Genomic DNA, 56,708 nt, shown 5'->3' with positions numbered 1-56,708 from the left:
CGCCGCCCCTGCGAAGACTGCCGCGCGCGGCCGCGAAGACAAAGATCAGCCCCTGTTTCAGGACATCCGCTACCTCGGGCGCCTGCTCGGCGACGTCGTGCGCGAACAGGAAGGCGATGCCGTGTTCCACGTCGTCGAAACGATTCGCCAAAACGCCGTGAAATTCCGGCGCGAGGACGACACGAGCGCCGCGCAATCGCTCGAAAAGCAGTTGCGTGCGCTGACGCCCGAACAAACGGTGAGCGTCGTGCGCGCATTCAGCTTCTTCTCGCACCTCGCCAACATCGCCGAGGACCGCCATCACAACCGGCGCCGCCGCATCCATGCGCTCGCGGGCTCGGCGCCGCAAGCCGGCACGATCGCCTATGCGCTCGGCCGCCTCGCGCTCGGCGGCAATCTCGACGCAGGCACGCTCAAACGCTTCTTCGACGATGCACTGATCGTGCCCGTGTTGACGGCCCATCCCACCGAAGTGCAGCGCAAGAGCATTCTCGACGCGCAGCACGACATCGCGCACCTCTTGGCCGAGCGCGATCAGCCGCTCACGGAGCGCGAGCGCGCGCACAACGAGGCGATGCTGCGCGCACGCGTGACGACGCTATGGCAAACCCGGATGCTGCGCGATTCGCGCCTGACCGTCGCCGACGAAATCGAAAACGCGCTGTCGTACTACCGCGCGACGTTCCTGAAGGAAATTCCGGGGCTTTACGACGACGTCGAAACGGCGCTGGCCGAGCAGACCGGCGAGGCCATGCACCTGCCGCCGTTCTTTCAGATGGGCAGTTGGATCGGCGGCGACCGTGACGGCAATCCGAACGTCACGGCGGCCACGCTGGAGCATGCGATCACGCGCCAAGCCACCGTCATCTTCGAACACTATCTCGAAGAAGTGCATGCGCTCGGGGCCGAGCTATCGGTTTCCAACCTGCTGGCCGGCACGAGCGAGGCGCTGCAGGTGCTCGCGCAAGCCTCGCCCGATCAATCGCCGCATCGCGTCGGCGAGCCGTATCGACGTGCGCTGATCGGCGTCTACGCGCGTCTTGCCGCCACCGCGCGCACGCTGCTCGGAGAAGGCACTGCGCACACGCGCAGCGGCGTGTACCGCGATGCCGCGCCCTATGCCGACGCGCAGGCGTTCGCCAACGATCTGAACGTGCTCGTCGATTCGCTGGCGGCCCATCACGGCGCCTCGCTCGCCACGCCGCGCCTCGCGCCGCTCGCCCGCGCCGCGCAAGTCTTCGGCTTTCACCTTGCATCGATCGATCTGCGCCAGAGTTCGGACATCCATGAAGCCGTCATCGCCGAGCTCTTCGCGCGCGCCGGGGTCGAGCGCGATTACGCGGCGCTTGCGGAAGAAGACAAGCTGCGCGTGCTGCTCGCCGAACTCGCCCAGCCCCGGCTCCTGCGCTCGCCGTACATCGAATACTCGCCGCTCGTGCAAAGCGAGCTCGCCGTGCTCGAAACGGCCCGCGTCACGCGCGAACGCTTCGGCGCGCGCGCGGTGCGCAACTACATCATTTCGCATACGGAGACGGTCAGCGACCTCGTCGAAGTGCTGCTGCTGCAAAAGGAAACCGGCCTGCTCGAAGGCACGCTCGGCAGCGCCCGCGGCGCGCGCCCCAAGAACGCGCTGATGGTGATTCCGCTGTTCGAAACGATCGCCGACTTGCGCAATGCGCCGATCATCATGCGCGAATACTTCGCGCTGCCGGGCGTCGATGCCCTGCTCGCCCATCAAGGCGGCGAGCAAGAAGTCATGCTCGGCTACTCCGACAGCAACAAGGACGGCGGCTTCCTCACGTCGAACTGGGAGCTGTATCGCGCCGAACTCGCGCTCGTATCGCTGTTCCGCGAGCGCGACATCACGCTGCGCCTATTCCACGGCCGTGGCGGTACGGTCGGCCGCGGCGGTGGCCCGACCTATCAGGCGATCTTGTCGCAGCCGCCCGGCACGGTGAACGGCCAGATTCGCTTGACGGAGCAAGGGGAAGTCATCGCGAGCAAGTTCAGCAACGCCGAGATCGGCCGGCGCAACCTCGAGACGGTCGTCGCGGCCACGCTCGAAGCCTCGCTCGTGCCGCACGGCAATACGCCCGCCCATCTCGCCGCTTTCGAAGAGACGATGGGCTCGCTCTCGAACGCCGCAATGGCGGCCTATCGCGCGCTCGTCTACGAAACGCCTGGCTTCACCGATTACTTCTTCTCGTCCACGCCCATTTCGGAGATCGCCGAGCTCAACATCGGCAGCCGGCCGGCCTCGCGCAAGCTGCAAGATCCGAAGAACCGCCGCATCGAAGATCTGCGCGCGATTCCCTGGGGTTTCTCGTGGGGCCAATGCCGTCTGCTGCTGACGGGCTGGTACGGCTTCGGCAGCGCCGTCGCCGCGCATTTGGAAGGCGCGGCCAGCGATGCCGAGCGCGCGCGCCGCCTTGCAACGCTGCGCAAGATGTACAAGACTTGGCCGTTCTTCTCGACGCTGCTCTCGAACATGGACATGGTGCTGTCGAAGACGGACCTTGCCGTCGCGTCTCGCTACGCCCAGCTCGTCGAAGACAAGAAACTGCGCAAAAAAGTGTTCGAGCGCATCGTCGCCGAATGGGAGCGCACGTCGCACGCGCTGTCGGAGATCACGGGCAAGGCGGAACGCCTGGCCGACAACCCCCTGCTCGCCCGCTCGATCAAGAACCGCTTCCCCTATCTCGATCCGCTCAATCACTTGCAGGTCGAGTTGCTCAAGCGTCACCGGGCAGGCGATTCCAACACGCGCGTGCGGCGCGGCATCCACTTGACGATCAACGGCATCGCCGCCGGCTTGCGCAATACGGGCTGAACCGGGCACGCGGCACGGATTCGCCCCATTGCGCCGCGCACGCGGCGCTGCAACATCGAGAAGGCTGTTCGCGCAGGCGGCAGCCTTCTTCTTTTTGGCGCGCTGCAGCAGCGACGCCCCTCCTCGCGCAGCCCCATCGCACCATCCGTCCGCTCAAGTTTTCCCGTATTTCAGTCGTTAAAAAGCTCGGAACGGCAGAATGCGCGTTCGTGATTTGTCCCCCATCTCGCTGATGCCCGGCTCGGCCGCATCGCGGCACTGGGCGAACGCCAGTGGCCTCATTTCGCGCCGCCTACCGACGATGGCTGCCGGGACCGTTAAAGATACTCGTTGCAACATGGCTTACGTTTCGCGTCTCCTACGATCGCTCGCTAGAATCCCGCTGACGTTGCGCGTCAACCACGCGACGGCGCTCGGCTTGATTCTGGCCCTTTGGGTCGCGCTCGGCGCGTTCTCGACGTGGGACCTCAACACCGAATTGCGCGACGAGCGCATGCAGGCCGATACGCTTGCGGACGCGCTCGCGGCGCATACGTCGCGCGTCTTGCGCGAAGCGGATCAGGTGGCATCGGTCGTCGCCTGGCTCGTGCACCGGGACGGCGTCGACCTGCCGCTTCAGGACTACGTCCATTCGGGCGTACTCGATCTCGACGTATTCGTTCAGGTGGCCGTGATCGACAAGCACGGGATCTTGCGCGCGTCGACCCTCGAGCGGTTCCAGCCCATCGATCTTTCCGACCGCGAGCACTTCCGCGTGCACATCGACGATCCAAGCACGCAACTGTTCGTGGGTACCCCCGTGATCGGGCGCGCGAGCGGCCTCGCATCGATCCAGCTGTCGCGCCGGCTCAACGATTCCCAAGGGCGCTTTCTCGGCGTCATCGTCGTCTCCATGCCGCCGGCCTATCTAACGGAGCTTTACGATGCGCTGCGCATCGGCCGCAACGGCGTCGTCGCCGTCGTCGGCACGAAGGATTTCACGATCCGCGCGCGTCGCAGTGGCCCTCGGGAAAATCTCGACTGGCACCGGCTCGCACCGAGCTCGCCGCTGCGCGTGGCGCTCGGCAACGCGCAGCGCGGCCACTACGTCGCAACGAGCACCATCGACGACATCCGGCGCACCGTCAGCTATAAAACGCTGCCCGACTACCCGCTCGCGGTGTCGGTGGGGTTTTCCAACGCAGACTTCCTTGCGGCGTTCCGCCTGCGCACGCTCGCGCTGCTGATCGCGGGCGTCATCCTCACGGCATTGATTCTCGCCGCCGAGACGAATCAATGGCGCTTGTTCCGCCGCCTGCGCGCCGCATCCGAACGCGAGCGCGAAGCCCACACGCGCACCCTGCTCGAAGCGACGCGCGCGGACGCCCTGTTCAAGGCGATTCCGGACGCGGCGCTCGGCTTTTCCGATGACGGCCGGATCGACGGCTACAACCCGCGGCTGCTCGAACTGCTCGGCTGGCGCGGCGACGAGGTGGCCACCGCCACGCGCCAGCATGTCGCCCACGCTTTGTTTCGCAACGACGTCAGCGCCGATCGCGACGAAAAATGCACGCGCTTCGTGACGATGCTGTGCGGCACGGCCGACGCGCATTCGACGAGCGACGTCTTCCGGCTCGAAACACCGTTCGAGTGCGTCTACGAGATGCGCGTGGAGCGGCGCGCCGCGGATGCGAGCGGCGTCATCGCGTTGATTCGCGACGTGAGCCGCGAGCACGCGAACGAGCAGGCTCTGATGCAAAGCGAATCGCGCTATCGGCAGTTGATCGAATTGTCGCCGTATGCGGTGTTCCTGATTCAGGAATTCAAGATCGCGTTCGCCAATCCGAAGGCGCTCGAAATGCTCGGCGCCTATTCGGCCGCGCAGATCCGCGGGCTCTCGATCGCCGAATTCGTGCAGGCCGAGCATCGCGACGTGATCGAGGAGCGCATCGGCCGCTTGCTGCGCCGCTACACGGCGACACCGGCGCGCGAAGCGAAGTGGCTGCGGCTCGACGGCACCGCCTTCCTCGGCGAAATGACGGCCGTGCCCTACGAGCTCGACGGCGTGCACGGCGCGCTCGTGATGCTGCAGGACGTCACGGGCCGCAAGGAAGCGGAGACGCAGCGCGACCGGCTCTTCGATCTCTCGCTCGACTTGACTTGCCTGGCCGATCCGGCCGGCCGCTTCAAGCGCGTGAATCCGGCTTTCACGAAGGTGCTCGGCTGGTCTGCCGACGAGCTACTCTCGCGTCCGTTCATCGAATTCGTCCATCCCGAGGACCGGGCGCGCACGATCCATGAAATCGAGAGCCGCCCCCCCGGCGCTCCGATCGAGCAGTTCGAGAATCGCTACGTCTGCAAGGACGGCAGCACGCGCTGGCTCTCCTGGAAGGCCATCCAACTCGAGGGGCTCATCTATGCGACCGCGCGCGACGTCACGGAAAGCCGTCGCGCCACGCAGCAACTCGAGCAAGCGCGCGCCGATGCCGAAGCGGCCTCGCGCGCGAAGAGCGCGTTCCTCGCGACGATGAGCCACGAGATCCGCACGCCGATGAACGGCGTCATCGGCATGATCGAGGTGCTCTCGCAAACTCCGTTGTCGTCCGACCAAGGGGACATGGTCACGACGGTCCGCGAATCGGCGAACGCCTTGCTGACGCTGATCGACGACATCCTCGATTTCTCGAAGATCGAGGCGGGCCGGCTCCATATCGAACGCATTCCGCTGTCGATCTCGCATCTCGTCGATGGGCTCTGCCAATCGCTGACGCACGTGGCCGAGCGCGCCGGCGTGAAGCTCGCGAAGTCGGTTTCGCCCGATCTGCCGAAGGTCGTGCTGTCCGACGACACGCGGCTGCGGCAAGTGCTCTACAACCTCGTCGGCAATGCGATCAAATTCTCTGGCGGACGTGCCGAGAAGCCCGGCGCAGTCTGTGTGGCGGTCGAAGCTCAGCCGCATCCGTCGGGACCCGGCTGGGTGCAGATCCGCTTCAACGTCAGCGACAACGGCATCGGCATGTCGGCCGACACGTTGCCGAAGCTGTTCAAGCCGTTTACGCAAGCCGAGGCTTCGACGACGCGGCGCTTCGGCGGCACGGGCCTGGGCCTCGCCATCTGCCGGCGCCTATGCGAACTGATGGGCGGGGACGTTTCGGCGCAAAGCGAGCAGGGCGTGGGCTCGACGTTCACCGTGAGCCTACCGTTCGAGATCGGACAGCCGGCCGAAGACGTTCATCGGGCCCTGTCGCACGCCAACGCCGGCGGACGCGGCATCGCACGCATCGCGCAGGCGGGCGCCGCACCGTCGATCGCGCAGGCACGCGAGCTCGGACGCCTGATTCTCGTCGCCGAAGACGATGCGATCAATCAGAAGGTGATCCTGCGTCAACTCGGGCTGCTCGGCCACGCCGCCGAGATCGCCGGCGACGGGCGCGAGGCGCTCGCGCTCTGGCGAGCCAATCGCTACGCACTGCTGCTGACCGACCTGCACATGCCCGAGATGGACGGCTACGAGCTCGTCGAAACGATTCGCCGCGAGGAAGGCACAAGCACGCGCCTGCCGATCATCGCATTGACGGCAAACGCGGTGCAAGGCGAGGCGGCCCGGGCCAAGGCGGTCGGCATGGACGGATATCTGACCAAACCGCTGCAGCTCGCCCGCCTTCAAGCGGTGCTCGATTCGCACTTCCCCGCGGATGCGGCCCCGGCCGCGGCAGTGCCCGTCGCCGCGCCCGAGCCTGCGCCCACGCAGGAGCAAGCCGTCGACATCGACGTGCTCAAAGGCATCGTCGGCGACGATCCCGAAACCGTGCGCGAGCTGCTCTCCGACTATCAGCAGTCGGTCGGCCGCCTCGCGGCGGAGCTGCGCGCGCATTGCGATGCGGGCCGCGGCCGCGAAGCCGGCGCGATCGCGCACAAGCTCAAATCTTCGTCGCGCTCGGTCGGCGCGCTCACGCTCGGCGATCTGTGCGCCGAGCTCGAGAATGCCGGCAAGGCGGGCGATCTCGCGTTGTTGGCCAATTGGGCCAAGCAGTTCGACGCGGCACTGGCCGCCGTCGAGCAGTCTCTCGATCAACTGCTCGCAGTCGAATCACGATAATTAGGACACCGGATCAATCATGACAGAACTCAACGATCTGACTCCCAAGCGCGCGGCGATCCTCGTCGCCAGCCAATCGGTGGCCGATGCGGAACTCGTCGGCAAATTACTGCAAGACGAGTTCCACAACGTGCGGCTTTCGACGAAACCGGAGTTCGCCGTCGAGGATTTCGAGCAGCACCGGCCGTCGGTGCTCGTCCTCGCCTTCGATACGCTCGAGGCGGCCCAGCGCTACTACATCGGGCTCTATCGGCTCAGCACCGTCGTGCACGAGACGCGCCACCGCGTCGTCGTCTTGTGCAACAAGCATGACGTCTGGACCGTCTACGACCTGTGCAGCCTGGGGCACTTCGACGATTACGTGCTGTTTTGGCCCGCGACCAACGACGCGCCGCGCATCCGCATGTCCGTGCATCAAGCGCTGCGCATCATGACGGCCAAGGAGCAAGCGGGCGATTTCACCCCGCGCGCGGCGCCTGCGGGCGTGAGCGCGCCGAAGCCGCCACGCGCGGCAGCGCCCGCCGAAGCCGAAACGGATACGGTACGGCTTGGCCGCCAAGCAAGCGGGGAGCAGGCCGAAGTCCATGCATCGCCGGCTCGACAGCCGGCCGCGAAAGCGCCGAGCGCCGCACCGCAGCGCCTGGCCGTGCTCGTCGTCGAAGACGACGACTTCCAGCAGAAGCTGATCGGCCGCCTGATGAACGGGCTCGAGATCGACGTCCTGTTCGCGGGCACCGGCGCACAAGCGCTCGAGCAGATGTGGGAGCACAAGCCCGATCTCGTTTTGATGGACGTCGGGTTACCCGATACCAGCGGTGTCGAAGCCACGCGCAAGATCAAGTCGATCGGGCAGTTCGGGCACGTGCCGATCCTCATGGTGACGGGCCACAGCGAGCGCAACATCGTCGTCGACAGCCTGAAAGCCGGCGCCGCCGATTTTCTCGTCAAGCCGTTCGACAAGAACACGCTGCACGAGAAGCTGCGTCAATTCCTGCCCGCCTTGGCGCTGTCGTGAGCGCTTGGCCCAGCCGAGCAATGCAATGCAAACCCAGGCCGAACAAGGCCAAACAAGGCGACGCATCAATCGCAATACCTACGGTGTAGTCCATGGAGCAAAGCACACGCCCCCCCAAGATCCTCGTCGTAGACGACGAGCCGTTCGTGCTCAAGGTGCTCGTGCGGCAGCTGACTCAGCTCGGCTACGAGGACATCCTCTCGTACGAGCACGCCCAAGAAGCGCTCGCCGCATTGGAGTGCGGCGACCATCATGTCGACGTCGTCTTCACCGATCTGCAGATGCCGGGCATGGACGGCGTCGAGTTCTTGCGCCAACTGGTGCAGCGCGGCTACGACGGGCAGGTCGTGCTCATCAGCGGCGAGGACGCACGCATCCTCAAGAGCGCCGAGAAGCTTGCCTATTCGCGCGGCCTGCGCGTGCTCGGATCGCTCGCGAAACCGGCCACGCGCGAGCAGTTGCAGCAGCGCCTGCACGGTGAGGCGACACCGGAGTGCGATGGCGAGGGAGAGCCCAAGCCCGCTTATCCGCCCGAGGAGCTGCGCAATGCGATCGCGGCGGGGCAAATCGTGACTTGCTATCAGCCGCAAGTCGCGTTCGCCACGGGAGAAGTCGTCGGCGTCGAAGCGATGCTCGGCTGGCGGCACCCGCGCGACGGGCTCGTGCCGGCCGATCGGCTGCTGGCCAGCGAGCAATATTACGGCGTGCTCAACGATCTGACGCGCACGATGCTGCCGGCCACGCTCGAGCAAGCGTCGCAATGGCAAAACTTGGGCGATGATTTTCGCGTCGGCATCAACTTGTCGATGGACGATCTGGCCGCGCTCGATTTCCCCGACTTCATCGTCGACGCCGCCGCGCGTGCGCGTTTTCCGCTATCGCGGCTCGTGCTCGAAATCAACGTGGCGCGGATGACGCGCGATCGTCTCCTTTCGCTCGACGTGCTTACGCGGTTGCGGTTGAAGCGCATCAGCCTGCTCATCGACGATTTCGGCGCGGGGCAATCGTCGCTGGCCAATCTGCGCGACGTGCCGTTCGACGAGTTGAAGCTCGACGGCGGCTTCGTGCACGGCGCGAGCCGCGACGCATCGCGCGACGCCATCGTGAAAGCGAGCCTGCTGCTCGCTCGCCAATTGAACATGCGCACGGTCGCGCAAGGCATCGACGATCTCGAAGACTGGAACGTGCTGCGCGCGTTGTCGTGCGATGTCGCGCAAGGCGGCTTCGTGGGTGCCCCCATGGCCGGCGAGGCGCTGCCGGCATGGGCTCGCGCGTGGGCCGCGCGTTACGCGGCGCTCGCCGGTTGACGCTTGCCCAGGGCGGTTCGTGTGGATCTCGGCCCTGGGCGCCCGCGCCTCAATGCGCGTCGATCATCAGCGAATCGAGCATGAACGAGCCGTCGGACTGCACGCCGAAGTACTCGCGCACTTCATCCGGCGCACCTTCCCACAGTGAACGAATGGCCCGTGCGCGCTCGTCGGGGGTGCGCATGCGAGCGATCCACGACGTGTACTCGATCGGCAAGCGCCAACGCTCTCGCACGCTCGCCGTGAACCCCGCCGCGGCGAACATGGCCAACCATTCATCGGCGCGGTAGTTGCGCACGTGCGAGCCGTCGCGCAGCAACTCCACGGCGTGCAAATGCGTGTCGAGCAACGGATGATCGGCGCCGGCCACGTCGATGAACAGCACGCGGCCGGCCGGCTTCAACACGCGGCGCACTTCGGCGAGCGCGTGCGGCACGTCGTGCCAATGGTGCGCACTGAAGCGGCTCACGACCCAGTCGAAAGCGCCATCGGCAAACGGCAGGCGCTCGGCCGGCCCCTGCTTCGTGCGGACATTGGCCAGGCCTCGTTCGCGGGCGGCCGACTCCACGACCGCGAGCATCGGCTCGGCGATATCGTACGCGACGACCGAACGCGCATGCGGCGCACACGCGAAGCTCGCATGGCCGCCACCGCATCCGAGATCGAGCACGTCGGCGTCGGGCGTCGTGCCGATCGCGGCGGCCAGCGCCTCCAGATCGGCGCCGCTCGCGTGGGTTGGACTCGTCAAATAAGCGGCGGCGGTCGAGCCGAATGCGTCCGCGACCTGATCGTGATGTTTCATCGGTGCGCTCCTTGGGCGGCGAATGAAAGAAAAGCGAAGCCGGCAAGCCGGCGCGGCACGTCGACGTTTCGTCGGCCAATCAGCCGTCCGGCGACGCGTACCGCTACAATATGACCTGCGCGGTACCGGTACAAGGCAAGCAAATATCCTGGTATCCGGTCTACCCGGTTTCGAGTGCATCGCGCGGCTCGCCGGCCCTGCATTCATTCGATCGTTCCGTTCACCTGATTCCGTCGCTGCTCCGGATTCATTCGATTCCTCCGATTTATTCGATTCTTTGGTCTCTTCGATCGACCTCATGAGCACCGCCCCGCCGTCCCGTTCTCGCGCGAGCGCGCCCCACTCCGATTCCGCACTGCCCGCGACTGCCACGCGTGCCACGAGTGCCGCGGTCCCGCTGGACGCCACGCCCGCGCGGGCGCTGGGCGAATTCATTCGCGCTCATCGCGAGCGGCTCACGCCACAGGCCGTCGGCCTGCCGCCGGGCCCGAGGCGGCGCACGCCCGGGCTGCGCCGGGAAGAAGTCGCTCAGATGTGTGGCGTGAGCCCGACCTGGTACACCTGGATCGAGCAGGGGCGCCCCGTATCGGCGTCGGCCGACGCGCTCGCCCGAATCGCCGTCGCGCTGCGGCTGTCGCGCGCCGAGCGCGCTTACGTATTCGAGCTGGCCGGCGAGCGCGACCCGGCCGAACCCACGCCGGCCTCGAACGACGCGCCCGCGGCGCTGATCGCGACGGTCGGTCTCGTCGACGCGCCCGCCTATGTCCTCGATCGCCAATGGAATGCGCTGACGTGGAACGCGCAAGCGGCGGAATTGTTCGTCGGCTGGCTCGATGGGCCGCCCGATCCGGCCCGCGAGCGCAATTTGCTGCGCTTCACGTTCACCGAGGCGCAAGCACGCAAGCTCATCGTCGATTGGGAAACGCGTGCGCGCCGCCTGGTGGCCGAATTCCGCGCCGATTCGATCCGCCATCTGAACGACGGCCCCACGCGCGCCCTCATCGATGCGCTGAGCGCCGAAAGCGAGGCGTTCGTGCGGTTTTGGGCCTCGCAGGACGTCGGCGAGCGCGAGGGCGGCACACGGGCGTTCGATCATCCGCGGCACGGACGCGTCGTCTACGATCAAATCACGCTGCGGCCCGCTCATCGCGAGGATTTGCTGCTCGTCGTGCTCGTGCGGGCATGAAGAACTGCAGGCGCGGCTGCGCGCAGGCGGTAAGATAGCGCCCAACGTTCACGACGGCCACGCTGCCGCCCTATGACCCAATTGCCCAACGAACCCACGCCGCCCGTGCTTGCCGCCCTGCTCTCGCGCGTGGCCGCGCAGGACGCTAGCGCGCTGCGCACGCTGTACGAGCTCACTAGCGCGAAACTGTTTGGCGTCGCGCTTCGTATATTGGTGAGGCGGGAATGGGCGGAGGAAGCGTTGCAAGAATCGTTTGTCAATATTTGGCGCCACGCGGGCGATTACCGCGAGACGCTGGCCGCGCCGCTCACCTGGATGGCGGCGATCGTGCGCAATCGCTCGCTCGATTGCCTGCGCCGGCAAAAGGCCGTCGCCGCCGACGGCTCGGCGCTGCTCACCGAATGGAGCGACACGCTGGACGAAGTCATCGCCGGCGACGAGCGCGATCCGGCCGATTCGGCGCTATGGTCCGAACAAGCGAAGCAGCTTTCGATCTGCCTTGCGCGGTTGGATGCGAGCCAGCGGCAGGCGGTGACGCTCGCCTACCTGCGCGATCAGAGCCACAGCGAGATCGCCGAGCAATTGTCGGTGCCGCTCGGGACGGTCAAATCGTGGGTGCGACGCGGGCTCGAAAAACTGAAGATTTGCATGGGGAGCAAACGGCCATGACGACCCCCTACGCTCACTCCGTTCGCTGCCCCCCGTGGGGGCTCAGCCTCCCTTCGGGCGGCCGTGCGGGAGGCTGATATGAACTTACACCGTAATCCCGATCTGATCGATCGCCTCGCCGGCGAGTACGCGCTCGGCGTGCTGCGGGGCGGTGCGCGCAAGCGCTTCGAGGCGCTGGCGCGGCAAGATCGCCTCGTGCGCGAGGCCATCGAAAGCTGGCAGGCGCGCATTGGGGCGATGACCGAGCTCGCCGCGAGCGTCGAGCCGCCGGCAAGCGCCTGGGACGGCATCGAGCGCAGGCTCGGATTCGGCGCGGCATGGAACACCGCGCCGGCGGCTGCCGAGCCGCCCAAGCGGCCGGCCGCCGCACGCCCCGCGCTGGCTCCCGCGCGCGCGCGCTGGTTCGAGTCCCTCGCCTTCTGGCGCGGCTGGTCGATCGGCGCCACGGGCCTTGCGCTGGCGGCCGTCGTCGCCTTGGCCGTGACGTTGCGGCCGTTCGCGCCGGAAGGCTCGAGCGTCGAGCAGACCGCCCAGAATGCGCCAACGGCGCAGCCGGGCGGCGCGAAGATCGAGCGCGTGGCCTATGTAGCAGCGCTCGTGCCGCCCGATCAGCCGAAGAGCCCGACGATGGCCTTCGTGATGTGGGACGACAAGAATGCGATGGCCAGCGTGCATCGGATGACCGGCGGCGACGCCCCCCCGCCCGGCAAGAGCGAGCAGCTCTGGGGCGTCATGCGCGACGGCAAGATGGTCTCGCTCGGGATGCTGCCGGCCGGCGAGGTCGTCGCCATGAAGGTGCACGGCATGAACGCCTACGTGAAGCTCGCCGTTTCTGTCGAGCCGATGGGCGGCTCCCACCGCGCGGACGGGCCGAGCGGCCCCGTCGTATGCGAGGGATCGCTGATGGCGACGGCATAGCGCGTCGCGGCGGGCGGGGGCGTGCCCGCGCCTTCCCCGCACGGCGCGCATGGCGGCAATGGGGCGCCCGGGCGGCAGTGATAAAATCGACGGCTTCCCAGCCGCTTCGGCCCACCTTCTCACCGCCCATCATCATGACGTCTCAACTGCACAAAAAAGGCGAAGCCTGGTCGGCTCGCTTCTCCGAGCCGATGTCCGAGCTCGTCAAGCGCTATACGTCGTCGGTCTTTTTCGACAAGCGCATGGCGCTCGTCGACATCGAAGGCTCGCTCGCGCACGCGAAGATGCTGGCCGCGCAAAAGATCATCGGGGCCGACGACCTCTCGGCCATCGAGCGCGGCATGGCGCAGATCAAAGGCGAGATCGAGCGCGGCGAATTCGTCTGGCAGCTCGATCTCGAAGACGTCCACCTGAACATCGAAGCGCGCCTCACGGCGCTGATCGGCGATGCGGGCAAGCGCCTGCATACGGGCCGCTCGCGCAACGACCAAGTCGCCACCGACATCCGCCTCTGGCTGCGCGGCGAAATCGATCGAATCGGCGGTCTCATCAAGGATCTGCGCACGGCCCTGATCGATCTGGCCGAGCAGCATGCCGAAACGATCCTGCCGGGCTTCACGCACCTGCAGGTCGCGCAGCCCGTCACGTTCGGCCATCATCTGCTCGCCTACGTCGAAATGTTCGGCCGCGATGCCGAGCGCATGCGCGATTGCCGCACGCGCGTCAACCGCCTGCCGCTCGGCGCCGCGGCGCTGGCCGGCACGAGCTATCCGATCGATCGTCACGCGGTGGCGAAGACGCTCGGCTTCGACGGCATCTGCGCGAACTCGCTCGACGCCGTTTCCGATCGCGACTTCGCGATCGAATTCACGGCAGCGGCGGCGCTCGTCATGACGCACGTCTCGCGTTTCTCGGAGGAACTCGTGCTTTGGATGAGCCCGCGCGTAGGCTTCATCGATCTGGCCGATCGCTTCTGCACGGGCTCTTCGATCATGCCGCAGAAGAAGAACCCGGACGTGCCCGAGCTCGCGCGCGGCAAGACGGGGCGCGTGAACGGCCACCTGATGGCGCTGCTGACGCTGATGAAGGGCCAGCCGCTCGCCTACAACAAAGACAATCAGGAAGACAAGGAACCGCTGTTCGACACGGTCGATACCGTCGCCGATACGCTGCGCATTTTCGCCGAGATGGTGGCCGGCATCACCGTGAAGCCCGAAGCCATGCGCGCCGCGGCGCTGCAAGGATTTTCGACGGCGACGGATTTGGCCGATTACCTCGTCAAGCGCGGCCTGCCGTTCCGCGACGCGCACGAGGCCGTGGCGCATGCCGTGCGTATCTGCGTCGATCGCGGCTGCGATCTGGCCGATCTGACGCTCGACGAGATGCGCGGCGAACTGCCGAACGTCGCCCATCTGATCGGCGAGGATGTGTTCGGCTATTTGACGCTGGAAGGCTCGGTGGGTAGCCGCAACCATCCGGGCGGCACGGCACCGGCGCAAGTGCGCGCCGCTATCGAAGCGGCACGTAAGACGCTTTGAATGCCAGCGCGGCGCAGGGCTTCGCTCAGCCTCGCCGCGCCCGACAGCGAAGCGAGTAGCGAGCGACTCGCTAGCGCCCCCTCACCTCAATCGTTTCCGGCCGTCTCCGATAGCCGCTTGATCGTTGCAACGCGCTCGCCAATGAGATCGGCGCGTTCCGCTTCCGTGCCGAGCGGAGCCGTCGCGGCGAAATATGCCGACCATGCGCGCTGCGCACGAACGAGTGTGGCCCGCGCGCGGGCCGGCAGCTTCTCGCGCAGTGCGCGCTCGTAACGCCGCAAATCGAATTGCGCGTGCTCGCAAGCCGCGTCTGCATTGCACGGCCGCATCCGCTCGTCGTGCGCACGCGCGTCGTCGCTTTGCGCGCGTGGCGCGGCGGCAGCCGGACTCGATGCCGCCGGTGCGTCGGAGCCGGCACCCGCCACCACCGATGCCGAACCGGAAGCCGCGGAAGCCGCGGCAGACGCTGCCGCCGGGGCCGGCGCAGGCGGCGCAAACCGCGAGGCGGCATGCCGCACCGCGAGCGCACGATCACGCACCGATTGCAACTGCACGTTCGCCTGCGTGATCGAATAGGTGCTGCCGCGCGTCGTCTCGAAAACGGCGTGAATCAGCGCCGCCTCTTCCTTGCGCCACGCGAGCCAACGGGTCTGGCTGTCCGCCCAGCGGCGCTTGACGTCCTCGGGCGCGTTGGCGGCAATCGAGCGCATCGCGGCATCGATCGCCGCTTGCCAAGCATCGCGCGCCGCATCGATGCATTGCACCTGACCCGGCGTCGACGATCGATCCGCGCGCGCCGAGCAGGCCTGCATCGCCGTATCGATCGGGTCGGCCCGCGCCGCTTCGGCCCGCGCCGCGAGCGGCGCGGCCGACAGCGCAAGGACGAGCGCGCAGCGCATGGCCGATGACGCGAGCGCGCCGAGAAGGGGGTTCGGCGTCGACATCGTCAAGCCCGCACGCAGTCGACGAAATATTCCGTGCGCCCGCCGGCCGTTTCCGCCACAAGGCCGTGAATGTCCGTCGAGAAACCGGGAAAGCGCTCATTGAATTCGCGCGCGAACCGCAGATAGTTCACGATCGTCTTGTTGAAGCGCTCGCCCGGAATCAACAGCGGAATGCCGGGCGGATAAGGCGTCAACAGGATGCTCGTCACGCGTCCCTCGAGTTCGTCGATGGGCACCCGATCGATCTCGCGGTGCGCGAGCTTCGCGAACGCGTCGGACGGCTTCATCGCGGGCTCCATGTTCGACAGGTACATCTCCGTCGTCAGGCGCGCAATGTCGTTCGCACGGTAGACGCTGTGTATCGCCTGGCACAGATCGCGCAGCCCCATGCGCTCGTAAGCGGGGTGCTGCGCGACGAATTCCGGCAGCACGCGCCATAGCGGCTGGTTCGTGTCGTAATCGTCCTTGAACTGCTGCAACTCGGTCACCATCGAGTTCCAACGGCCCTTCGTGATGCCGATCGTGAACATGATGAAGAACGAGTAGAGGCCCGTCTTTTCGACGATGATGCCGTGCTCGGCCAGATACTTCGTCACGATCGCGGCCGGAATCCCCGTCTCGCCGAAGTCGCCGGCCATGTCGAGCCCCGGCGTCACGATCGTCGCCTTGATGGGGTCCAGCATGTTGAAGCCGTCCGCGAGCGGGCCGAAGCCGTGCCACGGATCTTCGGCGCGCAGAATCCAATCTTCGCGCGAGCCGATGCCTTCGTCGGCAAGCGCTTCGGGACCCCACACCTGGAAGAACCAGTCGTCGCCGTATTCGGCGTCGACCTTGCGCATCGCACGTCGGAAGTCGAGCGCTTCGGCGATCGACTCCTCGACGAGCGCCGTGCCGCCGGGCGGCTCCATCATCGCGGCCGCAACATCGCACGAGGCGATGATCGCGTATTGCGGGCTCGTCGAGGTATGCATCAGATAGGCTTCGTTGAAGCGGTGCCGATCGAATACGCCATGCTCGGAATCTTGCACGACGATCTGCGAGGCCTGCGAAATGCCGGCCAGCAGCTTGTGCGTCGAATGCGTCGCGAACACGAGCGCGCCCGTGCGCGGGCGCCCCGCGCCGATCGCATGCATGTCCTGATAGAACGGATGGAACTCCGCGTGGGGCAGCCACGCTTCGTCGAAGTGCAGCGTATCGAGGAAGTCGCCGAGCAGCGCCTTGATCATCTCGACGTTGTAGACGACGCCGTCGTACGTGCTCTGCGTGATCGTGAGAATGCGCGGCTTCAGGTTCGGATTCTTCTCGAGCGCCTCGCGCGCGAACGGGTTCGCCAAGATCTTCTTGCGGATGTTCTCGGGCTTGAATTCGTCGCGCGGAATCGGGCCGATGATGCCGAAATTGTTGCGCGTCGGCGTCAGGAAGACCGGGATCGCTCCGGTCATCGTGATCGCGTGCAGAATCGATTTGTGGCAATTGCGGTCGACCACGACGATGTCGCCCGGCGCGACCGTCGCGTGCCAGACGATCTTGTTCGACGTCGAGGTGCCGTTCGTCACGAAGAACAGGTGATCGGCGCTGAAGATGCGCGCGGCGTTGCGCTCGGACGCCGCCACGGGCCCAATGTGATCGAGCAGTTGGCCAAGCTCGTCCACGGCGTTGCAGACGTCCGCCCGCAGCATGTTCTCGCCGAAGAACTGATGGAACATCTGGCCGAGCGGGCTTTTCAGAAACGCGACGCCGCCCGAGTGCCCCGGGCAATGCCACGAATACGAGCCTTCGTCCGCGTACTTGACGAGTTCCTTGAAGAAAGGCGGCGAAAGCGAATCGAGATACACCTTCGCTTCGCGCACGATATGGCGCGCGACGAACTCGGGCGTGTCCTCGAACATGTGAATGAAGCCGTGCAGCTCGCGCAGGATGTCGTTCGGCAAATGGCGCGAGGTGCGCGTCTCGCCATAGAGGAAGATCGGGATGTCCGCGTTGCGCCGGCGCACTTCGGTGACGAACGCGCGCAATTCGAGAATGGCCGTGGCCAACTCGGGCAACTCCCCGTCCGGTCCCGTTTCGCCGAGCATGAGTTCGTCGTCGTCGAGCGATAGGATGAAGCACGACGCGCGGCTCGATTGCTGCGCGAACGAAGTCAGGTCGCCGTAGCTCGTCAGGCCGAGCACTTCCACGCCCTCCCCTTCGATCGCTTCCGCGAGCGCGCGGATGCCCGAGCCCGAAATGTTCTCGGAGCGAAAATCTTCGTCGATGATGACGACGGGGAAACGAAACTTCATGGACGAATCTCCAAAAACAAGTGTCCTGGGTTGAGCGTTGCCCAACTCAGGACACTGTGACCGCGGGCACGGGATCATCGCATCCCTCGTGCCCGCGGCCGCCGAAACTGCCTAGTTTCTACGCGCTGCGCGTCCGTTGTATGACGGTGAACGACGGCTGCCGCTGCGCCTACGTCTTGGGCAGCGTGACGCCGTGCTGCCCCTGGTATTTACCGCCGCGATCGGCGTACGACACTTCGCAAACCTCGTCGCTCTCGAAGAACAGCACCTGCGCGACCCCTTCGTTCGCGTAGATCTTCGCCGGCAGCGGCGTCGTGTTCGAAAACTCGAGCGTCACGTAGCCTTCCCATTCGGGCTCGAACGGCGTCACGTTGACGATGATTCCGCAGCGCGCGTAGGTGGATTTGCCGAGGCAGACCGTCAGCACGTTGCGCGGAATGCGGAAGTATTCGACGGTGCGCGCGAGCGCGAACGAATTCGGCGGAATGATGCAGACGTCGCCCTTGAAATCGACGAACGACTTTTCATCGAAGTTCTTCGGATCGACGATCGTCGAATTGATGTTCGTGAAGATCTTGAATTCGTCGGCGCAGCGGATGTCGTAGCCGTAGCTCGACGTCCCGAAGCTGACGATCTTGCGACCGTCTTCGCTCGTGCGCACCTGATCGGGCACGAACGGCTCGATCATGTTGTGCTGTTCGGCCATGCGCCGAATCCACTTGTCGGATTTGATGGTCATAAAAAGACGCTGAATAAGCGGATTTACTGGCGAATCACGCCGCACGCGATCGCGGCGCCGACGCTGTGATCGGGGAACGCGGGGTCGCTTGGGTCATGCCCGATGAGCACCGAGCGGCCGACGACGGAACGCACGCCGTCGAGCGCGACGTCCGTGGCGACGATGAAACCGGTGGCCACGCCCGTCGCGTCCGCGTGGATGTTGCCGAGATCGCCCGCGCGGCGCACGCCCGCTCGGAGCCGATCGGCCGCCGGCGCGAATACGGCGCCCGCGCTCGAGCCGTCGGCCGCATTGCAGTCGCCGCGCTCGTGCACCTGTAGCGCGTGGTCGCTGTTCGCGGGCAGCCCAATCAGGTTGTAAGTGACTTGCACGCCGTCGGCACGCTCGATGAACGTAACGGTACCGCGCACCGTATTGCCGACCGTCGGCAATACCTGGGCGTCCGCGCGTTTTTCGTGGGGGCCGAAGACGGCGGCACAGCCGCCCAGCGCCGCGCTCGCCAGCACTAGGCCTGCGATGACGATGCTCGGGCGACGCGCTCGCCGCCTGCCGGTTCTCTCTTTCATGCGATCCTCATGCCGACGCACGGCGCCCCTCGCGCCGCCGAGCCGGACTCAAGCGAAGGCGACATGATACCGCGACGCGCACCGCACAAGCACGATCGGGGCCGAGCGGGCGCAGGGCCGCGTGCCCCGGTCCGCAGCGCGCGCGGGAGATGGGGCGAACACCGGCTCACGTGTCCTGAACGACGATGGTCGGGAATTTCGCGCTCATGTCGCGGGCGCGCTCGGCGATGCGGATCGCCATGTTGCGCGCGATGGTACGGTAGCGCTCGGCGATCGGGCCTTGCGGGTCGGCCACGACGCTCGGGTGGCCGCCGTCCGCCTGCTCGCGAATGCCGATGTCGAGCGGCAAGCTGCCGAGCACCTCGACGCCGTACTCCTTCGCCATGCGCTGGCCGCCCCCCTCCCCGAAGATGTGCTCGGCGTGGCCGCAGTTCGAGCAGATGTGAATGCTCATGTTTTCGACGAGGCCGAGAATCGGCACGCCGACTTTCTCGAACATCTTGAGGCCCTTCTTCGCATCGATGAGCGCGATGTCCTGCGGCGTCGTGACGATGACGGCCCCGGTCAGGGGCACGCGTTGCGCGAGCGTGAGCTGGATGTCGCCCGTGCCGGGCGGCATGTCGACGACGAGATAGTCGAGCTCGCCCCAGTTCGTCTGGCGCAGCAGCTGCTCGAGCGCCGACGTGGCCATCGGGCCGCGCCAGACCATCGGGTTGTCTTGATCGACGAGAAAGCCGATCGAATTCGCTTCGACGCCGTGGCCTTTCATGGGGTTCATCGATTGCCCGTCGGGCGACTCGGGGCGCCCCTCGATCCCGAGCATCATCGGCAAGGACGGACCGTAGATGTCGGCATCGAGGATGCCGACGGCCGCGCCTTCGCTCGCGAGCGCGAGGGCGAGGTTCACGGCCGTCGTGCTCTTGCCGACGCCGCCCTTGCCCGACGCGACGGCCACGATGTTCTTGACCTTGGGCAGCAGTTTCACGCCCGGCTGCACGGTGTGCGCGACGATCGACTGCGACACCGACACCCGCGCGCGCTCGACGCCCGGAACCTTCGACAGCGCTTGCTCGACGAGCGTGCGCACGGCGTCGAATTGGCTCTTGGCCGGATAGCCGAGGACGATCTCGGCACTGACGGCGGCGCCGTCGACGCTGACGTTCTTGACGCCCTTGGCGGCCGCAAAGGGCTTGCCCGTGTTGGGATCGGTGACGGCCGCGAGCGCGGCGTCGACCTGGGCCCGATCAATACTCATCGATTCGACTCCGAGGGACAGCGGGCGCGGCGCCTTCCCGGGCGTCGGCGCTCGCCGCAAATGTTGCGGCAAAACAATGCGATATTGCTTGTCATTGCCAAAAGATGGGCTACCGGATGGGTTCGCGCCCGCGCTGAACGCGCAAAGGGCGGCATCCGCATCCCAAACCACTATTGTAGTGGCAAGCCAAGCGGCGCGCCGATGCACCGCCTGAGCGAAGAAAAATGCCGCGGCACGCAAAAAATTGAAAACATTTGTTGCATGCCATTGCCAAAACGTGGGATGCAGGGCAATTTCGCGCAGCGGCGGATCGAGAAAGGGCCGAAAGCGGGACGCGAGCGCATTCGCTTGCGCCCGAATCGGCCGGCTCGCGCCGCTGCGCAGGCCACGCCTTGCATCGCCCGGCACCGCTCGAGCGTTGCCGGATCGCGCGTGCCGCGCAAGCGATCGATTTTTCGAGAGAGGACACCAACATGAATGCAAAAATCGCCACCCGCCTCACCGTCTTTGCCTTGGCCGGCTCGATTCTCGCCGGCTGCGCCACGCAGCAGCAGAACAACACCGCCGCGGGCACGGGCATCGGCGCGGCAACCGGCGCCGCGCTCGGCGCGATCTTCGGCGGCGGCAAGGGCGCGGCCATCGGCGCCGGCGTCGGCGCCGCCGCGGGCGCCATCACGGGCTACAACTGGCAAAACATCCGCAACAAGCTGTCGGGCGCGTCCAAGGGCACCGGCACGCAGGTGACGGAACAGCCGGACGGCTCGCTGAAGCTGAACATTCCGAGCAACGTGACGTTCGCGACGGACAGCTATCAAATCAACCCGGCGCTTTATCCGACGCTCAACGAGCTCGCCACGCAAATGCAGCAGCACCCTGAACTCGTCGCGCGGATCAACGGCTATACGGACAGCACGGGCAGCGCCCAATACAACCAGACGCTCTCGCAGAACCGGGCGCAAAGCGTCGCGACGTACCTGAGCCAGCGCGGCATTGCCCCGCAACGACTGGCCCCGGCCGGCTACGGCCCAGGCAATCCCATTGCCGACAACAACACGCCGACCGGCCGCGCGCAGAATCGCCGCGTCGAAATCTACCTCAGCGCGATGCCGGGCAACGGCCAGGCGCAATAAGCCGCGCCGCGCGGACCGAGCCGCCGGCTCCCGAGCCGGCCCTCGAGCAAGCCGGTCTGCGCATCGCAAAAACAGCGACGGAAGGCGGCTGAAGGCACCGGTAAACGATTCGAAAAATTTTTCGAACTCGGCGGCATTTCGGCTGTCTCTATGTACGGTACGTGGCTGGCCAACGCCGCTGCGTCACCATTCTCCTCTTGTCGTTGTTGCTCCGGGGCCGAATGCCCCGGTTTTTTTTGCCGCGTTCCTAAGCGCTTCTCACGGAATCGGCTTCCTCCGCCCCGCCCCATTCCGAAGGCCGACACTTCTCCGTTTTCGCGGCGCACCGCATAAGTCCGCAAGTAAGCTGAGCGAGAGAGATCGAGCCCCCGGCGAAGCCGACATGCAAGCATCGTGGATGCGGGCTGATCGCTTGAAGTTATGACGGATATATCTTACATTTTTGGTATCCGATCGAAAAATGTAAGATATGTCATACATCGTCAAGCCAACATCGGGCAGCCTGCCGCTTCTGCTCCCCCCCGATTTCGGGGAAGCGTTCCGGCGCGAAAGGAAAGCACAAGGACGCACTCAAGCATGGGTCGCCGAGAAGGCCGGAGTCGCCCGTTTTACGATCACGCAACTGGAGTCCGGACAAAACGTCGGGCTCCATCACGTCTTGGCTGCGCTTACCGCACTCGGGAAAGGCCTCTCGATCGTCTCAGCCCGGCCCGATTACGATCAGCTCAAGGAGATATTCGGTGAGGAATAGAGTGCGCCAGTTGCACCTGCTCACGCCGCAAGGCCGAGCGGGCGCGCTGACGAAGGAGTCGCGACACGTCTTTGCCTATGAGACGCGCGAGCGTGCGCGGCAAGTCTCGCTGACCATGCCGCTGCGCGCGGAAACCTATGCCGAAACGCCGATGTTGCCAGCGTTCGCGATGAACCGGCCGGAGGGCTTTCTGCTTCAAGTACAGCAGTAGCTACGAGAAGATCGCGCTAGCGATCAGCATGAATTGCGGCGGCAACTGGGACGAAAGCCTTGCACGGTTCTTCGAGTACTTCACGCTATCGGTCATGGTGCGCAACGGCGACGCTCATCTGAAAAATTTCGGCCTGCTGTACGCTCACCCGGATGCCGACGAGCCGCCTCGGCTCTCGCCTCTCTTTGACGTAGTCACCACCTCCGTCTACCGCTACGAAAACCAGAAAACCGGTGTTGAAACGGCTGACCGAACCATGGCACTGAAGCTGAACAAAGCGGTGTCGTATCCGATGCGCGGCGAATTGCTGGCCTTCGGGCACAACGTATGTCACGTGAACGACCCGGCTGCTGCCGTCGAGCGCATTGCCGACGCGATGTCAGCGACGCTCGCGGAAGAAGGGGAACGGATGCCCAGCGAATTCCTTGCGGCCTTGCGTGCCGAATGGGATACCGGCCGATCGTCGGTCATGCCGGTGCAAGTATCGCGCACGTCCAACCGGCAAGCCACAGACCGCGCCTGCTAAAATCCTCGCTTTCCCTCAAGCAGCCCCCTTCCCTACGCTCATGACCGTATCCGCCCCTCATTTCGCCGCGCAAGCCGGCGCGGGCGCCGCCCGCCGCCGCATTCTCGCGACGTCCGCTTTGCCCTATGCGAACGGACAGATCCACCTCGGCCACATGGTCGAGTTCATTCAGACGGACGTCTGGGTGCGCGCGATGCGAATGCACGGACACGAGGTCTACTACGTGGGTGCCGACGACACGCACGGCACGCCGATCATGCTCAGCGCCGAAAAGGAAGGCATCACGCCCAGGCAGCTGATCGAGCGCGTCTGGCGCGAGCACGCGCGCGATCTGTCCAACTTCCTGATTTCGTTCGATAACTATTACTCGACCGATTCCGAGGAAAACAAGTCGCTGTGCGAAACGATTTACCGCAAGCTCGAGCAAGCGGGCCTCATCGACGCACGCGAAATCGAACAGGCGTACGACCCCGTCAAGGAGATGTTCCTGCCGGACCGCTTCATCAAAGGCGAGTGCCCCAAGTGCGGCGCGAAGGATCAATACGGCGACAGCTGCGAGGTCTGCGGCTCGACCTACCAGCCGACCGATCTCGTCAACCCGTATTCGGCCATTTCCGGCGCGACGCCCGTGCGCCGCAAATCAACGCACTACTTCTTCCGCCTATCGGATCCACGCTGCGAAAACTTCCTGCGCGAATGGGTCGGCGGCCTCGCGCAACCGGAGGCGACGAACAAGATGCGCGAGTGGCTCGGCGAGGCCGGCGACGCGAAGCTCGGCGATTGGGACATCTCGCGCGATGCGCCCTACTTCGGCTTCGAAATCCCCGATGCGCCCGGCAAGTACTTCTATGTCTGGCTCGATGCGCCGGTCGGGTACTACGCGAGCTTCAAGAATCTCGCCACCCAGCGCGGCTTCGATTTCGAAGAATGGATCAAGCCCGGCACGAGCACCGAGCAATACCATTTCATCGGCAAGGACATCCTCTACTTTCATACGCTGTTCTGGCCGGCCATGCTCGAATTCGCGGGCTATCGCACGCCGACGAACGTGTTCGCGCACGGGTTCTTGACCGTCGACGGCGCGAAGATGTCGAAATCGCGCGGCACCTTCATCACCGCGAGCAGCTATATCGAGACGGGCCTCAATCCCGAATGGCTGCGCTACTACTTCGCCGCCAAGCTCAATGCGACGATGGAAGATCTCGACCTGAACCTCGACGACTTCCAAGCACGCGTGAATAGCGACGTCGTCGGCAAGTACGTCAACATCGCGAGCCGCGCCGCGGGCTTCCTCATCAAGCGCTTCGACGCGCGCGTGCAGGACAGTGCGATGCATCATCCGCTGCTCGCGACGCTGCGTGCGGCCATCCCTCAAATCGCGGCCCACTACGAGGCGCGCGAATATGGCCGCGCCGTGCGCCAGACGATGGAGCTCGCCGATGCCGTGAACGGCTACGTCGATACGGCCAAGCCGTGGGATCAAGCGAAGGATCCAGCCAATGCCGCGCTGCTGCACGAGACGGTCAGCGTCAGCCTCGAAGCGTTCCGGCTGCTGTCGATCGCGCTCAAGCCCGTCTTGCCGGCGCTCGCCGCCAAGGTCGAGACGTTCCTCGGTGTCGCGCCGCTCGCGTGGGCCGATGCCGATACGCCGTTGTCGTCGGCCCAGCCCATCAGCGCCTATCAGCACTTGATGACGCGCATCGACCCCAAGCAGATCGAAGCGCTGATCGCGGCCAACCGCGGTTCGTTGCAGCCGATCGAAGCGGGCGCGGCACCGAAGGCCGCGGGCGAAGCGGCATCGGCGGCGGCGGCGGCGAGCAAAGCCAAGCAAAAGCCCGCCCCCGCGACCGACGCGCCAAGCGACATCATCTCGATCGACGACTTCGCCAAGATCGACCTGCGCATCGCGCTCATCGTCGACTGCAAGGCCGTCGAGGGATCGGACAAGCTGCTGCAATTGACGCTCGACGTCGGCGAGGAAAAAACGCGCAACGTGTTTTCGGGGATCAAGTCGGCCTATCGCCCCGAGGATCTGGTGGGCAAGCTGACGGTGATGGTCGTGAATCTCGCGCCGCGCAAGATGAAGTTCGGCCTATCCGAAGGGATGGTGTTGGCGGCGTCGAGCGCCGACGAGAAAGCGGAGCCGGGCCTTTATATCCTCGAGCCGCACAGCGGCGCGAAGCCCGGCATGCGCGTGCGCTGACGCACGCATTCCAGCGCACGGCAAGGCTCCGTGCGCTGGACGGCGCCGCTCACGGCTTTCGCGGCGCCAGCCCAGCACAATCGCGTCCCGCCAAGCCCCAAGGCACGCGGCCGGCGCCGCCATGCCGCGCCGGCCATCACCACCGCCACCGGTCGAAGCGCCGCGTGTAATTGACGTCGACGCCTTCGAAGGTCCCGCCATAGAGCAAGACCGACCAGAAACGCGACAGGTTCACGGTCGCCTTGAACGCATTGCTCGCCGATTGCAACCCTTGCTCATAACCGAGCACCAGGCGATCGTTGATCGCCTTCGACAACATGACGACCTGCGAATCAGTGAGCCCGACGTCGCTGCGCCCGACCGAGAACTCGTCGAGGCCGAACGTCTGCGCCACGCGCTTGCCCGTCGCACTGCCGAGCAGCGCGAGCGCCGTCGTCATCGAGCTTTGCTGACTCAGGTTGTTGCCCTGGTCGGTCCCATGACCGAACAACAGCCATGACAGCTTTTCGTTGTCGGGCACGTTGGGCTCCGACACGAGCTTGACGATCGGCGAGCGCACGGTGCCCGTCACCTGTACCCCCGCCTCGACCTCCTGATTGCGCCGCATGGCGAGAATGTTGATGCCGGGATTCGCCACGGGCCCGTTGAACGTGAAGTAGCCGTTCTCGATCGCCAGCTTGCGGCCGAACGACGTATAGGTAGACCCTTCGGTCACGCGCACGTTGCCGATCGCGCGCAGCGGCTGATTCGGCGCGGACAGCGCCGTCACCGTGCCGCGCAGGCCCAGATCGGCGCCTTGGCCGCGAAAGCGGAAGTCGTTGCCGAGGTCGATGTCGACGCTCGCACGCGGCGCGAAGCGGCCGACGGGCTTGTTGGTCGGCTCGGCCGGCGGCGGCGCGCCATGCACCAAACCGTGGTCGCTGACGATGACGACGTCGTCGGACAAACGCGGCGCGCGCTGCTCGGGCAAGTCGAACCGCGCGTGATCGACCGTGAACTTGCCGTCGATGTCGAGCCCGCCGGCCGCGCCGCCATTCGCAACGGTCGCACTGCCCGACAGCGACAGCTGCCGGTCGGGCGCCGCGAACAGCGCGAGCTTGTCCGCCACGATCCGCGCCGTCAAATCAGGCTCGGCGCGGTCGAGCCTGATTTGCCCCGTCGCCCGCACCGTGCCGTCGCCGCCATGGAACTCGACGCGCTGCAAGTCCACGAGGTTCTCCGTCAGCGCCACGCGCACGATGCCGTCCTTCAATTGAATGCCCTGGTCGACGAGCGTCGCCGATAGGCCGTCGCCGACGAGCGCGCCGGAGACCGTCGGTTTCGCGCGCGTGCCCGCAATCGCGAGATTCAATGCGGCATGCCCGTCGAGGACGTAGCTCGGACCGAACAACCCGCCCGTCGTCTTCAAGGCGGGGACGTCGAACGCGAGCTTGCCCGCGAGCGGCGCATCGGCGGCCACCCCGAGCAGCCCTTCGCGCGCGGGGTCGGGCGTGAGCCCCACGCCGAGGCTCGCGTCGAGCGTCCCCACTCGGCTTGCCGCCGCATGTGCGCTGGCGGCCATGCGCTCGCCGCTGAAGTCGACGCGCGTCGATAGCGCGGTGATGCCGAATGCCGCCGTGCCGTAGCCGGTCGACAGCGTCGCGTCGCCGCTGCGGCGTTCGATGCGCGCATAACCGCGCGCGGTGCGGCCCAGCGCGAAATCCCAATCCGCCCCGAGGATGAGGTCGCTCGAAAGCCGCGACGGCATCCCGGTCAGCGTCTGCCGGACGGCGAGGAGGCGCCCCACCGACACATTGGACGCGCTGCCCGCCGAACTGATCGCGCCATGGTCGTAGACGAACGACTTCAGATCGAGCGTCGCGCCTTCGACGACAAGCCGTGTCGGCCCCAGCGCCGCACGCTGGCCGCCGGCCGAGACGGTCACGGGCGCTTGCAGCTCGATCGCGGGCATGCCCCGGTTCGTCAAACGCGCCAGCACGCCATCCCAACGAAGGCCATCGCGCGCATCGGTCAGCGCGCCCGTTCCTGCTAGCGCCAGATCGATGGGCCGGCCGCGCACCGCGCCCTTCGCTTGCGCATCGAACGTATGTTTCGCTCGCGTGCCGGCCACGTGGGCCGTCAAGGTCGTCAGGTCGACACCGGCCGCGTGAACGTCGCGCGCGTCGGTCGAAAATTGCAGCGCACCGGTGGCGCCGTCGTGAATCTGGGCGCTACCCGTCGCCGCGCCGATGCGGTTTGCGCCCATCACCACGCCGCGCGCGTCGTAGCGCAGCGATACGTCGGGATGCGCGAGCGAGCCCGTCAGATCGCCGTCCGCGAGCACGGTGCCTGCAACGCCGAAGCCGAGACGATCGAGCTGCGGCGCGTCGATGTGAAATCGCAGGCGATCGCCGGCCCCGCCGAAGCTGCCGCGGAGTTCGACGTCGTTGCCGGCAATCGATAGCTTCGCGTCGCTCGGCAACAGCCGTGCACCGGCCAGCTGCAGCGTGCCCGCGCCCGTCAGCGGGAAGCCGTCGTAGATGCTGTCGCCGAGCTCGAACGCGAGCTTCGCCGACAGCGGTTGGACGAGCGCCCCCACGGCGCTGAACCGCCCCGTCACGCGCGCTTCGGGCAGCTTGCTCGGCAGGCGATGCGCCGGTTTTGCCGCGCCGCGCTCGCGCGCCGGCCGCGCAGCCGGCAATTGCGTCGCGACGACGAGCCGCGGATCGAAATTCGTCAGCGTCGCGCTGAGGTCGTAGGTCGAACGCTCGTCGCGCTGGAGCGCGCCCTTGAGTTCGAGCCGTCCGTCGCCCGCGTCGAGGCGGACGTCTTGCAATGCGATGCGCTTCGGATCCAACGCGATACGGGCGCGCGCGCGCAAACGCGCAGCGGCGTCGGTCAAATCGAGCGAGAGAGACTGTGTCGCGCCATCGAGCTCGATGCCGATCGGCCCCGCGAGCGCCGTCGGCCGCACGTAGGGCGTGAGCATCGCCACGTCGAGCGCGCGCGCCGTCAAATCCAAGCGCCCGCGTCCCTGCGCGAACCTGCCGCTCCCCGTCAGCGAGGCGCCATGAACGAGCCGCACGTCAAGATGCTCGAGCCGCTGCGCGTGCTCGTCGAGACGGACGTCGGCGCGTGCTTCGACGAGCGGCAAGCGATGCGCGTCGAAGGGCCCGGGCTTGGCATTGACGATCGTGACGGGCCCCGCGACGACGAGCGCGCCGGCACCCGGGACCGGGGCGAGCGTCGCCGCCAGCGACAGGTCGGCTTCCGGCGCGCCGGCACGGAACGTGCGCGGGTCGACGTGATCGAATGCGAGCGTCGCCCGCTTGAGCGGCACGGGCGCGAACGGCATCGCTTCGATATGCGCCCGGCCGGCCAGTTTCATGCCGGTTGCCGTCACGTCGGCCGCGAGCGATTCCAGCGTGCCCGACAGGCGAGCCTGCGCCTGAGCCGGCGCTCCGCCTAGCGAGCCTGACGCGGTCAGCGCGCCCGTCAGCGGAAAGGGCCGTGCACCGTCGAGCGAGAGCTGCGCCGCCAGGGCGCCATAGGCCGGATCGAAGCCGTCGACCGAGAGCGTGTGATGGCGGCCGTCGCTGCTTCCGTGCGCGCGCAATCGATCGAGCTCGGTCGTCGTCGCACCGTTGCGCACGAGCAGCCTGCCGACGGCCAGCGAGCGCACCTCCAGCTCGAGGGGCAAGCGCAGATCGGCAGGCAGGCGGATCGGCGTCTTGTTCGTCGAAGGTGCCAGCCGGGCGTCGATCGTGCCCGCCTCCAACGCATCGACGGTGAACCGCCAAGGCGCGCGCGTCAGCGCCCAACGGGCCGCTAGACGATCGATGCGAATATCGGTAGTCGGCGCGCTGGCCGAGCCCCCGAGCTCGTGCCAGCGGACATCCGCCAAACGCACGCCGTGCGCGAGCGTGCCGCCTTCGAAAGTGCCCGACAAGCGCGGGGCCGTCACCGCAACGGCGGCCCGCCAGACGAGCCGCGTGCCGGGCTCCGTCGTGATTGCCCCGTAGAGCGCCGCGGCGACCAGCGCGGCAACCATGACGACGGCGAGCGCCGCCCAGGCGGCGATGCGCCAGGGGCGCCGCCTGGGCGGCGCTTCGGGTTCATTCGGCTCGTCGGGCCCGCGCGGCCGATCCCGCATTGGCGGCACGCCCGCACCGCCCGCCCCGGACGCGTGAGCGTCGGGCGCGTCTGTCTGCGGCGGTGGCGGTGAATCGTGCGTCATGAAAGCCCTATGCGGTACGAGATGAGATGAGAGACTAAATAGATGAGCGCCGATCGATCAAAACGCGATGCCGAGGGTGAGATACGGCCGCACGCTGTGATTGCGCGTACCGTAGGCCAAGTCGACGTTGATCGGACCCACGGGGCTGCGCCAGCGCGCGCCGATACCCACGCCGGGATAGAAAACGCGCTCGCCCCACCTATCCGTCGCGGCGCCGATGTCATAGAAGACGGCTGCCCCCCAATCGTGCGTGAACCAGTGCTGATATTCGGCCGTGGCCGTCGCGAGGTACTTCGTCGGCAACACCGATCCGTCGACGTTGTTGCCGATGCTTTGAAAACCGTAGCCGCGCACGGAATTCGAGCCGCCCGCCCGAAACAGCAGCGACGCCGGGATGCCGCTCGATCCGCCGCTCGTGAAAACGCCGCCGAACTCGGCGCGCACGAGCAGCAAATCGCGTTTGAGCAGCGGCACGTACTGCACGCCGCGGGCGTAGACGCGCCCGAACGTCTGATCGGTCGCGAAGCCCTTCACGGCGAAGCCCGTTTCGACGTGGATGAGATTGCCCTTGCGCGGAAACAGCGGATCGTCCACGTTGCGGCGCGTCCACGACCATTGCGGCACCAGCGCGTGACTCGTCGTCGGACCCGACGCGTTCTGATCGAGACGATCGGCGTAGTACTCGATCGAATAGTTGTAGTCGATGAACTGAGCCGTTCGCGCACGCTGCAGGCCCGCGCGCGCACTGTAGATGCGCGTGCCCGACACCTGGGTGTTCGTATAGGACGCGAGTGCACTATTGACCCAGCCGCGTCGGCCCGGCGGCATCGACAGTTGGATCTGCCCGTACTGCTGAATTTGATCGATACGGCCTTGCACGGAAAACGGCCAGGCGGCGCCGAACGTGTCGAGATACGAATACGAGCCTTGCACGTGCGCCCCGGTGTCGGTCGCATAGCCGACGCCGCCGCGAATGTTGTTGTAGGGGTACTCGCTCACCTTCACGTGGATCGGCGTGTCGTTCGGCTTCGTGACGTCGCTGTCGACGTCGATCGCCACGCTCGCGTAGTAGGGGGTGTTCTGTAGCTGCCGCTGCAGCTCGGCAATGCGCTCGGCGTCGTAGACCTCCCCTACCGACAGCGGATTGACGTTCGTGACGATGCTGCCCGGGTAGCGGCGCACGCCCGATACGTCCAGCGGGCCGAGCGTGAACGTCGGCCCGCTCGCAAAGGCGACCGTCAGCGCGGCTTGCCGCGTGCGCGGATCGATCCGCGCTTGGGAATGCACGATCTTCGCGCCGAGATAGCGGCGTGCCTGCAGGGCTTTGAGCGCGGCGTCCTTCGCGTCGGTCCAGGCAGCCTGCGTGAACGGATCGCCCGCATGCAGAGAGAACGCAAACCGCGCCGCATTCTCGCGCTTCGGCTCCTCGGTGCCGACCGGGCCGTCGAACGTGAGATCGACCGACGCGACGATCGTGCGCGGTCCGGGGTCGACATGGACCGTCACGGTCTTCTGGCCTTTGCGTCCCGCGCGCACGTCAGTGCGCACCACGGGGGAAAAGTAGCCGTCGGTGGCGGCCAGGTCCCGCACTTGCTGCGGCGTGGCCGTGACGAGGAAATCGAATTGATCCTCGGTCACGTCGTCGCGAGACGCGAAGCGCGAAAGATCGAGGTGCTTCTCGAGCAGCTTTCGCATCTCGCGCGGCGCGTCGATCGTGACGTCGTATTTGGCGAGCGCGGACATGGAGGCCAAGGCCAGCAGCGCGCCGAGCACGAAGGACGGCCACACCCGCCGCGCCGCGGGCACTCCCGGGCTGCGCCGAGCGCGCCGCCCGGCGCGCGACGAATCCATGACCGCTCCCTGCAAACAGGACCTCCCGAAGTCGAACGACGCGGCGCCGAAACGGGCGCCGACGAAAGCGGCCATTTGAACATAACGGCCGGCGCGAGCGAATAGCGTGCCCGCTTTCGACGCGCGAGAGCGCCCAGTGTTCCGTGTCGGACCGCATGCGCTAAAATCGCACCTTGCACGCGGCGGCGCGCACGCGCCGCTATGTCCCTATTTTCAGGATCACCGAATCATGTATCAGTCGGACATCACGCAATTCATCAATCAGCTCAAGCAGCAAAAGCCGACGCTCGAAGCGGAGCAGCGCCGCGGCCGAGCGCTCCTGTGGGATAAGCAGCCGATCGATCTCGAAGAGCGGTCGGAGGAGCAGCAAGCGCGCGTGAAGCAAACGCCCTACGTCTATTACCAGAACTTCTGAACGTGCCCGCCGCCGACGAAGGGCACCGCGCGCAGGCACAGGCGCCCGACGCGGCGCTGACCGCGCCCGCGACCGACACGACGCCCGATACCGTCGACGGCATCGCTTTCGCACGCCTGTACGGCGAGCCGCTGTTCAAGCTGCCGCAGGACCTCTACATTCCGCCCGACGCCCTAGAGGTATTTCTCGAAACGTTCGAAGGCCCGCTCGATCTGTTGCTGTATCTGATCCGCAAGCAGAACTTCAACGTGCTCGACATCCCGATGGCGGACGTGACGGCGCAGTATCTGGGCTACGTCGAGCAATTGCGCAAGACGAATCTCGAGCTCGCCTCGGAGTATCTGTTGATGGCGGCGATGCTGATCGAGATCAAGTCGCGGATGCTGCTGCCGGTGAAGAGGGCCGACACGGGCGAAGAGCCCGAGGATCCGCGCGCCGAGCTCGTGCGGCGTCTGCTCGAATACGAGCGCATGAAGCTCGCGTCGCAGCGGCTCGATCAGTTGCCGCAACTCGGACGCGACTTCCTGCGTGCCGAGGTCTACATCGAGCAGAGCACGGCGCCGCGGTTTCCCGACGTGGCGATGGACGATCTGCGCGCCGCATGGGCCGACGTGCTCAAACGCGCCAAGCTCGTGCAGCACCATAAGATCTCGCGCGAGGAGCTTTCGGTGCGCGAGCATATGAGCTCGATCCTGCGTCGTCTGCAAAGCGTGCGGTTCGTCGAATTCTCGGAGTTGTTCGACGTGACGCGCGGCGTGCCCGTCGTCGTCGTGAACTTCATTGCCATGCTGGAACTGGCGCGGGAATCGTTGATCGAGATCACGCAGCCCGAACCGTTCGCCCCGATTTACGTACGTCTCGCGTACTTGCCCGCATAACGGGCGAGCCGCGCGTCAATCCGTCTCGTTCGCTTTCGACGACGCTTCATGCCAGGCGCCGCCGAATCCACTACAATCGGCGCGCCTTCCATCCGCACGGCGTCGCGCGCCGTAGGTCTTCATCATGAAAGTCATCAGCTCGATCCAGGAATTGCGCGATCAGTTGCGCGGCCAGAACCGTACCGCCTTCGTCCCGACGATGGGCAATCTGCATGAAGGCCATTTGTCGCTGATGCGCCTGGCGCGCCAGCACGGCGATCCCGTGGTCGCGAGCATTTTCGTCAATCGTCTGCAGTTTGGGCCGAACGAAGACTTCGACAAATATCCGCGCACGCTCGAAGCCGACATCGAAAAGCTGCAAAAGGAAAACGTCTACGTGCTGTTCGCGCCGACCGAGCGCGACATGTATCCGCAGCCGCAAGAATATCGTGTCCACCCGCCGCATGATCTCGGCGACATTCTCGAGGGCGAGTTCCGCCCGGGCTTCTTCACGGGCGTGTGCACCGTCGTCATGAAGCTGATGTCGTGCGTGCAGCCGCGCGTCGCCGTCTTCGGCAAGAAGGATTATCAGCAGCTCATGATCGTGCGGCAGATGTGCCAGCAGTTCGCGCTGCCGACCGACATCGTTGCGGCCGAAACCGTGCGCGACACCGACGGCCTCGCCCTCAGTTCGCGCAACCGCTATCTCACCGAAGCCGAGCGCGCGGAAGCGCCGATGCTCGCCGCGACGCTTGCGCGCGTGCGTGAAGCCGTGCTGTCCGGCCGGCGCGATTTCGCCGCGATCGAGCGCGAAGCGGTGGACAGCCTCGCGGCGCGCGGCTGGCAACCCGACTACGTAGCGGTGCGCAAGCGCTCGAATCTGGTGCCGCCCGGCGCTAACGAGCAAAATGAGCCGCTCGTCGTACTGACGGCGGCCAAGCTCGGGGCGACGCGCCTCATCGATAATCTCGAAATTTGATGCGGCCTGCGGGCGGCAATCGTATGAAGTGACGTGAAGCCAGTGAAGGAAAGACCATGCAGCGACACATGTTGAAATCGAAGATTCACCGCGCCGTTGTGACGCACTGCGAGCTCCATTACGAGGGCTCGTGCGCGATCGACGAGGATTTGCTCGACGCCTCAGGCATCGTCGAAAACGAACGCATCGACATCTGGAACGTCAACAACGGCGAGCGCTTCTCGACCTACGCGATCCGCGGCGAGCGCGGCAGCGGCATGATCTCGCTGAACGGCTCGGCCGCGCGCCGCGCGCAACTGGGCGATCTCGTCATCATCGCCGCGTTCGCGATGGTGGACGAGGCCGAGTTGAAGGCGGGCTGGGAGCCGAAGCTCGTCTTCGTCGACGAGCACAACAAGATGAAGAGCAGCCGCGGGCACGTCCCAGTCCAAAACTGGACCTGAGCCCGAGCGCGCGGACCGCGGAGCGCGGCCTTACTTCTTCTCGACCCAGGCCTTGATCGGCTCCCACTGCTCGAGATCTTTTTCGACGCGGCTTTGCGGCACGTCCCAGAGCGTGAGGCCGTGCGCCGCCAGTTGCACGTAGTTCTGCGTGTCGCGCAGGAAGCCGAGCACGGGCAGTTCGAGACTTTCGACGAAACGATGCAGTTGCTCGGCCGAGCGCGTGCGGGCATCGACGCGCATGCCCACGACACCGACCTCGATCGCGCCCTTGCGCACGGCTTTCTCCTTGGCGAGCCGTTCGAGGAAATGCTGCGTGGCGAGAATGTCGAACATCGACGGCTGCAGCGGCACGACAACTTTGTCGGCCAGCTCGAGCGCCGCGGCGAGCCGCGTGCCGTGCAGCCCCGCCGGCGTATCGATGACGGCGCGCTCGAGGCCCTTCGGCGGCTTGACCGGCGCGTCCGGGTCGACCTGCCAGGTTTCGATGGGGGGCAATCCTTGCGGGCGCAGGGCGAGCCATCCGTGGGACGACTGCTGCCGATCGAGGTCGGCCAGCGCCACCCATTCGCCGTTCGCCGCAAAGGCGCCCGCCAAGTTCGTCGACAACGTGCTCTTGCCTACGCCGCCTTTTGGGTTCGCTACCACGATCACCGTCATGAACAACACTCCCGAGTAGAGGGCCGCCTGGGAAAAGCGGCCGGTTAGCCCGCTAAGCTGTCAAAATGCGTCACAGGTCCCGATAATATCGGCAAATTCGTCCGCAAGGAGGCTCACGCGATGTCGATCCTACGCCCCGATTTCACGATCGAGACCATCCACGAGCATCAGCAAGGCACGCTGCCCGAACTGCTCGGCGTGCGCATCGTCGCGCTCGCGCAAGGCACGCTGACGGGCAAGCTGGCCGTCCGGCCGCAACTGCTCGCGCCGAACGGCTTCCTGCACGCGGCCACCGTGATCGGCTTGGCCGACACCTGCTGCGGCTATGCCTGCATGGCGCACCTGCCGGAAGGCGCGCGCGGCTTCACGACGATCGAGCTGAAAAGCAACTTTCTCGGCACCTGCCGCGCCGGAACCGTGCGCGCCGTGGCCAGCGCCGTCCATCTGGGCCGCAGCACCCATGTCTGGGACGCGTCCGTGTTCGACCCGGACGGCCATACGATTGCGCTCTTTCGTTGCACCCAGATGATTTTGAATCGATGACGCGCCCCGATCTTACCTTCGTCCTCGGCGGCGCCCGTTCGGGCAAGAGCCGCTACGCCGAGCAGCTCGCGCAACGGCGTGCCGCCGACCTTGCACTGCCCGTCACCTATGTCGCGACCGCACGCGATGCCGGTGATGCGGAATTCGCGGCGCGCATCGCTCATCATCGCGCCCGCCGGCCCCGAGAGTGGGGCCTCGTCGAAGCCGGCGTCGATCTTGCGGGGGCCGTCGCCGACGCGGGCGCGAGCGGCGCTTGCATTCTCGTCGACTGCCTGACGCTTTGGCTCGCGGGCGTCCTGTGCCCGGCGGAGGGGCCCGCCGATGCCGATGCCGATGCCGATGCCGATGCCGATGCCGATGCCGATGCCGATGCCGATGCCGATGCCAGTGCCAATGCCGGTGCCAATGCCGGTGCCAATGCCGGCGACGCAGAGGCCGACGGCGTCACGGCACGCATCGACGCGCTCGAAGCGGCGCTCGCACGCGTGCAAGGGCCCGTGATCGTCGTCAGCAACGAAATCGGCCTCGGCGTCGTGCCGATGGGCGCCGTGACCCGCCGATACGTCGACGAGCTCGGACGGCTCAACCAACGCATCGCCGCGCTCGCGCGCGAAGTGACGCTGATGGTGGCCGGATTGCCGATGACGATCAAAGGCGGCGGCGATCGATGAACGCGGCCGCTCGCCCCCGCCGACGTCCGTGCAAAAGCCCGATCGCGCATACGCTCGGGCCTGTCGTCGGCCGCGCTCTCACTTGTCCTAGCGCACTTTCACTCGCCCTCGCATTCACCCTCGCACCCGCACTCGCACCGTGCGCCCACGCCGCCCTGACGGTCACCGACGACGCCGGCCAGCATGTCACGCTCGCCGCGCCCGCTGAGCGCGTCGTGGCGCTCGCGCCGCATGCGGTCGAGCTTGCCTATGCGGCCGGCGGCGGCGCCAAGCTCGTCGGCGCAGTGTCGTACAGCGACTACCCCGCGGCCGCCAAAGCGCTGCCGCGCGTCGGCAGCAATACGTCCCTCGACCTAGAGCGCATCGTCGCGCTCAAACCCGATCTCGTGATCGTCTGGCGTCACGGCAACGGCGAACGCCAGCTCGATCGTCTGCGCACGCTGGGCATCCCGCTCTATTACAGCGAGCCGCACAAGCTCGACGACGTCGCCACCGATCTGATCGCGCTCGGGACCCTAATGGGCACCGAAGCGCGAGCGCAGGCCGCGGCCGCCGACTATCGGGCCAAGATCGCCGCGCTGCGAGCCCGCTACGCGAACCGTGCCCCCGTCAACGTCTTCTATGAGGTATGGGCCGATCCCTTGATGACGCTGAACGGCTCGCAGATCATCAGCGACGTCATCACGCTATGCGGCGGGCGCAACGTCTTTGCGAGCCTGACACCGCTCGTGCCGACCGTATCGACGGAGGCCGTCGTCGTCGCCGATCCCGAGGCCATCGTCACGACGAGCTCGGGTGCCACACGGCCCGACGCTCCGCTGCCGAGCCTCGCCGCATGGCGTGCGTGGCCGCGCATGACGGCGGTGGCACGCGGCAATTTGTTCGCGATCGACGGAGACCTTCTTTCGCGGCCCGCGCCGCGGCTCGCACAAGGCGCCGAGTTGCTGTGCCGCGACTTGCAGCTCGCCCGCGAGCGCAGGCCGGCGGCCGACGCGGCGAGCGCGCACTGAAGGCAGTGCCGCACGACCGAGGCAGATGCGGCGACGCAGCCACTGCGAAGCGGGCGGCTGCCAGGTGGCGGGCGGCAGGCGGCAGGTGGCAGGTGGCAGGTGGCAGGTGGCAGGTGGCAGGCGGTAGGCGAAACGAAGCCGGCCGGCCATCGGCCACTCACACGTTCCAATGCAGCAGGCGCCAGCCCCCGCCCGGCGCGCCGCGCCGCAGCCAGACGATGGCCGCCATCTGAAGCGGCCACTTCAACGTGGTCTCGAGCGGCTCGCCGAGCAGCAACGAGGCGATCGTCCGCATGACGCCCGCGTGCGTCACGGCGAGCACGCTGGAAACCGGCTCGGCCATCGGCTCGCGCCAGCGTTCGAGCCACGCGCCGATGCGCGCCTCGAACTGCGCCACGCTTTCGCCGCCATGTGTGCGCGCATGGCGCAGATCGGCGGCCCACGCGTCGAGCGCCGCGCGATCGATCGCGTCCCAGCGCTGCCCTTCCCATGCGCCGAAATCGATTTCGCTCAGGCGCGCGTCGATCTCGCATGCACAGCCGACATGCTGTGCGAGCCGCTGCGCGATGTCGGCGCATCGCTGCAGCGGGCTCGTCGCGAAGTGCTGCGGCAAGGGCGCACCGAGAGCCGCGAGGCGCGCGGCGAGCGCAAGTGCCGACTCCGATGCGTTGCCGGCCAGCGGCACGTCGCTCTTTCCGTAGCAGACACCGGCATCGATCGCGGGCGCCGGATGGCGAATCAGAATGAGGTCCACGCGAGCGCGCAGAGATAGAAGGCCAGCTCGAAGCTTTGTTGAGCGAAGCCGAGGCAATCGCCCGTATAGCCGCCGAGCCTGCGCGTGAAGTAGCGCCCGAGCGCGAAGCGCAGCGCCGACGCCGCAACGAGGCCGAGCGCGCCCGCGCGCCAATCGGGCAGAAGGGCCCACGGCAAGCCGAGCGCCAACGCCACCGCGAGCGAACGCAACGGCATCCTCTGCGCAACGGCCTGGGCCTTGCCCTGTTCGCGCGCGTAATCGTGCGTCGCCATGAAGCTGACAGCCAGGCCGCGGCTCGCGGCATGCGCGCCCACCATCGTCCAGGCAACCGTCGCCGCCGGCAGGGCGGCGAGCGTCTGCCATTTCAGCGCCAATGCGATCATGAGCCCGATCGCACCGAATGCCCCCAGGCGTGGGTCGCGCATGATGCGCAGCGCATCTTCGCGCGTCGGGCCGCCGCCGAACCCGTCGCAGCAATCCGCGAGGCCGTCTTCGTGCAAAGCACCCGTCGCCAGCAGCGTGGCGGCCATCGACAACAACACCGCGACCGACGGCGGAAAGACGGACAACGCGATCAGATAGACGAGCGCCCCCGCGGCGCCGACGAGCGCCCCGACGAGCGGGAAGTAGCGCGCGGCACCAGCGAGGTCGGCCCGGTCGAGGGCGATCGAGCGCGGAATCGGCACACGGGTGAAGTAACCGAGCGCAGCAACGAAATATCGCGCCTGGCGCGTGCCCGGCGCGTCGGTCATCGCGCCTCGCGCCCGGCGACGCCGGCCGACTCGAAGCTCGCCATGTCGTTCAGCATGGCGACGGCCGCCCGCAACACGGGCAGCGCGAGCGCAGCCCCCGTCCCCTCCCCGAGCCGCATGTCGAGCGCAAGCAGTGGCTTGGCCCCGAAGTAGTCCAGCATGCGCCGATGCCCGGCCTCGTTCGACAGATGCGCGAACACGCAGTACTCGCGCACGGCAGGCGCGATCGAATCGGCCACGACAAGCGCCGAAGTCGCGATGAAGCCGTCGACCAAGATCGTCATTTTCGCTTCCGCGGCGGCCAGATACGCGCCGGCCATCATCGCGATCTCGAAGCCGCCGAACGTCGCCAACACGTCGAGCGGCTCGGTCACGTCGCCATGCAGCGCGAGCGCCGACGCCAAGACGTTGCGCTTGCGCGCAAGGCCAGCGTTGTCGAGACCGGTGCCGCGCCCGACGCACTCGTCGATCGGCACGCCGCACAGCCGGCTCATCAAGCAAGCGGCCGACGAGGTATTACCGATTCCCATCTCGCCGAAGCCGATCACGTTCGTGCCGAGCGCGGCGTGATGACGCACGCGCGCGGCACCGGCGCGCATGGCCGCAAGGGCCTGCGCCGTCGTCATCGCCCGCCCTTGCGCGAAGTTGCGCGTGCCCGGCCCGACAGGGACCGCGACGAGGCCGGGCAGCGGCGCGAGCGGCGTCGCCACGCCCGCGTCGACGACTTCGAGCATCAAGTCGGATACGCGGCTGATCGCGTTGATGGCCGCGCCGCCCGCCAGAAAATTCGCGACCATTTGCGCGGTCACCGCTTGCGGGTAAGGACTCACGCCCTCCTGCACGATGCCGTGATCGGCCGCGAACACGATCATCGCGGGCCGCGTGATCGTGGGATGCATGCTCTGCTGGATCAAGCCCATCTGCCGGGCGACGGTCTCGAGCATGCCGAGGCTGCCGGGCGGCTTCGTCTTGGCGTCGATCGCGCGCGTCAGCGCATCGCGCAATGAGTGATCGATCGGTTCGACGATGGGCAACGGAAGGGGTGCATTCATACTCAGTTCAATGTAAGGGCGGGCGATGCTCGGCCGGCAAGCCGCATCGGCTAACCCGCGCGCTGCGCGAACGGGCAGAAGGGCGAACTTCACGCCGCAAAGGAGCCACCATACTCGCAACGATCGCCCCACTTCAATTCGGTAAAACCGCACCGTCCTCCGGCACGGCATGAGGGTGACACTATATGAGCCTTTGCCGCGCAGCGTGCGCTCACTTTCCTTCATCACGACGCGCCCGGCCAGGCCGGAACGAGCGCCTCGTAGCCGCGCTGCTCGATCAGGACGAGCGGATAGCCGAATGCGCGGCTCGCGAGCGCCGGCGTCAATACGTCGCGCGCCGCCCCTGCGTGTGCGGTGCCGTTGCCCTCGAGGAGCAGCGCATGCGTCGCGAAGCGGCGAGCGAGATTGAGGTCGTGGCACGAAAAAACGATCGTGCGCGGCACCGCCTGCGTCCATTGCACGAGTGCGTTCATGCAGGCGATTTGATGGTGCCAATCGAGAAACGCGAGCGGTTCGTCGAGCAACAGCAGCGGCGCTTCTTGGCAGAGCGCCGCGGCCAACGCGACGCGTTGCCGCTCGCCGCCCGAGAGCGAGAGCACGTCGCGCGAAGCCAGCGATTCGAGCCCCAGCAGCGCCAACGCCGCGAACGCTGCCGCACGATCCGCGGGGCGCTCCCAGCCCCAGCCCATCAAATGAGGGAACCGATTGAGCAGCACGATCTCGAGCACGCTGGCCCCGAATGCATCGTGCGACGTCTGCGGCATCAACGCGCGACGACGGGCGAGCGCCGCGCTCGGCCATGCGTCGATACGCTCGCCGTCCACTTCGATATGCCCGTGCGCCGGCCGCGCGAGGCCCGCGAGCGCCGTCATCAGCGTCGTCTTGCCCGCGCCGTTCGGCCCCGCGATACACCAAATCTCGCCGGGATAGAACGTATGGGTGAAGTCCTCGAGCAACGTGCGCGCCCCCGCGCGCAGGGTCAGATGCTGCGCCGACAGCGACGCGGGCGGCGTATCGGCGTCGATGCGAGTCAGCGATTTCATCGGCGTTTCCCTAACAGCATCCATAAGAACACGGGAACGCCGACGAGCGCGGTCACCACGCCGACGGGCAGTTGCGCCGGAGCGATAACCGTGCGCGCCAACAGATCGGCGCCCATGACGGCGACGCCGCCCGCGAGCGCGCTGGCCGGCACGAGCATGCGCTGATCGTTGCCGGCGACGAGCCGAAGCGCGTGCGGCACGACGAGGCCGACGAAGCCGATCGTGCCGGCCGTCGTGACGCTGGCGGCCGCGGCGAGCGAGGCCACCACGTATATCCGCAGGCGCAGCCGCGCCGCCGGCACGCCGAGCGATGCGGCGAGCGCATCGCCGCGCAGCAGCACGTTCAACTGCGGCGCGACCGGCACCGCTAGGGCAAGAACCACGCCCAGCGCGGCGAGGGCCGGCCAAGGGTTCGCCGCGCCGTTCAGATCGCCCGTGAGCCAAAACACGATGCTGCGCAACCGCTCGTCGGGAGCCAGCGCGATCAGCAGCGTGACGACGGCGCCCCACCCCGTCGCGACGACGACGCCCGTGAGCAGCAAGCGGGGCGAGGCTGCTTGCGGTTCGCCGCGCCAGAACTCGCGCCGCGCGAGCCCGAGCACGAGCGCGACCGAGAGCACGGCACCGCCGAACGAAGCGAGGTCGACGAGCCACCACGCGCATCCGGCGAACAGGGCTGCGACCGCGAACGCGGCTGCCCCGCCCGACACGCCGAGCACATACGGCTCGGCCAGCGGATTGCGCAGCAGAACCTGCAGCAGCGCGCCTGCAACCGCGAGCAAGGCGCCGCACGAAAAACCCGCGACGGCGCGCGGCAACCGCAGCGTCCGCACGATCTCGCCGGCCACGTCGGCCGACCGGCCGGCCGCCGAGGTCTGCGCGGGCAAGTGCAACAAGGCAAGCGCCGCGCGCGCAGGCGAGATCGTGACGCTGCCGAGCGCAAGTGCAGCCGCGAAGACCGCGACCGCAGCCAGCGCGAGGACGATCCAGACGAACGCGGCACGCCGCGCGTTCATTCGAACGTCCGAAGCGGACAGGTCCATTGCCATGCGCTCACCGTGCGCCCATTCCGTGCTCGTCTCGTGCCCCGTCTTGCTCTCATTCACAGCTCCTGCCAGCCGATCGTGATGAACGCGCTGCGCCTCGGCGTGTTGTAGGGATAAGCAAGCTCATAGTCCTTGTCGAACAGGTTGTCGATATGGGCGCTCACGTACCAGGCCTTCGTGATCGCGTAGCGCGCCGAGAGGTTGACGAGGCCGAACCCGCCGAGGCCCGCGCCGTTGTCGTCGCGCGGACCGCTGACGATCCAGGCGCCGCCGATGCGCCAAGCGCCGAGCGATCGGCTCGCCGAGAGCGAAGCGAAGCGACGCGCCCGTCGGGCAAGGTCGGTGTCGCTCGCTTCGTCCACCGGGTTTTGCACCGTCAGCGCCGCGCGCACGTCGGTCTTGCCCACGCGGCCGCGCCACGAGCCTTCGAGCCCTTGCACCTTGGCGCGATCGACGTTCTCGGCGACGTAGAACGATCCCCCCTGCGTCGGCACATAGTTGATCAAATCCGCGTAGCGCGTTTGGAAGGCCGTGAGCCGCAACACGCCGAGCGTACCCGACGCGTATTGCAACGCGGCTTCGACCGAATGGCTGCGTTCCGGCCGGATCGACGCGTTGCCGCTGCCAGGGTAGTAGAGATCGTCGAAGCTCGGCGCGCGAAACGCACTCGAGTAGCTGGCCGTCGCCTTCCAATGCTCGGCGAAGTCGAACCCGTAGCCCAAATAGTACGTGTTCGCGCCGCCGACGTCCGAGTACTGGTCGCGCCGCACGTTCGCTTGAATCTGATGGGCGCCGAAGCGCGCCGCATAACCCGCGAATACCGAATTCACCTGACGGTCCGGTGCGGCGAATGCGTCCGACTGCAAGCTCTGCTCGAGCCGCTCATAGCCGGCCTGAAGCGTTTGTCCCGCGGCGAGCCGGAAATCGTTCTGCCACGTCAACTGGCGATTGTCGGTGTCGAATCGGCTGTTGTAGACGCCGTTCGTTCGAACGATCGCACGATCGTCGCCGAGGCCCGCGGTGACGTGAGCCGTCCACCAATCGGCGAGCTTGCCATTGGCGAACAGCGAGGCGACGCGCACCTTGCTATCGAGCTCGTTGACGTCGGACGGCACGCCGTAAGGGTTGTCGAATGTGCTCTTGCCGTTCGATTGGAAGTAGCGCGCGCCCGCGTCCCAACCGTTGTCGAACGTGTGGCGCAGTGCCGCCGTGAGGCTTTCGCTCAGATAGCCGTCCGCCGCCGGATTCACGTTCGGCGCGCGTGCCGGATTGATCGCCGAAAAGCCATCGTCTTTCGAGCGCGCGACGCCGATGCTGAACGTCGTCTTGCCGTTCGCATCGAGCGCCCCATTCACGCCGGCCTGCTGCGTCTGCGTGCGATAGCTGCCGTAACCGGCCGAAACGCTCAATCGCGGCGGATGATTGCCCCCGTCCTTCGTGAACACCTGCACGACGCCGCCCATCGCTCCGGAGCCATAGAGCGCCGACACGTCGCCGTTCACGACTTCGACATGATCGACCTCCGAAAGCGGAATCTGGCCGAGCTGGACCTGTCCGAGACTGACGGAATCGACACGCACGCCATCGATGAGCACGAGCGATTGCGTGGCCGAACCGCCGCGAAGGAACAGCGTCGCATTCGAACCGGGCGGACCGTTGCGAATGACCTGCGCCCCAGGCGCTCGTTCCAGCAGGCCCGGCAAATCCGTCGCCGTCGAGTCCGCGATGTCCTGCCGCGAAAAATGCGTCGTTTGCGCGATGGCGTCGGACAGCGGCTGCGGCCCCCGCTGCGCCGTGACGACGATCGGCTCGAGCGTGCCGCCGCTCGCGCAAGCGGTTGCCGCCGTGGGCATGCGCGATGCTTCGCCGGCGCCGGCGCATGCGGCGGCAGCGGGCGAAAAAGAGGGAGAGGCAGAGGTGGGCGCGCTCTGCGCGAACGCAACGAGCGGCAGACCGGCGAGCGCAATGAGCGCCGCGGGGACGGCAAGCGTGGACATCGTAGGACATTCCGTGGGATCGGCACGCAGCTGCTCCCCGCAGGCTGCTTGTCATCGAACGCATGCGAGCCCGCGCGGCACGATCAGCCGCGCGAGCGCGGCATCGCGCTCCCCCTTTGGCCGGTATCCGGGCTGGCGACGCGATCGCTTCCGCCTTCCCGCGTGAAGTACGCAGTGGCAATGGAGCGGTCGTGCGCGGCGTTTTCATGCGCCTTGCGGGTCGCTTACCGTTGGCGGGGGACAGCACAGGTTGGCTCGTCCGGGCGGACGCAAGCTCCCTGTTTCCCGTTTAACCGCGCGCCAAATGGCCGGCGCGCGAGCACCAAAGTGCCTCCAGTGTAGGAGCGGGCGAAGGCGCACGTCAATCGCCGCACCCCCGCCGAGCCTCTGCAAACATCGTGCGAAACATCACGTTCCGCAAAAAAAGCCTACAACGGTTACGTCTCGATACGAGAGATCGATCCGAACTGCCGTTATTTAGCGCTAAAATGCGGGGTCTTTAGAGGACGCAGCAGATGCTCAACGAACTCGAATCCCTCTCGCAGAACATTGGCCGGCTGATCGCGATCAACGAGCGCCAGCAGCAGGCACGCCTCGCGCTCGAGGAACAACTCGCGCAGTTGCGGAAAGAAAACGAAACGGCCCAGGCCGAGCTCGCGCTGCTGCGCGAAGAGCGCAATGGGCTGCAGGCCGAGCGCGATGCGCTCGTCGCGAAGATCGACGATGCGCAAGTGCGCCTGAACGCGATCCTCGAGAAGCTGCCGCGCGCCAAAGGTCCGTACGATTCCGACAGCCAGCTCGATTTGCTCGCTTCGCAGCAAGAACGGAGCAAGGCGAACGCCGAGGAAGGTGCGCCCGCGCAGCACGGAGAAGATGCATGACGACGAAACAGATCGAAGTAACGATTTTAGGACAAAGCTATCGCCTCGCCTGCTCGCCCGAAACGGAAGCGGCGCTGCTCGAGGCCGTGGCAAGAGTCGACGCGGAAATGACGAAGATTCGCGGATCGAGCAATGTGCGCGGCACCGATCGCATCGCGGTGATGGCCGCGCTCTCGCTCGCCTCCGAGCTGTTGAAGCTTCAACAGAGCGTGCGTCACGGCGAAGCGTTTCCCGCGGAAGAAATCCGGCGTACAATGCGCCAAATGAACGAGAAGCTCGGTGCGGTGCTCGATCAACACGAGGCACTGTAACGAGCCGCTGTTTCAACAAGTTTCAACAAGTTTTACGGCTTCCCTGCCTGGTTCGCCAAGGTCATAGATTCCTTGAACCAATGCCATGTGCACGGTTGCGGAAATTTGCAGCACGGGCGTGCGCGTCACTCTGTCTGATGAACCCGAAGTGCGGCTAACTGCGACCAATTCTGAACTTCCGGTTCAGGATGCCGGCCTAGCGGCCAAGGCGGGGACTTTATTCGACGGCATCGGTGCTTCCGATGCCGTTTTCATTTGGGGCGCGCCAAGCCGTCGTGCGCGCGCCCGGTGCGCCGCTGCGCCGCCTCGATTCGCACGATTTCATCACTCCCTCATGACTTGATTCGCGTATGCGCTACTGGCTCATGAAGTCCGAACCGGACGAAGCAAGCATCGACGATCTCTTTTCCGCTCCGAAGCGAACACTGCCGTGGACAGGCGTGCGCAATTATCAGGCGCGCAACTTCATGCGCGACATAATGAGAATCGGCGACGGGGTGCTCTTCTATCATTCGAGTTGCCCGGAACCTGGCATCGCCGGCATTGCCGAAGTCGTGTCGGGCGCGTATCCCGATCCGACGCAGTTCGACCCGAAGAGCCCGTACTACGATGCGAAATCCACGCAGGAAACGCCGCGCTGGATGCTCGTGGACGTGCGCTTCGTGAAGAAGACGCCGCTCGTGCCGCTTGCCGAGCTGCGAGCGCATCCCGAGCTGGCCGGCATGCGCGTGCTCGCCAAAGGCAATCGGCTGTCGATCACGCCCGTTGCCGACGACGAGTGGCACTTCATCACGGAGCGGCTGACGTAGTGCACACGGCTGCGGGGAATGCGTCCGGGCTTGCATGGCCCCGGTCCCGATGCCATGTCTCGATGCTTTGAAGCGGAGCCGCAATGAAAAAAACAATCGCAGCGATGTCTCTCGCGGCCGCCGTGCCGCTCGCGCTCGCCACCGTGCCCTCGACGTCGAGAGCGGACACCATGCTCGTGCAGCAACAACCGTCCGGCGTCCTCTCGCTATCGGCTAATGCGAGCGCCGAAGTACCGCAGGACGTCGTCGACATCACGTTGTTCTATGAGAAAGAAGCAAACGACCCCGCTTCGCTGACGGAGTCGCTCAACGCGCACGCCGATGCGGCGCTCAAGCAAGCACGGGGCGTAGCGAACGTCACCGCCCGTACCGGTGCATTCTCGATCGACCCGATGACTGACCGCGACGGCCACATTTCTTCATGGCGCGGCCGGACCGAAGTGATTCTCGAATCGCGCGATTTCGCCGCCGCGTCGAAGCTCGCGGGACAGATGAATTCGGCGATGCAAGTCGGTGGCGTCGCGTTTTCGCTGTCGCCCGAAGCGCAGCAGAAAGCAGCCGACAAGCTGACGTCCGAAGCGATCAAGAACTTCAGGGTGCAAGCGGATTCGGCCGCAAGAGCGTTCGGCTACAACACCTATGCGATTCGCGAAGTCAACGTGAACAGCAATAACGCGACGCCGCCGCGTCCGATGTTCGCGATGCGGGCGATGGCGGCAGCGGCACCGGCCCCGCTGCCCGTCGAAGCCGGCAAATCCACCGTGACGGTCACCGTCTCGGGGTCGGTGCAGATGACGCGGTAGCCGCGCCCGCACGAGGTCATCGCTCAGTTCGACGCGGCGCCCACGGACGCGGTGCGGCCGCGCCGATACGACCAGACCAGCACGCCGACGCCGATGACGATCATCGGCAGCGAGAGCCACTGTCCCATCGAAAGCCCAAGCGCGAGCAGCCCGAGGAAGTCGTCGGGCTCGCGCGCGAATTCGACGATGAAGCGGGCCAGCCCATAGCCGATCAGAAACACGGCCGATGCCGCGCCGACCGGACGCGGCTTGCGCGTGAAGAACCACAGCACGAAGAACAGCGCGATCCCCTCGAGCGCAATCTCGTAGAGCTCCGACGGATGGCGCGGCAGCATGTGGTACTTCGCGAACACGTCGCCCAGATGCCACTGCGCCGCCAATTGCGGATGCCGCACGAGCCAGATCGCATCGTCATTCGACGAGTTCTGGAACAACATCGCCCACGGCGCATCGGGATTCGTCACGCGCCCCCAGAGCTCGCCGTTGATGAAATTGCCGAGACGGCCCGCGGCGAGCCCCGTCGGCACCATCGGCGCGACGAAATCCGTCACTTGCAGCCAGGTGCGCTTGCGCTGATACGCGAACAGCACCATCGCGAGCGTGACGCCGAGAAAACCGCCGTGGAACGACATCCCGCCCTGCCAGACCTTGAAGACGTCGAGCGGGTGCGCGAAGTAATAGTCGGCTTTGTAGAACAGGACGTAGCCGAGCCGCCCGCCGAGGATCGTGCCGAGCACGCCGTAGAACAGGATGTCGTCGATATCCTTCGCGGTCCAGCCTTGCGCGGCGACGTGCGGCAAGCGCAGCCGCAGCCGGGCGATGACGACGGCCAGCATGAAACCGACGAGGTACATGAGGCCGTACCAACGAACCGCAAGCGGGCCGACATGAATCGCAATGGGATCGAAATTGGGATGAATCAGCATCGTAAGGCTTTCGGCATTGAAAAATGAGGCATTGAACGAGCGGCACGCGCGCCGCGCTTGAGCTTAAGCATCGCGCTCCCGGGCATCCTTTCGTTGCTTCGCGCGGCGGCCGGCGTGCGCTTGCCGCGATGCACGCCCTTGCGAGCTGCCGGCATGGGCCCGCACGATCTCGATGAAACCGGCCAGCACGGGGCTCACGTCGGCCGTTCTCCAGACGAGCCCCGTCTCGATCAGCGGCGCCCGCTCCGCGAGCGGCCGATACACGACACCCGTGCGCCGCAGATTACGCAACGATTGCGGCACCAGCGCCATTCCCATGCCGGCCGACACCAAGCTTACGATCGTTTGCATTTGAATCGCTTCTTGCCCGATGCGGGGCGTGAGGCCGGCCGCGCTGTAGCAGCCCGTAATGATGTCATAAAAGCCCGGCGCCAAACGGCGCGGAAAGATCACGAGCGGCAATTGCCCGACATCGGCCAGCGAAACGGCCTCGTCGATCCAGTCGGGCGGCTCGCCGCGGCCGCGATGCGGCACGCAGGGCGCGGGCAGCGCGGCGACGAGCGGCTCCCGCATGACGGGCAGATACGTGAGCGCGGCCACGTGGCGCGGCGGCAGGGGTGGAATGATGAGGCCGGCATCGATCCGACCCGCCACGAGCTCTTCGATCTGAACGTCGCTCGTCGCTTCGGCCAAATCGAGGCGCACGCGCGGATGGCGCACGGCGAAGTCGCGCAGCAGTTGCGGCAGCAAGCCGTAATCGGCCGTCGACACGAACGCGAGCGAGAGCGCGCCGGCCTCCCCGCGCGCGAGGCTCTGCGCGAGCGGCGGCAACGCGTCGGCCGAGGCGAGCAGCTTGCGCACTTCCGGCAAGAGATCGGCACCCACGGCCGTCAGTTCCACGGTGCGCTTCGTGCGCGCAAAAAGCTCGACGCCGAGCGCCTCTTCGAGCCCGCGAATCGCCTGCGACAGCGGCGGCTGCGTCATCGAGAGTTTCCGGGCCGCGCGCCCGAAATGCCGCTCCTCGGCGACGGCGACGAAATAACGCAATTGGCGCAAATCGGGGGTCATGCGGCGGCTCCGAGCGATGTCGTTGAGATGCGATTCGATCTTATCGGGCGTTCATCATATAGTGGACTACGCACCCCAGCTCGGTGCCCAGCTAGACACCCGGCTAGGCACCGCCCCCGCTTCCGATCCACGAACCGGAGTGAAGTCCATGGCCAACAACCGTCGTTCACAGCACATCACGCAAGGCGTCGCGCGCGCCCCGAACCGCTCGATGTTCTACGCACTCGGCTACGAAAAGGACGATTTCGACAAGCCGATGATCGGCATTGCGAACGGCCACTCGACGATCACCCCTTGCAACGCCGGCCTGCAAAAGCTCGCCGATGCGGCCGTGGCCGCCGTGACGGCTTCGGGCGCGAACGCGCAAACGTTCGGCACGCCGACGATCTCCGACGGCATGTCGATGGGCACGGAAGGGATGAAGTACTCGCTGGTCTCGCGCGAAGTCATCGCCGATTGCATCGAGACCTGCGTGCAAGGCCAGTGGATGGACGGCGTCGTCGTGATCGGCGGCTGCGACAAGAACATGCCGGGCGGCATGATCGCGCTCGCGCGCATCAACGTGCCCGGCATCTATGTCTACGGCGGCACGATCCGCCCCGGCCATTGGAAGGGCAAGGATCTCACGATCGTCTCGTCGTTCGAGGCAGTAGGCGAATTCACGGCGGGCCGCATGACGCGGGAAGACTTCGAGGGGATAGAGCGCAACGCGTGCCCCAGCACCGGTTCGTGCGGAGGCATGTACACGGCCAATACGATGAGCTCCTCGTTCGAAGCGCTCGGCATGTCGCTGCTCTATTCGTCGACGATGGCCAATCCCGATGACGAGAAGGTCGCATCGAGCGCGCAGTCCGCGCGCGTGCTCGTCGAAGCGGTGAAGAACGACTTGAAGCCGCGCGACATCATCACGCGCAAGTCGATCGAGAATGCGGTGGCGTCGATCATGGCGACGGGCGGCTCCACCAATGCGGTGCTCCACTATCTGGCGATCGCGCATGCGGCCGACGTGCCCTGGACGATCGACGACTTCGAGCGGATCCGCAAGCGCGTGCCCGTCATCTGCAACCTCAAGCCCTCGGGCGAATACGTCGCGACCGATCTGCACCGCGCGGGCGGCATCCCGCAGGTGCTGAAGATCCTGCTCGACGCGGGCCTGCTGCATGGCGACTGCGTGACGATCACGGGCAGGACCATCGCCGAGGAGCTGGCGGACGTGCCGAGCGCGCCGCGTACCGATCAGCGCGTGATCTTTCCGATCGACGAGGCGCTCTACGAGGAAGGGCATCTCGCGATCTTGAAGGGCAATCTGGCCGAGAACGGTGCCGTCGCGAAAATCACGGGGCTGAAGAATCCGGTCATCACGGGTCCGGCTCGCGTGTTCGACGACGAGCAGAGCGCGCTCGCGGCGATTCTCGACGACCGCATCCGCGCGGGCGACGTGCTCGTGCTGCGCTACCTCGGCCCGCAAGGCGGCCCAGGCATGCCCGAAATGCTGGCGCCCACCTCGGCCCTGATCGGCAAGGGACTCGGCGAATCGGTCGGCCTCATTACCGACGGGCGATTTTCGGGCGGGACCTGGGGCATGGTGGTCGGGCACGTGGCGCCCGAGGCGTTCGTCGGCGGCACGATCGCGCTCGTTGCCGAAGGCGATTCGATCACGATCGATGCGCACCGGCTACTACTGCGGTTGAATGTCGACGACGCTGAACTCGAACGGCGCCGCGCGGCTTGGAAACCGCCGGCACCGCGCTACACACGCGGCGTGCTGGCCAAATTCGCCGCGCTCGCACGCCCGGCCGACGAAGGCGCCGTGACCGGGTGACGCGCATCGCTGCAACTTATCGCCGCGACGCGTGCCGCGCGAGTTCCTCGCGGACGGCGTCGCGAACCCAGCCCGCGACTTCCTGCTCGAGCGCGCTCACGACCTCGCGCGTGACTTGCCGCACGAGCCAGTTCGTATGTTCCTCGACGGCGTCGCGGCAGCGTCCCTCGACCACGCTGCGCGCGTCCTGTCGCAGGTAGGCCGAGAAACGCGAGCGCAGACGTTCGGCGATGAACTCGACGTCGCGTTCGTCGAACGCCGCGGCGCGCGAGCCGGCTTGCTCGGAGGAAGCCACCGCCGCCTCGGGTTGCGTGACGCCGTGCGTTGGAGCGGTCGGCTTCGACTCCCTCTCCCACGCGAACGCCGGCTGCTCGGGCTGGGTGCTCGGCTGCATCGCCGCATTCGCATCAGGCTGTGACGGCACGGGCCTGCCCGTCGGCGGCCGCCCTGGGACGATGACGTCCGTGAGCGTCGGAATCGACGAATGAGGATCGGTGGGATCGGTCATGCTTGTCTCCCTGAAACGATGAGTGCGACGATAAATGCGCCGGCAGCGACGCTAGGCGTCACTCGCCTTGCTTGTAATTGTTGAGCGGATAGCCGCGATCGCGGTAGAAGCGATACCGCTCGCGCCCCGCCGCCAGTTCGTCCTCGCTGGTTCCGACGACTTCGAGCAGCCGCTCGAAGCGCGCGAATTGGGCCGGCACGGCCGGGGCGAGGTTCAACAAGATTTGGTGATGCGGCATGCGCTCGAGATCGCTCGCAAGCACGATCGGCGTGCGCGCGGCGAGCGCGCTGTCGGCCATGCAATGCGGAAGGAAATCGAGCGGCGAGAACGTCCAAAGCCGCTCGTCGAACGCGCGCAGCCGCCCGGGATCGCCGAGCACGACGAGCGGCTGGCCCGCCTGGTACGCCTTGCGCGCGAGCCGGCATGCATAGAGCAGCACGTCGCCGACGTTCGTATGAAAGTCTACGCGCGTCACTGCCCGCCCCCGAGGCCAAGCACCATCGTCACTGCCCCGCGCGGTCGATCAAAAATTGCGTGAGCAGCGGCACGGGGCGCCCCGTCGCGCCCTTGGCCGCACCGCTCTTCCAAGCGATGCCCGCGATGTCGAGGTGCGCCCAGGCGTAGCTTTCCGTGAAGCGCGACAGGAAGCACGCGGCCGTCACGCTGCCGGCGGGGCGGCCGCCGATGTTCGCGAGATCGGCGAAATTCGACTTGAGCTGCTCGCCGTATTCCTCGTCGAGCGGCATACGCCAAGTCGGGTCCATCGCTTCGCGCGACGCGTCGAGCAATTCTCCTGCCAGCGCATCGTCCTTCGAGAACAACGCCGAATTGTGATGCCCGAGCGCGATGATGCAGGCGCCCGTGAGCGTGGCGACGTCGACGACGGCGGCCGGCTTGAAGCGCGCGGCATAGGTGAGCGCATCGCACAGGATGAGGCGCCCTTCGGCATCGGTGTTGAGCACTTCGATGGTCAGCCCCGACATGCTCGTGACGATGTCGCCCGGCTTCGTGGCCTGGCCGCTCGGCATGTTCTCGACGGCGGGGACGATGCCGACGACATTGAGCTTGAGCCCCAATTCCGCGGCTGCGCGCAACGTGCCGAACACCGACGCGGCGCCGCACATGTCGTACTTCATCTCGTCCATGCCCTCACCCGGCTTCAGCGAGATGCCGCCGCTGTCGAACGTCACGCCCTTGCCGACGAGAACGATCGGCGCGGCCTTGGCCCCGCCGCCTTGATATTGCATGACGATGAACTGCGCGGGCTCGGTCGTGCCGCGCGTGACCGACAGCAGCGAGCCCATCTTGAGCGCTTCGAGCTGCTTCTCGCCGAGCACGTCGACCTTGAGCTTGAATTCCTTGCCGAGCTTCCTCGCGGTTTCGGCCAGGTAGCTCGGGGTACAGACGTTGCCGGGCAGATTGCCTAGATCGCGCGCGAGGTCCATGCCGCCGGCCACGGCCTGCCCTTGCTTGACGGCGAGCTTCGCGAGTTTCTCGTCGGCCGGATCGACGGTCATGACGATGCGCTTGAGCGCATGCTTGGCCGGCTCGGGCTTGCTCTTGAGCTGAGTGAACTGATAGGTCTCGCCGCGCAGCGCGAGGACGGCGGCGCGCGCGGCCCACTCGGCCGTACGCTCCTTGACGGGCAACTGCGCGAGCGTGAACGTGACTTGGACGATCTTCGTGCCCAGGATCGCGCGCCACGCGGCGCGCGCCGCCTCCACGTACGCCTTTTGCCCGAACGCGTCCTGCTTGCCGAGCCCGACCAGCAGCACGCGCGAGGCTCCGATTCCTTCCACTTCGTGCAGGAACAGTGTCGAGCCGCTCTTGCCCTGCATGTCGCCGGCCTTGACGATGCGCGTGAGAAGCCCCTTCGTCGCCGTATCGATCTCGAGCGCAGCGCCGGAAAGCGATTGCCCCTCGAACACACCGATGACGATGCAATCGGATTTCCCCGTCAGAAAACCGCCCGTCGTGCCCTTCGTCCAGTCACAGGCTTTTATGCTAAAGTCCATCGCGCTTGTCCTCGGATAAAATCGGCTTAACTGTCGTAACGATCCCGTAACGAAGCGGCAATTATCCGCTATTTTTTCCCCGGCGTCGGAACCGCGCGCTCGAGCTGCGCGAACGCCACCGCCCTCTCGCATCGACGATGATCTTCGAACGCTCCCTGCAGCGCGAGCTAGCGTATACGGCCGGTGCCGTATTCATGGTGCTGCTGACCATCTTCCTCACGACGATGATGATACGCATCGTCGGCTTTGCCGCATCGGGCGAAATCGATCCGAAGGACGTCGTCGTCCTGATCGGCCTGACCGTCATCGGCTACATCGCCGTGATGCTCGTCGTGACGATATTCGTCTCCATTCTGTTCGTGCTCACGCGCTGGTACCGCGACTCCGAGATGGTCGTCTGGCTCGCCTCGGGCGTGAGCCTCACCCAGTTCATCAAGCCGATCGCGAAATTCGCCGCACCGCTGATCCTGCTCGTTGCGTTCTTCGCCTACGTCGGCTGGCCGTGGTCGAACGCGCAGAGCAAGCTCATCCGTTCCCGCTTTCAGCAGCGCGACGAAGTCTCGATGCTCGCGCCCGGCCAGTTCCGCGAATCGCCGGCCACGCACCGCGTGTTCTTCGTCGAGAAGATGACGGCCGATCAAGCCCACGTGCAGAACGTGTTCGTCACGAGCACCGAAAACGGCAAGGTCAGCGTCATCGTTTCGCGCAACGGCCATACTGAAACGATGAAAGACGGTTCGCGCTTCGTCGTGCTCGACAACGGCCGGCGCTACGACGGCGAGCCGCGCAAGCCCGATTTCCGCATCATGGAGTTCGAGCGATACGGCGTGAAGATCACGCACCAGCCGATCGTCAACGTCCCGACCACGACGGGCCTGTCCACCCCTGCCCTGCTGCGCCACCCCACGCGTGCCAATCTTGCCGAGTTCGCATGGCGCACCGGGCTGCCGCTGATGGCCATCAACTTGATGCTGCTCGGCATTCCGCTCGCTTATCAAAACCCGCGGCGCGGGCGCACGATCAATCTCGTCATGGCCGTGCTGATCTTCCTGACCTATTCGAACCTGCTCAACGTCGTGCAGTCGTCGCTCGAGCAGGGCCGCATGTCGTTCGTCGCGGCGCTCGTGGGCTTGCATATCGTCGCGGCGGTCATCGTCGTCGCCGTGTTCTGGCTGCGCGTGCGCAACCGGCCGCTGATCCCGCGCGCCTGGTTCGCTAGGGGAGCGTAAGGCGATGCGCATCTACGAACGATACTTCGCCCGGCAGGTGTACCTCGCGTTCATCTTCATCCTGTTCGCGTTCTCGGGCCTGTTCTTCTTCTTCGATCTGATCAACGAACTGAACACGGTCGGCCACGGCAATTACAAATTCGGCTATGCCGTGCTGCGCGTGGCGCTGCAAACGCCGTCGCGCTTCTACGAGATCATTCCCGTCGCCGCGCTGATCAGCGCGATCTACGTGTTCGCGCAGATGGCGGCGAACTCCGAATACACGATCTTCCGCGTGTCGGGCCTTTCCACGAGCCAGGCGCTGCGCTCGCTGCTGAAGATCGGCATTCCGCTCGTGCTGGTCACGTATTTCATCGGCGAAGTCGTCGGCCCCTATTCCGATCAGCTGTCCGAGCGCGTGCGTCTCGAGGCGCTCGGCTCGGCCGTCTCGACGAATTTCGCCTCGGGCGTCTGGGTCAAGGACACGCTGACCGCGAGCGAGGACGGCAAGCAGGTCACGCGCTTCGTCAACGTCGGCGAACTGATGCCCGATGCGACGATCAGCCGGGTGCGCATCTACGAATTCGATCCGAGCTTTCGGCTGACGAACCTGCGCATCGCGCAAACGGGCCGCTATGAGGGTGACGGCCACTGGCTGCTGACGGGCGTGACCGATACCGAGCTCACGAGCTTGCCGCAGCCGGCGAACACGAACAAGACGCCCGCCGACGCGCTGAATCCCGTTTATCGCGCCACGCAGGTCACGCTGCCGGAGTATTCGCTACGCTCCGAGCTCACGCCGCAAATTCTGTCGGTGCTGCTCGTCTCGCCCGATCGGATGTCGATGTTCAACTTGTTCCGATACATTCAGCACCTCGTCGAAAACCATCAAGACACGCAACGCTACGAAATCGCGCTTTGGAAGAAGCTGCTTTATCCGTTCGCCGTGCTCGTGATGCTGGTGCTGTCGCTGCCGTTCGGCTATCTGCATACGCGGGCCGGCGTCGTCGGCGTGAAGGTGTTCGGCGGCATCATGCTCGGGATGAGCTTTCAGCTCATCAACACGCTGTTCTCGCACGTCGGCATGCTCAACACGTGGCCGGCACCCGTCACGGCCGCCACGCCGGGCCTCATCTATCTCGCGCTCGGCCTGGCCGGGCTCAAATGGGTCGACCGGCACTGACGCCGGTGACGCCGGCAACGGAAGCGCCCATGAACGCAGCCCCCTCCTCCTCACGCGGTATCGTGCTCTTCGCGCTTGGCGCGCGCGTTGCGCGCTGGGCCGAGCCGTTCGAGCGGCTCGCCGACAAGCTGCGCGCGCAGGCTGGGCCTGATACGCACGTCGCGCTCGCTTTTCTCGAATTGATGACACCCGATTTACCTACGGCAGTCGCGGCACAAGTCGCCGCGGGCTGTGCGTCGATCACGGTCGTGCCGGTATTTTTCGGGCAAGGGGGGCATGTGCGGCGTGATTTGCCGCTCGTGATCGACGCCTGCCGCGCAGCCCATCCCGGCGTCGAGATTCGCACCTCGGTACCGGTGGGCGAGGACGACGCCGTCCTCGATGCCCTCGCCGCCTACTGTCTGCGCCAGTTGGGCGCCTAGACGCGACGCACGCGCGCGCGCCAAGCCCATCGGTCTCAGCCGAACCAAGCGCGCGCCGCAACGGCGCCGAGGAGGCCCGGCGGTCTCGCCGGCCCAACGATAGGAAAATGCGGGAAACGCTGCGCCGCTCGAGCGTCAGGCGTCAGGCGGCGTTGGCGTAGGAATCGCCCCGGGCCACGGCCTCGCCCGTTGGTTCCGAGCGGTGCGCGGGAGCAGCGCAGGCTCGCTCGGCGAACGCCTGGCCGATCATGAGCAGGCTCGGTTGCGATGGATCGAGCCACGTCTGCGCCTCGCCCATGGCCAGCGCTTCGAGCGTCAGCGTCAGCGTGCGTTCGCGCGGTGTGCTGCACGCCTCGACGATCGCGACGGGCGTTGCGCCCGAGCGGCCCGCGTCGATCAGTTGCTGCGCGATGTCGGGCGCGCTGTCCCGGCCCATGTAGAAGACGATCGAGTCCGCGTTGACGGCCTCGCGAATCGCCGCGCTGTCGGGTGCACGGCTACGGGTGGCGAGCGCCACGCTGCGCGCGACGCCGCGCAACGTCAGCGAGCGCTTGACCGAAGCCGCCGCCGCCAAGGCCGCCGTAATGCCGGGCACGACTTCGTATTCGATGCCGGCTTCCTCGAGCGCGCGCATTTCCTCGTCGGCTCGGCCGAACAGCATCGGATCGCCGCCCTTCAAACGCACGACGACTTCATGCGCGAGCGCCGCATCGACGATCTGCTTGTTGATGAACTGCTGCGCCGTCGAGCGCTGTCCGCAGCGCTTGCCGACTGCGATCTTGCGGGCATGCGGCGCATAGTCGAGCATGGCCGGCTCGACGAGCGCATCGTGCAGAACGACGTCGGCCGTGCCCAGCAAACGGGCACCGCGCACCGTAATGAGATCCGCCGCCCCCGGCCCTGCACCGATCAAATACACCTTGCCCATTGCGCTCTCATCCTCTTGCGTGCGGACGGCGCTTGCCGGCGCCGCCTCGTTTTCGATCAAGCGGAGTATGCACGAATCATGCCGGCCGCGACCGTATGGTGCGTGGCTTCGTCGATGAGCACGAACGCGCCCGTGGTCGGGTGAGCGTCGTAGGCATCGCAAACGATCGGCTTTTGCAGCGTCAATGCAACGCGGCCGATGTCGTTCATCTTCAGGTCGTGCACCTCGCTCGTGTGCGACAGCGTATGGACGTCGAGCACTTCCTTCACCGAACCGACGCGCGCGAATACCGTGCTCGTCGTTTGCTTGAGCAGATACTTGCGCTGCGTCGAGAGCGGCTCCTCGTCGAACCAGCACAGATCCGCCTCCAACTTCTTCGCCGGCTCCGGCACCGCTTGCGCCCCCACGAACGTATCACCGCGCGAAACGTCGACGTCCTGCGCCAACCGTATCGTCACCGTCTGCCCCGCGAACGCGCGGTCCACCTGCGCCGTGCCCCCCGGCACCGGTGCGATGATCTCGGCCACCGTCGCTTCGCGCTGCCCCGGCAGCACCACGATCGCGTCGCCCACGCGCACTTCGCCCGCT

The 56,708-nt window shown here is 66.3% G+C and carries 51 protein-coding genes, 1 other RNA gene and 1 riboswitch (1 of these 53 running past the window's edge); of the genes, 30 read left to right on the top strand and 22 right to left on the bottom strand.

Features of this window, described 5'->3' with window-relative positions; genetic code table 11:
- The 4 genes from ppc to ACTHNZ_RS01360 form a co-directional block, all read left to right on the top strand.
- Nucleotides 1-2,830, top strand: the 3' portion of a protein-coding gene (gene ppc, locus ACTHNZ_RS01375; RefSeq protein ID WP_440540694.1) for a phosphoenolpyruvate carboxylase. The gene continues 119 nt to the left of window position 1, outside the view; 2,830 of the gene's 2,949 nt are visible here — the last part of the coding sequence; the start codon falls outside the window, past its left edge; it ends in the stop codon at nt 2,828-2,830.
- A gap of 337 nt (nt 2,831-3,167) precedes the next feature.
- Nucleotides 3,168-6,908, top strand: a complete 3,741-nt coding sequence (locus tag ACTHNZ_RS01370; protein WP_440540693.1) for a PAS domain S-box protein — start codon at nt 3,168-3,170, stop codon at nt 6,906-6,908.
- Nucleotides 6,909-6,927: 19 nt separating this feature from the next.
- Nucleotides 6,928-7,923, top strand: coding sequence for a response regulator (locus tag ACTHNZ_RS01365; RefSeq protein WP_440540692.1), 996 nt, complete (start codon nt 6,928-6,930; stop codon nt 7,921-7,923).
- A gap of 92 nt (nt 7,924-8,015) precedes the next feature.
- On the top strand, nt 8,016-9,230 hold the full coding sequence (locus ACTHNZ_RS01360; protein WP_440540691.1) for an EAL domain-containing response regulator: 1,215 nt from the start codon (nt 8,016-8,018) through the stop codon (nt 9,228-9,230).
- Nucleotides 9,231-9,279: 49 nt separating this feature from the next.
- On the opposite strand, the gene ACTHNZ_RS01355 is transcribed toward ACTHNZ_RS01360, so the two are convergent.
- Nucleotides 9,280-10,032: a class I SAM-dependent methyltransferase gene (locus tag ACTHNZ_RS01355; protein ID WP_440540690.1), complete on the bottom strand. Its 753-nt coding sequence runs from the start codon at nt 10,030-10,032 to the stop codon at nt 9,280-9,282.
- Nucleotides 10,033-10,330: 298 nt separating this feature from the next.
- Between ACTHNZ_RS01355 and ACTHNZ_RS01350 the strand changes: the two genes are divergently transcribed.
- From ACTHNZ_RS01350 to argH, 4 genes are all read left to right on the top strand, one after another.
- Nucleotides 10,331-11,218, top strand: coding sequence for a helix-turn-helix transcriptional regulator (locus ACTHNZ_RS01350; protein ID WP_440540689.1), 888 nt, complete (start codon nt 10,331-10,333; stop codon nt 11,216-11,218).
- Between the two features lie 72 nt (nt 11,219-11,290).
- Entirely contained in the window at nt 11,291-11,887 is a 597-nt protein-coding gene (locus ACTHNZ_RS01345; protein ID WP_440540688.1) for a sigma-70 family RNA polymerase sigma factor, read from the top strand.
- Between the two features lie 78 nt (nt 11,888-11,965).
- Nucleotides 11,966-12,805 (top strand): anti-sigma factor, encoded by an 840-nt coding sequence (locus ACTHNZ_RS01340; protein WP_440540687.1) that lies wholly within the window; start codon nt 11,966-11,968, stop codon nt 12,803-12,805.
- A 134-nt stretch (nt 12,806-12,939) separates the two neighbouring features.
- Complete coding sequence (argH, locus tag ACTHNZ_RS01335) at nt 12,940-14,343, top strand: argininosuccinate lyase (RefSeq protein WP_440540686.1); 1,404 nt, start codon at nt 12,940-12,942, stop codon at nt 14,341-14,343.
- A gap of 86 nt (nt 14,344-14,429) precedes the next feature.
- On the opposite strand, the gene ACTHNZ_RS01330 is transcribed toward argH, so the two are convergent.
- From ACTHNZ_RS01330 to apbC, 5 genes are all read right to left on the bottom strand, one after another.
- The gene (locus tag ACTHNZ_RS01330; RefSeq protein WP_440540685.1) at nt 14,430-15,287 is read right to left on the bottom strand and encodes a lysozyme inhibitor LprI family protein; all 858 of its coding nucleotides are present in this window, start codon (nt 15,285-15,287) and stop codon (nt 14,430-14,432) included.
- Nucleotides 15,288-15,289: 2 nt separating this feature from the next.
- Nucleotides 15,290-17,569: an Orn/Lys/Arg decarboxylase N-terminal domain-containing protein gene (locus ACTHNZ_RS01325; protein WP_440540684.1), complete on the bottom strand. Its 2,280-nt coding sequence runs from the start codon at nt 17,567-17,569 to the stop codon at nt 15,290-15,292.
- A 169-nt stretch (nt 17,570-17,738) separates the two neighbouring features.
- The gene (gene dcd, locus ACTHNZ_RS01320) at nt 17,739-18,308 is read right to left on the bottom strand and encodes a dCTP deaminase (protein WP_440540683.1); all 570 of its coding nucleotides are present in this window, start codon (nt 18,306-18,308) and stop codon (nt 17,739-17,741) included.
- Nucleotides 18,309-18,331: 23 nt separating this feature from the next.
- Nucleotides 18,332-18,874 (bottom strand): superoxide dismutase family protein, encoded by a 543-nt coding sequence (locus ACTHNZ_RS01315; protein WP_440540682.1) that lies wholly within the window; start codon nt 18,872-18,874, stop codon nt 18,332-18,334.
- Between the two features lie 166 nt (nt 18,875-19,040).
- Nucleotides 19,041-20,129, bottom strand: coding sequence for an iron-sulfur cluster carrier protein ApbC (apbC, locus tag ACTHNZ_RS01310; RefSeq protein ID WP_440540681.1), 1,089 nt, complete (start codon nt 20,127-20,129; stop codon nt 19,041-19,043).
- A gap of 60 nt (nt 20,130-20,189) precedes the next feature.
- On the opposite strand from apbC, the gene ACTHNZ_RS01305 reads away from it, so the two are divergent.
- The 6 genes from ACTHNZ_RS01305 to metG all read left to right on the top strand — a co-directional run bounded on the left by ACTHNZ_RS01305 (nt 20,190) and on the right by metG (nt 24,950).
- Nucleotides 20,190-20,606 carry a hypothetical protein gene (locus tag ACTHNZ_RS01305; protein ID WP_440540680.1) on the top strand — a complete coding sequence of 139 codons (417 nt, stop codon included), beginning with the start codon at nt 20,190-20,192 and terminating at the stop codon, nt 20,604-20,606.
- Entirely contained in the window at nt 20,603-21,259 is a 657-nt protein-coding gene (locus tag ACTHNZ_RS01300) for an OmpA family protein (RefSeq protein WP_440540679.1), read from the top strand. Before ACTHNZ_RS01305 ends, ACTHNZ_RS01300 begins: the two co-directional genes overlap by 4 nt.
- Before the next feature lie 469 nt (nt 21,260-21,728).
- Entirely contained in the window at nt 21,729-22,010 is a 282-nt protein-coding gene (locus ACTHNZ_RS01295; protein WP_440540678.1) for a helix-turn-helix domain-containing protein, read from the top strand.
- Complete coding sequence (locus tag ACTHNZ_RS01290; RefSeq protein WP_440540677.1) at nt 22,000-22,221, top strand: HipA N-terminal domain-containing protein; 222 nt, start codon at nt 22,000-22,002, stop codon at nt 22,219-22,221. Before ACTHNZ_RS01295 ends, ACTHNZ_RS01290 begins: the two co-directional genes overlap by 11 nt.
- 28 nt (nt 22,222-22,249) lie before the next feature.
- Complete coding sequence (locus ACTHNZ_RS01285) at nt 22,250-22,747, top strand: HipA domain-containing protein (protein ID WP_440540676.1); 498 nt, start codon at nt 22,250-22,252, stop codon at nt 22,745-22,747.
- A gap of 40 nt (nt 22,748-22,787) precedes the next feature.
- A complete protein-coding gene (metG, locus tag ACTHNZ_RS01280; protein WP_440540675.1) occupies nt 22,788-24,950 on the top strand; it encodes a methionine--tRNA ligase in 2,163 nt (720 codons plus the stop codon).
- Nucleotides 24,951-25,086: 136 nt separating this feature from the next.
- Here the strand turns inward: metG and ACTHNZ_RS01275 are convergent, their stop codons facing one another.
- Together ACTHNZ_RS01275 and ACTHNZ_RS01270 are read right to left on the bottom strand one after the other, a co-directional pair.
- Nucleotides 25,087-29,166: a translocation/assembly module TamB domain-containing protein gene (locus ACTHNZ_RS01275; RefSeq protein WP_440540674.1), complete on the bottom strand. Its 4,080-nt coding sequence runs from the start codon at nt 29,164-29,166 to the stop codon at nt 25,087-25,089.
- 57 nt (nt 29,167-29,223) lie between these two features.
- Nucleotides 29,224-31,017 (bottom strand): autotransporter assembly complex protein TamA, encoded by a 1,794-nt coding sequence (locus ACTHNZ_RS01270; protein WP_440540673.1) that lies wholly within the window; start codon nt 31,015-31,017, stop codon nt 29,224-29,226.
- Nucleotides 31,018-31,243: 226 nt separating this feature from the next.
- On the opposite strand from ACTHNZ_RS01270, the gene ACTHNZ_RS01265 reads away from it, so the two are divergent.
- The 4 genes from ACTHNZ_RS01265 (at nt 31,244) to panD (ending at nt 33,711) form a co-directional block, all read left to right on the top strand.
- Entirely contained in the window at nt 31,244-31,432 is a 189-nt protein-coding gene (locus ACTHNZ_RS01265) for a DUF3460 family protein (RefSeq protein WP_440540713.1), read from the top strand.
- Nucleotides 31,433-31,434: 2 nt separating this feature from the next.
- Complete coding sequence (locus ACTHNZ_RS01260) at nt 31,435-32,310, top strand: segregation and condensation protein A (protein ID WP_440540672.1); 876 nt, start codon at nt 31,435-31,437, stop codon at nt 32,308-32,310.
- Nucleotides 32,311-32,434: 124 nt separating this feature from the next.
- Nucleotides 32,435-33,268 carry a pantoate--beta-alanine ligase gene (gene panC, locus ACTHNZ_RS01255; protein ID WP_440540671.1) on the top strand — a complete coding sequence of 278 codons (834 nt, stop codon included), beginning with the start codon at nt 32,435-32,437 and terminating at the stop codon, nt 33,266-33,268.
- Nucleotides 33,269-33,324: 56 nt separating this feature from the next.
- Nucleotides 33,325-33,711, top strand: coding sequence for an aspartate 1-decarboxylase (gene panD / locus ACTHNZ_RS01250; protein ID WP_440540670.1), 387 nt, complete (start codon nt 33,325-33,327; stop codon nt 33,709-33,711).
- Nucleotides 33,712-33,741: 30 nt separating this feature from the next.
- Here panD and ACTHNZ_RS01245 read toward each other — a convergent pair whose 3' ends face one another.
- Nucleotides 33,742-34,368, bottom strand: coding sequence for a ParA family protein (locus ACTHNZ_RS01245; RefSeq protein ID WP_440540669.1), 627 nt, complete (start codon nt 34,366-34,368; stop codon nt 33,742-33,744).
- A 120-nt stretch (nt 34,369-34,488) separates the two neighbouring features.
- Between ACTHNZ_RS01245 and ACTHNZ_RS01240 the strand changes: the two genes are divergently transcribed.
- The 3 genes from ACTHNZ_RS01240 to ACTHNZ_RS01230 are packed head-to-tail and all read left to right on the top strand — an operon-like array spanning nt 34,489 to nt 36,592.
- Nucleotides 34,489-34,911: a PaaI family thioesterase gene (locus ACTHNZ_RS01240; RefSeq protein WP_440540668.1), complete on the top strand. Its 423-nt coding sequence runs from the start codon at nt 34,489-34,491 to the stop codon at nt 34,909-34,911.
- Entirely contained in the window at nt 34,908-35,582 is a 675-nt protein-coding gene (gene cobU, locus ACTHNZ_RS01235) for a bifunctional adenosylcobinamide kinase/adenosylcobinamide-phosphate guanylyltransferase (protein WP_440540667.1), read from the top strand. The genes ACTHNZ_RS01240 and cobU overlap by 4 nt, the downstream gene beginning before the upstream one ends.
- Nucleotides 35,579-36,592: a cobalamin-binding protein gene (locus ACTHNZ_RS01230; protein WP_440540666.1), complete on the top strand. Its 1,014-nt coding sequence runs from the start codon at nt 35,579-35,581 to the stop codon at nt 36,590-36,592. Before cobU ends, ACTHNZ_RS01230 begins: the two co-directional genes overlap by 4 nt.
- Before the next feature lie 157 nt (nt 36,593-36,749).
- On the opposite strand, the gene cobC is transcribed toward ACTHNZ_RS01230, so the two are convergent.
- From cobC to ACTHNZ_RS01200, 6 genes are all read right to left on the bottom strand, one after another.
- Entirely contained in the window at nt 36,750-37,346 is a 597-nt protein-coding gene (cobC, locus tag ACTHNZ_RS01225; RefSeq protein ID WP_440540665.1) for an alpha-ribazole phosphatase, read from the bottom strand.
- Nucleotides 37,331-38,098, bottom strand: a complete 768-nt coding sequence (locus tag ACTHNZ_RS01220) for an adenosylcobinamide-GDP ribazoletransferase (protein WP_440540664.1) — start codon at nt 38,096-38,098, stop codon at nt 37,331-37,333. The genes cobC and ACTHNZ_RS01220 overlap by 16 nt, the downstream gene beginning before the upstream one ends.
- Nucleotides 38,095-39,150, bottom strand: coding sequence for a nicotinate-nucleotide--dimethylbenzimidazole phosphoribosyltransferase (gene cobT, locus ACTHNZ_RS01215; protein ID WP_440540663.1), 1,056 nt, complete (start codon nt 39,148-39,150; stop codon nt 38,095-38,097). Before cobT ends, ACTHNZ_RS01220 begins: the two co-directional genes overlap by 4 nt.
- Before the next feature lie 224 nt (nt 39,151-39,374).
- Nucleotides 39,375-40,184, bottom strand: a complete 810-nt coding sequence (locus ACTHNZ_RS01210; protein WP_440540712.1) for an ABC transporter ATP-binding protein — start codon at nt 40,182-40,184, stop codon at nt 39,375-39,377.
- 5 nt (nt 40,185-40,189) lie between these two features.
- Nucleotides 40,190-41,209 carry a FecCD family ABC transporter permease gene (locus tag ACTHNZ_RS01205; protein WP_440540711.1) on the bottom strand — a complete coding sequence of 340 codons (1,020 nt, stop codon included), beginning with the start codon at nt 41,207-41,209 and terminating at the stop codon, nt 40,190-40,192.
- 86 nt (nt 41,210-41,295) lie between these two features.
- Nucleotides 41,296-43,236, bottom strand: a complete 1,941-nt coding sequence (locus ACTHNZ_RS01200) for a TonB-dependent receptor plug domain-containing protein (RefSeq protein ID WP_440540662.1) — start codon at nt 43,234-43,236, stop codon at nt 41,296-41,298.
- A 101-nt stretch (nt 43,237-43,337) separates the two neighbouring features.
- A riboswitch (cobalamin riboswitch) is annotated at nt 43,338-43,578 on the bottom strand.
- 173 nt (nt 43,579-43,751) lie between these two features.
- On the opposite strand from ACTHNZ_RS01200, the gene ACTHNZ_RS01195 reads away from it, so the two are divergent.
- The 5 genes from ACTHNZ_RS01195 to ACTHNZ_RS01175 all read left to right on the top strand — a co-directional run bounded on the left by ACTHNZ_RS01195 (nt 43,752) and on the right by ACTHNZ_RS01175 (nt 46,040).
- Nucleotides 43,752-44,117 (top strand): ATPase, encoded by a 366-nt coding sequence (locus tag ACTHNZ_RS01195; protein WP_440540661.1) that lies wholly within the window; start codon nt 43,752-43,754, stop codon nt 44,115-44,117.
- On the top strand, nt 44,114-44,428 hold the full coding sequence (locus tag ACTHNZ_RS01190; protein ID WP_440540660.1) for a cell division protein ZapA: 315 nt from the start codon (nt 44,114-44,116) through the stop codon (nt 44,426-44,428). The genes ACTHNZ_RS01195 and ACTHNZ_RS01190 overlap by 4 nt, the downstream gene beginning before the upstream one ends.
- Nucleotides 44,429-44,465: 37 nt before the next feature.
- Nucleotides 44,466-44,647: non-coding RNA, 6S RNA (gene ssrS / locus ACTHNZ_RS01185), on the top strand.
- Between the two features lie 131 nt (nt 44,648-44,778).
- A complete protein-coding gene (locus tag ACTHNZ_RS01180; RefSeq protein ID WP_440540659.1) occupies nt 44,779-45,237 on the top strand; it encodes an EVE domain-containing protein in 459 nt (152 codons plus the stop codon).
- A gap of 83 nt (nt 45,238-45,320) precedes the next feature.
- Complete coding sequence (locus tag ACTHNZ_RS01175; protein ID WP_440540658.1) at nt 45,321-46,040, top strand: SIMPL domain-containing protein; 720 nt, start codon at nt 45,321-45,323, stop codon at nt 46,038-46,040.
- A 23-nt stretch (nt 46,041-46,063) separates the two neighbouring features.
- Here ACTHNZ_RS01175 and lgt read toward each other — a convergent pair whose 3' ends face one another.
- Nucleotides 46,064-46,966 (bottom strand): prolipoprotein diacylglyceryl transferase, encoded by a 903-nt coding sequence (gene lgt / locus ACTHNZ_RS01170; protein ID WP_440540657.1) that lies wholly within the window; start codon nt 46,964-46,966, stop codon nt 46,064-46,066.
- 63 nt (nt 46,967-47,029) lie between these two features.
- Nucleotides 47,030-48,034, bottom strand: coding sequence for a LysR substrate-binding domain-containing protein (locus tag ACTHNZ_RS01165; RefSeq protein ID WP_440540656.1), 1,005 nt, complete (start codon nt 48,032-48,034; stop codon nt 47,030-47,032).
- Nucleotides 48,035-48,182: 148 nt separating this feature from the next.
- Here ACTHNZ_RS01165 and ilvD point away from each other — a divergent pair, with 148 nt between their 5' ends.
- Nucleotides 48,183-49,856 (top strand): dihydroxy-acid dehydratase, encoded by a 1,674-nt coding sequence (ilvD, locus tag ACTHNZ_RS01160; protein WP_440540655.1) that lies wholly within the window; start codon nt 48,183-48,185, stop codon nt 49,854-49,856.
- 16 nt (nt 49,857-49,872) lie between these two features.
- Here ilvD and ACTHNZ_RS01155 read toward each other — a convergent pair whose 3' ends face one another.
- From ACTHNZ_RS01155 to ACTHNZ_RS01145, 3 genes are read right to left on the bottom strand one after another with little or no spacing between them, the layout of a single operon-like run.
- Nucleotides 49,873-50,364, bottom strand: a complete 492-nt coding sequence (locus ACTHNZ_RS01155; RefSeq protein ID WP_440540654.1) for a DUF2486 family protein — start codon at nt 50,362-50,364, stop codon at nt 49,873-49,875.
- A gap of 58 nt (nt 50,365-50,422) precedes the next feature.
- The gene (locus tag ACTHNZ_RS01150; protein WP_440540653.1) at nt 50,423-50,839 is read right to left on the bottom strand and encodes a DNA polymerase III subunit chi; all 417 of its coding nucleotides are present in this window, start codon (nt 50,837-50,839) and stop codon (nt 50,423-50,425) included.
- Between the two features lie 28 nt (nt 50,840-50,867).
- Nucleotides 50,868-52,379, bottom strand: coding sequence for a leucyl aminopeptidase (locus ACTHNZ_RS01145; protein WP_440540652.1), 1,512 nt, complete (start codon nt 52,377-52,379; stop codon nt 50,868-50,870).
- 137 nt (nt 52,380-52,516) lie between these two features.
- On the opposite strand from ACTHNZ_RS01145, the gene lptF reads away from it, so the two are divergent.
- Genes lptF through ACTHNZ_RS01130 form a run of 3 tightly spaced genes read left to right on the top strand, consistent with a single transcriptional unit; the run spans nt 52,517 to nt 55,192 of the window.
- On the top strand, nt 52,517-53,608 hold the full coding sequence (gene lptF / locus ACTHNZ_RS01140) for an LPS export ABC transporter permease LptF (RefSeq protein WP_440540651.1): 1,092 nt from the start codon (nt 52,517-52,519) through the stop codon (nt 53,606-53,608).
- A gap of 4 nt (nt 53,609-53,612) precedes the next feature.
- Nucleotides 53,613-54,770 carry an LPS export ABC transporter permease LptG gene (lptG, locus tag ACTHNZ_RS01135; protein WP_440540650.1) on the top strand — a complete coding sequence of 386 codons (1,158 nt, stop codon included), beginning with the start codon at nt 53,613-53,615 and terminating at the stop codon, nt 54,768-54,770.
- A gap of 29 nt (nt 54,771-54,799) precedes the next feature.
- A complete protein-coding gene (locus ACTHNZ_RS01130) occupies nt 54,800-55,192 on the top strand; it encodes a sirohydrochlorin chelatase (RefSeq protein WP_440540649.1) in 393 nt (130 codons plus the stop codon).
- Between the two features lie 142 nt (nt 55,193-55,334).
- Here ACTHNZ_RS01130 and cobA read toward each other — a convergent pair whose 3' ends face one another.
- Both cobA and ACTHNZ_RS01120 read right to left on the bottom strand, forming a co-directional pair.
- Complete coding sequence (gene cobA / locus ACTHNZ_RS01125; protein ID WP_440540710.1) at nt 55,335-56,120, bottom strand: uroporphyrinogen-III C-methyltransferase; 786 nt, start codon at nt 56,118-56,120, stop codon at nt 55,335-55,337.
- 56 nt (nt 56,121-56,176) lie between these two features.
- The coding region (locus ACTHNZ_RS01120; RefSeq protein ID WP_440540648.1) for an elongation factor 1-alpha C-terminal domain-related protein at nt 56,177-56,708 on the bottom strand (532 nt) is incomplete at its 5' end.

This window comes from Trinickia sp. (genome assembly GCF_051953955.1).
Classification (GTDB): Bacteria; Pseudomonadota; Gammaproteobacteria; order Burkholderiales; family Burkholderiaceae; genus Trinickia.
Note: the sequence above shows the minus strand (reverse complement) of the source record. Positions and strands in the feature narration are given on the sequence as shown.

Coding starts and splice junctions, on each gene's coding strand:
- ACTHNZ_RS01270 (WP_440540673.1), bottom strand. CDS start 31,017: ATGGATTCGTCGCGCGCCGGGCGGCGCGCTCGGCGCAGCCCGGGAGTG.
- panC (WP_440540671.1), top strand. CDS start 32,435: ATGAAAGTCATCAGCTCGATCCAGGAATTGCGCGATCAGTTGCGCGGC.
- ACTHNZ_RS01355 (WP_440540690.1), bottom strand. CDS start 10,032: ATGAAACATCACGATCAGGTCGCGGACGCATTCGGCTCGACCGCCGCC.
- metG (WP_440540675.1), top strand. CDS start 22,788: ATGACCGTATCCGCCCCTCATTTCGCCGCGCAAGCCGGCGCGGGCGCC.
- ACTHNZ_RS01245 (WP_440540669.1), bottom strand. CDS start 34,368: ATGACGGTGATCGTGGTAGCGAACCCAAAAGGCGGCGTAGGCAAGAGC.
- ACTHNZ_RS01315 (WP_440540682.1), bottom strand. CDS start 18,874: ATGAAAGAGAGAACCGGCAGGCGGCGAGCGCGTCGCCCGAGCATCGTC.
- ACTHNZ_RS01155 (WP_440540654.1), bottom strand. CDS start 50,364: ATGACCGATCCCACCGATCCTCATTCGTCGATTCCGACGCTCACGGAC.
- cobU (WP_440540667.1), top strand. CDS start 34,908: ATGACGCGCCCCGATCTTACCTTCGTCCTCGGCGGCGCCCGTTCGGGC.
- ACTHNZ_RS01365 (WP_440540692.1), top strand. CDS start 6,928: ATGACAGAACTCAACGATCTGACTCCCAAGCGCGCGGCGATCCTCGTC.
- lgt (WP_440540657.1), bottom strand. CDS start 46,966: ATGCTGATTCATCCCAATTTCGATCCCATTGCGATTCATGTCGGCCCG.
- ACTHNZ_RS01275 (WP_440540674.1), bottom strand. CDS start 29,166: ATGACGCACGATTCACCGCCACCGCCGCAGACAGACGCGCCCGACGCT.
- ACTHNZ_RS01345 (WP_440540688.1), top strand. CDS start 11,291: ATGACCCAATTGCCCAACGAACCCACGCCGCCCGTGCTTGCCGCCCTG.
- ACTHNZ_RS01220 (WP_440540664.1), bottom strand. CDS start 38,098: ATGACCGACGCGCCGGGCACGCGCCAGGCGCGATATTTCGTTGCTGCG.
- panD (WP_440540670.1), top strand. CDS start 33,325: ATGCAGCGACACATGTTGAAATCGAAGATTCACCGCGCCGTTGTGACG.
- dcd (WP_440540683.1), bottom strand. CDS start 18,308: ATGACCATCAAATCCGACAAGTGGATTCGGCGCATGGCCGAACAGCAC.
- ACTHNZ_RS01200 (WP_440540662.1), bottom strand. CDS start 43,236: ATGTCCACGCTTGCCGTCCCCGCGGCGCTCATTGCGCTCGCCGGTCTG.
- ACTHNZ_RS01165 (WP_440540656.1), bottom strand. CDS start 48,034: ATGACCCCCGATTTGCGCCAATTGCGTTATTTCGTCGCCGTCGCCGAG.
- ACTHNZ_RS01305 (WP_440540680.1), top strand. CDS start 20,190: ATGTTGCGGCAAAACAATGCGATATTGCTTGTCATTGCCAAAAGATGG.
- cobA (WP_440540710.1), bottom strand. CDS start 56,120: ATGGGCAAGGTGTATTTGATCGGTGCAGGGCCGGGGGCGGCGGATCTC.
- ACTHNZ_RS01130 (WP_440540649.1), top strand. CDS start 54,800: ATGAACGCAGCCCCCTCCTCCTCACGCGGTATCGTGCTCTTCGCGCTT.
- ACTHNZ_RS01350 (WP_440540689.1), top strand. CDS start 10,331: ATGAGCACCGCCCCGCCGTCCCGTTCTCGCGCGAGCGCGCCCCACTCC.
- cobT (WP_440540663.1), bottom strand. CDS start 39,150: ATGAATGCACCCCTTCCGTTGCCCATCGTCGAACCGATCGATCACTCA.
- ACTHNZ_RS01370 (WP_440540693.1), top strand. CDS start 3,168: ATGGCTTACGTTTCGCGTCTCCTACGATCGCTCGCTAGAATCCCGCTG.
- ACTHNZ_RS01205 (WP_440540711.1), bottom strand. CDS start 41,209: ATGAACGCGCGGCGTGCCGCGTTCGTCTGGATCGTCCTCGCGCTGGCT.
- ACTHNZ_RS01240 (WP_440540668.1), top strand. CDS start 34,489: ATGTCGATCCTACGCCCCGATTTCACGATCGAGACCATCCACGAGCAT.
- ACTHNZ_RS01180 (WP_440540659.1), top strand. CDS start 44,779: ATGCGCTACTGGCTCATGAAGTCCGAACCGGACGAAGCAAGCATCGAC.
- ACTHNZ_RS01190 (WP_440540660.1), top strand. CDS start 44,114: ATGACGACGAAACAGATCGAAGTAACGATTTTAGGACAAAGCTATCGC.
- ACTHNZ_RS01330 (WP_440540685.1), bottom strand. CDS start 15,287: ATGTCGACGCCGAACCCCCTTCTCGGCGCGCTCGCGTCATCGGCCATG.
- ACTHNZ_RS01295 (WP_440540678.1), top strand. CDS start 21,729: ATGTCATACATCGTCAAGCCAACATCGGGCAGCCTGCCGCTTCTGCTC.
- ACTHNZ_RS01285 (WP_440540676.1), top strand. CDS start 22,250: ATGAATTGCGGCGGCAACTGGGACGAAAGCCTTGCACGGTTCTTCGAG.
- ACTHNZ_RS01145 (WP_440540652.1), bottom strand. CDS start 52,379: ATGGACTTTAGCATAAAAGCCTGTGACTGGACGAAGGGCACGACGGGC.
- ACTHNZ_RS01340 (WP_440540687.1), top strand. CDS start 11,966: ATGAACTTACACCGTAATCCCGATCTGATCGATCGCCTCGCCGGCGAG.
- apbC (WP_440540681.1), bottom strand. CDS start 20,129: ATGAGTATTGATCGGGCCCAGGTCGACGCCGCGCTCGCGGCCGTCACC.
- ACTHNZ_RS01360 (WP_440540691.1), top strand. CDS start 8,016: ATGGAGCAAAGCACACGCCCCCCCAAGATCCTCGTCGTAGACGACGAG.
- argH (WP_440540686.1), top strand. CDS start 12,940: ATGACGTCTCAACTGCACAAAAAAGGCGAAGCCTGGTCGGCTCGCTTC.
- lptF (WP_440540651.1), top strand. CDS start 52,517: ATGATCTTCGAACGCTCCCTGCAGCGCGAGCTAGCGTATACGGCCGGT.
- ACTHNZ_RS01230 (WP_440540666.1), top strand. CDS start 35,579: ATGAACGCGGCCGCTCGCCCCCGCCGACGTCCGTGCAAAAGCCCGATC.
- ACTHNZ_RS01175 (WP_440540658.1), top strand. CDS start 45,321: ATGAAAAAAACAATCGCAGCGATGTCTCTCGCGGCCGCCGTGCCGCTC.
- ilvD (WP_440540655.1), top strand. CDS start 48,183: ATGGCCAACAACCGTCGTTCACAGCACATCACGCAAGGCGTCGCGCGC.
- lptG (WP_440540650.1), top strand. CDS start 53,613: ATGCGCATCTACGAACGATACTTCGCCCGGCAGGTGTACCTCGCGTTC.
- ACTHNZ_RS01325 (WP_440540684.1), bottom strand. CDS start 17,569: ATGAAGTTTCGTTTCCCCGTCGTCATCATCGACGAAGATTTTCGCTCC.
- ACTHNZ_RS01300 (WP_440540679.1), top strand. CDS start 20,603: ATGAATGCAAAAATCGCCACCCGCCTCACCGTCTTTGCCTTGGCCGGC.
- ACTHNZ_RS01195 (WP_440540661.1), top strand. CDS start 43,752: ATGCTCAACGAACTCGAATCCCTCTCGCAGAACATTGGCCGGCTGATC.